The organism is Aquimarina sp. (assembly GCF_977115655.1).
On the sequence record NZ_CDSBKO010000002.1, the window covers coordinates 1 to 57,671 of the forward strand.

A 57,671-nucleotide genomic window follows, 5' to 3' on the forward strand; every position below is an offset into this window, starting at 1 on the left:
GTATCTAAAATACTTACCGCTTTTATTTAAGTTCGTGACTTTTTCAGTAGCCTCTGTTTTACAGATCCCTTTTTTAATATATATCTTTAATACTAAGAATGTTTTTTGTTTACTTCTTTAATATATTTTTGAAGCGCCATGGTCATAGATGGTGTTTCTGGGGTAGGAGCCTGGATATTAACAATTAAATTGTGTTCTTCGGCAGCTTGAACGGTAGAGTTTCCAAAAACAGCAATTCTGGTATTGTTTTGTTTAAAATCCGGAAAATTTTCAAATAAAGACTGTATTCCAGAAGGGCTAAAAAATACCAAAATGTCATAAAACACATCTCTTAACTCAGACAAATCACTTACCACTGTTTTGTAAAACACAGCTTGTTTCCATTCTACTTTTAACTCATTTAGAGTTTCAGGGATTTCAGGTTTTAGCTTGTCTGAAGATGGTAATAAGAATTTTTCTGTTTTATACTTTTTGATCAAAGGAGACAATTCTTGAAAAGTACGTTTTCCTACGTATATTTTTCTCTTTCGATACACTACATATTTTTGTAAATAATATGCTACAGCTTCACTTTGACAAAAGTATTTAAGGGTATCAGGTACTTTAAAACGCATCTCGTCTGCTATTCTAAAAAAATGGTCAACAGAGTTACGGCTAGTAAGAATAATAGCAGTATAGTGGGACAAATCCACTTTTTGTAACCTCACCTCTTTGGCATCAACGCCCTCTACATGAATGAAGGGGATAAAGTCGATTTTTACTTTTTCCTTTTCTTCTAAATCAAAATAAGGGGAGTTTTCCACTTTAGGCTCTGGCTGTGAAACTAAAATTGTTTTCACTTTCATATATTCTTTCTTTTTTGCAAAGGTCCTACGAATTAACTTATAAGCTTATATAGTACAAAATAAGGTGCAATTTCAAGTGCGCAAAGATACAAAATAAAATAAAATATATGGTTTAAAATGATATTTTGATTCTTTCGGTAAAAAGAAAATAGCATTATTATATTTATACTAATCAAAGAAACTAACAATACCACAAATGTAATTTTAGATCCTTGTAACCCATATATAAACAAAATATTAACAGGCAATAATAAAACACCCAGATAGTTGCGATAAGAAACTTTATAAAAGAGATAGAGGTCAATTATGGGGTCTATAGAAAAAATAGTTGCTATAATTTTTTCTACAAGTAACTTACAAACAACAATTACAGTATATAAAATAACAATTTTAACGTACAAAGTAATTTCACTGGCAGCAACTTGCCACTTAAATACCTTAAAACATAAATAAATAAACACAGATACCGAAATTATCTGAAACAATAGCAAAATCACATTGAACAAAGAAGATAATTTGTTAACTTTTTGAGAAGATAAAATATACTTATTATTGGTCAATAGCATCATAAAATCAGAAAACCTAACAGCATTTACAGTCTTTGCCGTAGCCAACAAAAAAAGCCCTGCCACAATTAATATAGTAAGCCAATTAGTAGATGATATTTCTCTTAAAATAAATTCCATAGTATGTGATGGGTTAAAATTACAATCAATTAACTAATAAAAACAAAAAAATAACTAGTAATTATTTAGTTATATTTGCCTGAAAAATAGCCTTGATGGTGGATGCTTTAGTTATAATCCCTACCTATAACGAAATTGAAAATGTAGAGCGTATTATTAAAAATGTGTTCTCGCTTCAACGTGATTTCCATATTCTTATTGTAGATGATAACTCTCCGGATGCTACCGCAGGTTTGGTAAAAAAAATACAATTAGAATATCCGGAAAGCCTTTTTTTAATAGAACGAGAAGGAAAATTAGGTTTGGGCACAGCCTATATTACTGGTTTTGAATGGGCGTTAGAACGCTCCTACGAGTATATTTTTGAGATGGATGCAGATTTTTCTCATAACCCAAACGATTTGATTCGATTGTATAATGCTTGTGCAAAAGGTTCTTCGCAAGTAGCAATAGGATCCAGATACGTGACTGGGGTAAATGTAGTAAACTGGCCAATGAGCAGAGTTTTACTGTCCTGGGGGGCATCTAAATATGTTAGTTGGATAACAGGAATGGATATTCATGACACAACTGCAGGATTTATCTGTTATAAAAGAGAGGTTCTGGAAAAGATAAACCTTAAAAAAATACAATTTGTAGGATATGCTTTTCAGATAGAAATGAAATTTAAGGCATACTTATTGAATTTTAAAATAAAAGAAATACCGGTAATTTTTACCGATAGAACTCAAGGAACTTCAAAAATGAGCAAAGGCATTATATCTGAAGCCGTTTTTGGGGTTATTAAAATGAAATTTAGAAGTTTATTTAAACATTACGAGATATGATTATGGATAGGGTGCTTATTAAAAATGCTAATATTGTTAACGAAGGAAAAATTTTTAATGGAGATGTATATATAGAAAATGGTGTTTTTAAAGAAATAGCAGCACAAATAAGCGCAAAATCATCAGAGGTACACATTTTTGATGCAGAAGGAAAATATTTATTACCCGGGGTAATAGACGACCAGGTGCATTTTAGAGAGCCTGGATTAACCCATAAAGCAACGATAGAAACAGAATCCAGAGCAGCTATAGCAGGGGGAATAACATCTTTTATAGAAATGCCCAATACAGTACCACAGGCAACCACCATAGAAAAATTAGAAGAAAAGTTCGAAATAGCAGCAAAAACAAGTTATGCAAACTATTCCTTTATGTTTGGGGGAACTAATGATAATCTCGAAGAAATTCTTAAAGTAGATCCTAAAAAAGTAGCAGCTCTTAAATTGTTTTTAGGATCTTCTACAGGGGATATGCTGGTAGATAACCCCGAAGTTTTAGAAAAGATTTTTTCTTCCACAAACTTGCTCATAGCAGTACATTGTGAAGATGAGTCTACCATTAAAAACAATACTGCAAAATATATTGAAAAATATGGAGAGGATATTCCTATAGTATTTCATCCGGTTATCAGAAGTGAAGAAGCGTGTTATTTGTCCTCATCAAAGGCTATAGAATTAGCTAAAAAAACAGGAGCAAGACTGCATGTTTTTCATTTATCTACCGCAAAAGAATTAAAATTATTTACAAATAAAATTCCACTAAAAGAAAAAAAGATAACCTCAGAAGTTTGTATACACCACTTATGGTTTTCAGACGAGGATTATGCAGAAAAAGGAACATTAATAAAATGGAATCCCGCGGTAAAAACAAAAAAAGATAAAGAAGCATTGTTTAAAGCTTTGCTGGACGATAAAATAGATGTAATTGCAACCGATCATGCCCCGCATACAATAGAAGAAAAAAACAATGTATATACCAAAGCACCATCCGGAGGACCTTTGGTACAGCATGCGCTTCCTGTAATGTTAGAGTTTTATCACCGGGATAAAATATCTTTAGAAAAAATTGTAGAAAAAATGTGTCATAACCCTGCCATACTATTTCAGATAGAAAAAAGAGGGTTTATAAAAGAAGGGTATTATGCAGATGCCGTGTTAGTAGATTTGAATGCGCCATGGGCAGTTAATAAAGATAATATAGCATATAAATGCGGATGGTCTCCTTTTGAAGGTACTACCTTCAGATCCCGAATTACACATACCTTTGTAAATGGTAGTTTGGTATATAAGAATTTTAAGTTCTATGATGTGCGAAGTGCACAACGATTAACTTTTGACAGATGATTAAAAAAATAAAATATTTTGTAGTCTTTTTCACGCTTTTTGCTTGCCAGAGTATAGAAAAAGCCCCTCCTCCAAAAATATTGATAGGAGAAGATCGTATGGTCGAAATATTGACCGATATCGCTTTTGTAAAAGCAGCAAAAAGTTCGTATCGATATACTTTTGAAGAGAAAAATATAAATCCCGAAAGTTTTATTCTGGATAAATATAAGATGGATAGTATCGTTTTTGCAGAAAACAATGCTTGGTACTCTGACCAGATCGAAAAATATAAAATTATAATTACCCGGGTAAAAGAAAATCTGGACAAGGAAAAAATAAAGTACGAAAAAATAAAAAAAGAAGAGGATTCTATTCAAAAAATCCAGGATTCGATAAAAAAAGCAAACGATACCTTGAAAGGAAAAAAAGAAAAAATTACTCCGGAATTAGAAAGATGGAATGAAGGAAATGTAAAAGAAAATTTAAAAATTATCGAGGAGCAGCCTGTTCGTTCAGAAAATAAGTAGCGGTTTCTTGTATACTTTTTTCTATAGGATAAAAAGTATATGCTATTTCTTTCTTTATTTTATCATTTTCATAATGCGTAGTCGAAAATGCGCTTCGTATCGAAGATTTGAATATAGATCTATCTGTTTTAAAAAGGATATGGCTAATGCTTTGTGCATAATAGGCTATTTTCATTAAAAAAGGAGAAGCTTCCTTCTTGGGAGGAGTTTTGTGCAAAGCTTCAGCTATTTTGGTAAAAACACTTTTGTAACTTAAGTTTTCGCCGACCAAAATATAACGTTGACTAGTGTGATTACTGTTCATAAGTTGATGCAGGACAGCAATAACATCTTGTATAGCTACAAATCCGGTAGTTCCAGTAGTATAATAGGACATCCCCGCATAGATTTTTTTAAACAAATATCCACTTCCTGTATTAAAAAAACCCGGACCAATAATAATTCCCGGATTTACGATTATTGCGTTCAGACCTTCTTGCACTCCTCTCCAGACTTCCATTTCTGCACCATATTTAGTAATTGCATATACAGAGTTAGGAGTTTCCGGGTTCCATTCTGCTTTTTCGTTAACAGGAGCATTAGAAAGGCTTTCTCCTAAAGTTGCAATCGAACTAACATAGCAAAGTTTTTCCACTCCTTTGATTAAACAAAGATTTACAATGTTTGCAGTACCTTCAATATTTACTTTTCTTAATTTTTTGTAATGAGAAGGATTAAAACTAATTTTTGCAGCACAATGGTATACATGGGTCACCCCTTCAAAAGCTTCGGTTAGCTTAGGGATATCATTAAGATCTCCTTGCACCCAGTCTATCGTATCAAAAAGATGTTTTTTTTCTTCCAAAAAATAAGAAGAAAACACCTTTCTGGCATACTCCTTTTTGGTATCGGTTCTATACAACGCACGTACGGTGTCGTTTTGTTGCATAAGCTTCACCAGTAAATGTGTTCCCACCAATCCCGTTGCTCCGGTAACTAAAATCATACTATATATTCAACGATACTAAAGTAAACAATTAATAGATGTTTTATAAATTAATTCTTGTTTCTTATTTTCCTTCGATACCAAAGCAAACCTACTAATAATACTAGTGTTAGGGCTCCTATAATCCAATATAGTAATGTATTGCTCTCGAAAGGAATCGGAGCAGAATCTCCTACCAAATAAAACGCTCCCCAGTAAAACGGGTCGGTTCTGTTGATATTTGCAGTGGTTAGGTATTGCAATTTGGCTTGTTGCAGAGCTTTTGCTTTGTTCATCCCTGCTTTTAGGTTGGTATAAAAATATTTCATTACCTTGGGGGTAGTTTGATCCGATACCTCCCAGCTGGTTAACAGTAAACTTTTGGTTCCTGCATATTGAAAAGCAGTACCCAAACTCATAATCCCTTCTCCTTTGGCTATTTTACCCGATCCGGTATTACAGGCACTTAGAACCGTAAGTTCTGCCGGGATATCCAATGCAAATAATTCGTGACTGTACAGCAAATTATCCTCTAGTGTGTCTTTACTTTTGGTAAAATACAGTTTAGAGTTTTCTGGCCTCTCGTTATCTACATCCCCATGTAGTGCCAGATGTAAAATGTTATACTTTCCTGCGTTCTTTTTAAAATTAGATTCTATTGCCCGGGATCCATAATAGTATTCTCCATCTATAATATTGGATATGGCTTTTATTTCTTTTCGCGTACCAGGAAGATCATCCCCGGTATCTCTTAATGCTGCAAGGCGCATGGTATTTGCTTGTGCGATGTTGGTACTATCTGAAAAAGAAAATGCCAGACACTCCTGTAGTGTTTTAGATTTGGCAACATCTTTAAAAGGGGTAAACAATAAGGTAGCAGAATTGGCATAGGAGATGGCATAGTCTTTTAATAAATAGGATAACAGTGCGGGATTGTTAGAATCGTCTTTTTTGCTTATCAATACCTCAAAATTAAGGTGCCATAAAGGACCATCGGGTATAATAATCAGTTCCTCGCCAACCAACTTATCTTGTATGGGTGCAATAAGTTTGGTATATAATGCATACGCTTGTTTTTTATGTTTTTGTATATCTTTAGCGATAATACTATTACGAAACTCTTCGATCTGTTCGGTTAGTTTTGGTGTGGATAGTTGTTGTACAGAGATATCATTTTTAGAAACGGTAAAAGCATAGGTAACACTATCTCCTGTAAAAAAGGACACAACAGTAGTCTTATCGTCTAGCTTTTGTTGTATATCGGTAATAGAAACAATATCATTACGATACTTAAGCTGGTAGTATTTTGGGTAATTTTTTTCTAAGATTTCGGTTAAGGAATCCTGGCGTCTGTCGGTTATAAACAATTCATTTTCAAAATCACGAATTTTTGAAGTATCTACCTCTTTATTAGACAGCTCCTCTGTGATTTTGGATTGATAAAAAGAACGATTAATTCTTAGTTCTTTTTCTAAAGCCACCATATTTGCAGGTAACCCGGAATAGTTTTTTGCACCAGCATCGTTAAGTAATTCTTTTAAGGTATTGGCCTTGCTTTTCTCTGCATAATAAAATGCTTGTTCTAGCGATTGTGAGTCTTTTTGTAGTAAAACGGTTTCTATAGCTTCCTGATAGATTTCTTTTGCTTGTTTGGCAAAGGCAACTTTATCTTGATAGTTCGTAAAAGACTGGCGGATAGTCTGGATTAAGGTGTCTATATTCTTATAAATAGCAAGACTTTTCTTTAGATCTAATATATTGTTATCTTGCAAATATCTTAGGCGTAATGTTTTTGCTTTTCCATATAAACTTTCCAACAAAAAATCATAATGATAATAACCCTCTGGATCAAAAGGACTTTTGTTGATTGCTATATTTGTATTTTTGGTATTACATAATAAGGCTTTATCAAAATAACTTATTGCTTTTGTATATTCTTGTTGTTTGTCATAGGCACGTGCAATATAATTATACAGTTCTGAAGCAAGGATATGATTTTCTCCATAGATATCCTGTATAACGGTTAATGATTTGTTATAATATAACAAAGTTTCATTAAATGTTCCCATTTCAAGATATACGTCTGCGATATTTTTATAATTCTTTGCGATATGAATATTATTCTCGTCAAAAATATTTTTACGTATATCTAATGCTTTTTTTAGATACTTTAGTGCTAACCCATATTCCTTTTGCCTAGTGTATAAATTTCCGATATTGATTAATATTCTAGAAACTTTAAAATGATTATCTTCTAATCCACCTTTTAAATTCTGCAATGCCTTATTATAATAGAGTAATGCTTTTTCAAACTGCTCTAGATCAGTATAAATATTACCCAGATTATTATACATGTCTCCAGTTTTATAATCGTATTCCCCAAATTTTTCAATTATCATTTTCAAACTTCTCTTTACATAATCTATAGCTTTGTCATATTCCCCCATGTTTTTTAAAGAAACACCGATGTTATTATATGCTTTAATTATACCATCTATATCATTTTTTTCAATGCTAATTTTTAAAGCTTTTTTATAATAACTTAAAGCGGTATCAAATTGTTTAAGATTATTGTAAGCTACACCTATATTAATATAAGCAGCAATATTATCAAGATGGTTTTCTCCAAATTTTTTAATCCTTATCATTAAGCTTTTGTTGTAATACTCTATCGCTTTATTAAAATAACCAAGATCATCATAGATAACACCAATATTGTTATATGAGATTCCAATATCATGATGATCAGGACCTAATGACTTTAATCGAATAGTTAGTGCTTTTTCAAAATACTGTATTGCAGTTTTGTGCTCAGACTTATAATAATAAATAATTCCAAAATTTGTGTTAGATACTGCAAAATCTATATGATTTTTAGGTAAAATTTTATCCCGTATGGTAATTGCTTTTTTAAAATACAATAAAGCTTCCTCATAATTTTGGGATAATCTATGATAGTGTCCTATATTATCGTAGGTTAATGCTCTTTCTTTATGATTTTCTGATAAATAAGTTTCACAAATATCCAGTGCTCTTTTAGAAGACTCTAAAGATTCTTTTAGTTTGTAACTACGGATCTGATTTTCTGATATTTTATTATAACATCTGGATACTCGCTCCCATACAGTAGCTTTTTGAAATATAGGTATCGCTTTTTTAAATAATTGGATAGAATTATTATAATCTCCTGTCGTCAACAAAGAATCCGCCTTTTTAAAATATTGTGATGCTAATATGGTATCTTTTTCTACTTGTGCGTATGTAGCAGATGAGAACGACAGACAGAAAGAGAAACAGGCTATAAAAGACAGAGAAAATAAAGAGGCTTTTTTCATAAGGGATAAAACTATATATCTAGTAGTTAATAACAAAGAAAGTAAAAATGTTACCGCATACAGAGTAGATATCTGTAAAATTTTAATCCGATTATATCGATAACAAAATAATACTTATTACCCATCTTCTATTTTCGCGCTTTCTCTTCCATAGGTAACAAACAGCTATAAATAAATATATTTACCGGGGTTGCAACCCCTAATTTCTTACCTTCTTTTACGATATACCCATTAAAATTATCTAATTCTGAAGGTCTGCCTGCCATGATATCCCGTTGTGTAGAGGCCGTAGAGGTATAGGATTGTGCGCCTATAAATAACATAATACGCTGCACCATATCTTTTGGAAACGAAATCCCTTTGGCAATGCCTACTTTGTAAATTTCGGTTGCTGTCTGCTCTAAAATACGATGGGTTTCTTTATTTTCATACATCTCTCCTATAGTCGCCCTTGTTAATGCTCCTAAGCCACTTACGGTAGCGATAAACATAAATTTACCCCAGATATCTACTTCTATATCTTTAGAAACTGTATTCTTAAAGCCTGCTTTATCAAATATTTGCTTTATTGTCGTAAGGCGTTCGGTTATACTCTTATCTAATTCTCCAAAAACAATTTCAGGAGTATGCCCAAAGTGCGAAATAATTCCCGGGGCTTCTATCTTACTATAAATCTTACACAATCCCCCTACTACATGTTTTGCATCTAGTGCAGAGCAAACTTTTTCTGCATTATCTGCTCCATTTTGTAAAGGGATAACAATAGTGCTTTCTTTTAAAATAGGCACAATTGATTTTGCTGCTTCGGCAACTTGCCAGGATTTTGTACAAATTAGCACTACATCTGCCTTTTCCACTGTATCGATAGTATCTGTTACCATAAAAGGATGTGTTATAAAATCCCCATCAACACTCTTAATTTGCAAACCTTTTTTACGAATAGCTTCCAAATGTTTCCCTCTGGCCACCAAAGTTACTTTTTGTCCCGAATCAGAGATTTTTCCTCCAAAATATCCCCCAACTCCACCAACTCCTATAATTACTATGTGCATTTTATATAGATATTTAAACTATTGCTTTTTTTTTAGATGTCAGACAACTTAGAATATTTCACCCTATATTGTCGTTATGCATACTGAAACCAAAGTTAGTCAAAATTAAAGCATCAAATATTTGCAAGACACCCTTTACAGCTAAGTTTTCAATCAACAACAGCCAGCAGAGCAAACTCACGAGGTATGCTTCCTGAAAAATATATTTTGCTTTTGGGACAAGCTGAGAAATAAACCCCATAAATACGGGATTAAAATAATTTGGCTAACTTATTTTAAAACACAAAAGTGTTTTGAAACAAGAGTCTCACTAAACTTTATTATTTTTACACACAAATCTGTTTATTTATGAGTTCCTCTTTTGAAAAGTATCAAAAACGACGACTAATATCTTCTTATTTTTCGGTGGTTATTAGTATATCCTTGGTATTATTTTTATTGGGCTTGTTGGGCTTGTTGGTTTTAAACACCAAAAAAGTAGCAGATCACTTTAAAGAAAAAATAGCACTTACTATTTATTTAAAAGATACTGCCAAAGATGTCGAGATCAAACAACTCGAAAAAACCCTTGCACTGGCAGAATACACTAAATCCACAACTTTTATTTCTAAAGACGAAGCTGCCGAAGAGCATAGTAAAGATATTGGAGAAAACTTTATGGATTTTCTTGGGTATAATCCCCTTCAAAATTCGATTGATGTACATCTTAAAGCAGATTATGTAGATCAAACTAAGATTGAAGAGATAAATGCTGCTATTTTAAAAAAGAATTTTGTTGACGAAGTGATTTATGATAAGCCTCTAATTTCATTGTTAAATGATAATATAAAGCGTTTAAGCTTTTGGGTATTGCTTATTAGTGGTATTTTTACTTTTATAGCAGTATTGCTTATTAACAGCTCTATTCGTTTATCTGTATATTCCAAACGGTTTATTATTAAAACTATGCAAATGGTTGGTGCTACAAAAAAATTTATTCGCAGGCCTTTTATATGGAAAAGCGTTAAATTAGGTATGATTGGTGCTATTTTGGCTTTAATCGGAGTTGGGATAGTACTGTATTATCTTAATAAAACTTTTCCTGAACTTGCATTATTAAACGATAAAATATTACTTATCATTTTGTTTGCTGGTATTTTTGGCATTGGGGTTCTTATTACATGGGTCAGTACCTTTTTTGCCACACAACGGTTCTTAAATCTAAGGACAGACGAACTATATTATTAATATATCTTTATGGGAGTTATAGAATGGAACCCGGATCCGGAAATTATAAAACTCTTTGGGGTCTTTCCTCTCAAATATTATGGGCTTTTATTTATTTTGGGCATTATAATAGCCTATAAGGTTGCTAAACATATTTATACTATAGAAGGCGTTTCTGTAGAAAAACTCGAAAAACTATCCGGCTATCTTTTAATTGGCATATTAGCGGGTATGCGATTAGGACATTGTCTTTTTTATGATTTTGACTATTACTCACAGCATATCTTAGAAATTTTTCTCCCATTTCAGATCACTAATGGCGAATGGCATTTTACCGGATTTGCCGGCTTAGCCAGTCATGGCGGTAGTCTGGGAGCTATACTTGCTATATTATTATACTGCAAAAAATATAAAACACCTGTGTTTTGGGTATTGGATCGCATTGCTATTGTAACCCCTATTGTTGGGGCATTTATTAGGTTCGGAAATTTTATGAATTCTGAAATTTATGGGAAACCTACTGGTGGAAATTATGGCGTTGTATTTTTATTGGACGATACTATCCCCAGGCATCCAACACAATTATATGAAGCTTTTTCGTACTTGCTTATTTTTGGTCTGTTATGGTATCTGTACAAAAAAACTGATGCGGTGCAAAAACAGGGATTTTTATTAGGAATATTATTAGCTGTATTGTTTACTGCACGACTAATAATCGAATTTTTTAAAGAAAATCAAGTCGCGTTTGAAGATAGTATGACTTTAAACATGGGACAATTGCTAAGTATTCCGTTTATACTTGCAGGAGTACTTTTAATCATTTTTGGCAAAAAAATGCTGTCCAAATAAATCAAGCCCTTAAAATAAGGGCTTGACACATCATAATAAATGTTATCCTAAAACATTCTTTTTCTAAACTTATCTTTTTACTAATCGTTTAGTGATGGATTTTCCATCCATAATAAAATGAACCAAATACATTCCTGATGACAAGCCATTTATTTCTATAGTATCATCGGTTATTTTTCCTTGATCCAGTACCTTACCTGTCATATTATACACTTTATAGACCGTATTAATGTCATGACCCACAATATGAATTTGATTTTGATCTCCTGACAATAAAGTAGGGAACATATCAAGTTTTTGCTCTGCTGATTTATTTACTGACATAGAATCCTCAAACAAGAAAGAAGAATTTAATGGCCTTGCAAATACCTGAACCCAAAGATTAGCTACTCTGGCCATTCCTACCTCTGTATAATTAGCATTTAATATATTTCTTTTATGCCCAGGACTATTCATCCAGGTATCATGTACTTGTTGAACAGTGCGCTGTCCATTTGCTATGTTTTCTGCTACTCCACTCCAGGAGTACCCTTGATTTTCAACTCTATTACTCACACTTGACCCATTAGAACCTGTATGCGAAAAAAAGTTGTTATCATTCATATCATTGGCATGAAACTCTGCCGCTGCAACTAGTTTGGCATTCATTTTTAGTGGTTGTTTACCATCTGCTGCTCTGGCTTGATTTACTAGTTTTAGAAGATCCAACATTTCTTTAGAGAATCCTCCATCGGTTTCTTTTAAAGTAGTTATGCTTATTTTATTAGAAAACCCGGATAAATCTCCCTGAACATTTTTTGCTCTTACCGAAAGATTATATACTGTTTCAGGTGTTAACCCATCCAGGGTAACGGTTTTACTTCCTTTTACACTTTTTACAACTTCGGTATTATTATATATGTCAAAGGTGGTAAGATTTGTAACCTCTCCTTTTACTTCCCAGGACAGAGATACAGAGTTACTGGTTATATCAGATCCTACCAAATTTAATGGAGTTGGCGGAGGCAAAGCTTTACCTATAGTAAACGATTTGGATTCTGAAGATTTGAATGATCCCCCAGAAACAAGTGCTGTTCCATTTAATGAAATAGCATACGAACCTTCTCCATAAGAACAACAAAGCCCGTCACCATACGAGTCATTAATAGTGAATGTATATACTCCATCTTCTAAACATACCTTTTCTGAAACATTTGGGGCAGAGTTTTGATAATCACTTCCTGATGCTACAATCTGTGCATTTTCTCTCTCTATTTTCCAGCTGATATCTGACGCATATCTATCAAAAACAACAGCAACTACAACTTCTGTACAATTTGGAGCAACATTGGTTGTAAAATTACTTTTATTACTCATTTCTGAAGCATTTCCTGCTTTGTCATAAGCTGTAACATAAATTTCGTAAGCAGTCTCCGGGGTTAGATTTTTTAAAGTAGTCGTCGCTTCTTTAATATCCATATTTTCTACTCCATTTACATATACTTTATACCCCGTTACCCCTATATTATCTGTAGAAGTATCCCACTTTATTTTTACATTTTCATGACTTATGTCTGTAACAGTAAGATTAGCAGGTACAGATGGAGAAACTAAGTCTTCTGACTCAACAGTATCATATTTCCAGGTAGCACAAGGATCAAAAACATTGTATACTATAATAGTGGCATAATCCCAACGTGAAGAAAAAGGTCCTTTATAATTTTTAATATCTACTTTTCCTATTCCGATAAGCCCTTCTTCATTTGAGACTCCTCCATTATCTTTAAAATCTGAACGCAGACAAGCGTGACGATGTCCCCAATCTACACCCTTATCTTGATATAACCATCCATAAATTGCCTCGGCAATAGATATCTTAGAAAAACCTGTCCCACTTGCTCCAGCATATAGATTTTCTACCGCTTGAGATCCATCATTACAGGCTGCTATAGTAGGGTTTGTATCAAGCCTTTTCCAGGGATCTTTCCCATCTTCTAAATGCCCAAAAACATCATTTTCACCTAAATATTTTGCATAATTACTAGCGATGTCCGAAGCTTCTTTAGAAATACCAGAGAATTTTGTGACTCCCCGGGCTACACGTTCTTCGTTTAATATCCAAAGTGCTTTTTCATCATCAGACATAGTATCCCATTTTGAGGATAACGGTAATGAGATAGGTGGTAGCGATATCCCGAGTTGAAGGCTTTCTTGTTTTCTGGCATTATCAAATGCCTTTTGCACATCTTCTAAAGTATCATACCCCGAATTCCAAGGGATATCTGATGTTGGACTATCGGGATACTGAGCATGGACTAATGATGCCCATATAAATACAAACAAAATGATTTTTTTCATGGTTTTAGAGTTTTTGTGTTATGTTATTATTTTTTTTTGTGTATGGTTAACAGTGTACAACTTAAAAGACCATGTCCTATTGCTTATATAATTGTTAAAAATCATTTAATCTTTCTTAAAAAAAACATAGTTTTGGATTCTAAAAAAAAAATGTCTCATTATAATCTGTTTTTATTCATAATAGTTAATAAAGAGTAAGATCTGTTATTAAAAAAACAGTGTTTATATTAAACAGTATACAAACTGGTGTCCAGAAAATCAAAAACCAAGAAACAAACGTACAGGTTGCTTTCAAAAATATATCTTGATTTTGAGACCAATCTGTAGCGGGATTAAAAACATAATAATATTTCTGTAATGGGTAAAATTGGAAAAATATGGTTCTTTAGTGCTTTAGTTCTCTTTATAATATTTATATGGGCAAGTATTCAAACATTTAGACCAGTACGTAATGTACAACCAGAAGATGTCATGAAAATTGAAGGAATAGTTACAGACCTTAAAGAAGGCCCTGGTCTGGATATTGTAATTACCTTGCAAAACGATGACCATTACTATTATATTAACAGGGGATTACAACACTCTTTATCTTTAGAAAAATTACAAGCGACCATTTTACACAAAAAAGTTACTTTGTATGGTATAAAAAGATGGACTATATTTACCCGTGATAAAAATATGGGACATATTTCTAAATTAATGATCGATGAAGATGTACTTTATAATGAAATAAATAACGACACACATGAAAAAACAATCAAATAAAAACACCCCTCACCAACCTGATTTTGTTTTTAAAAAGAAAAACTATATCGTTATGGCTATTGGGATTGCTGTAATTGCCCTTGGTTTTATCCTTATGGCAGGCGGAGGCAGTGATGATCCTAATGTTTTTAACCCTGAAATTTATAGTTTCAGAAGAATAAGACTGGCACCAACTATTGTTTTAATTGGTTTTGGTATCGAGGTATACGCTATTCTTCTTAATCCCAGTAAGAAGAAAAAACAATAATTCAACATTTTATTTTACGGTAGTTATATATTTGCATCCAACTTTAAGAAAACACATATTTCTTTATGGAAACTATTGATGCAATAATTTTAGGGATAATACAAGGGCTTACAGAATTTTTACCGGTTTCCTCCAGTGGTCACCTGGAGCTTGGCAAAGCTATTTTAGGAGACAAAAGTGTACCCGAAGAGTCCTTGCTTTTTACCGTAGTCTTACATTTTGCAACAGCACTTAGCACTATTGTCGTTTTTAGAAAAGATATCTTTGAGATTATAATGGGGCTATTAAAATTTAAAAAAAACGAAGAAACCTTTTTTTCTTTAAAGATTATTATTTCTATGATCCCTGCTGTTTTGGTAGGCTTATTTTTTGAAGAGCAGCTAGAAAAGCTTTTTGGGGGCAATGTACTATTTGTAGGTTTTATGCTGCTTATTACTGCTGCATTATTATGGTTTGCAGACAAAGCTAAAAGTACCCGAAAACCAGTAAGTACTTCTAATGCCTTTGTAATAGGTATTGCACAGGCAATTGCCATGCTTCCGGGAATTTCGCGAAGTGGCGCTACAATCTCTACTTCGGTTTTACTAGGCAACGATAAAACAAAAGCTGCTCGTTTTTCATTTTTAATGGTAATTCCTTTAATTTTTGGAAAAATAGCTAAAGATATTCTTAGCGGAGATCTTACTTTTTCTTCAGATAACAATACCTCTATTATACTTGGATTTGCAGCTGCCTTTATTTCCGGGCTTTTTGCCTGTACCTGGATGATTTCCCTGGTTAAAAAGAGCAAGTTAACGTATTTTGCCGTATATTGTGTCGTTGTTGGTATAATTGCCATCAGTTTTGGTTTTATTAAATAGCCCCATCTATAATGCTAACCGAACAAGATTATAAAGACGGTCAAGTTCTTTTGATCAATAAACCTTTACAATGGACATCTTTCCAGGTTGTAAACAAACTACGTTGGTTAATCCGAAAGAATTTTAATATCAAAAAGATAAAAGTCGGTCATGCAGGAACACTGGATCCTCTTGCTACCGGATTATTAGTTATTTGTACAGGAAAATTTACAAAACGTATAGAGGAGTTTCAAGGGCAGACCAAAGAGTATACCGGCACTTTAAAATTAGGAGAAACCACACCTTCTTATGATTTAGAAACCGAAGTGGATCAAACTTTTTCTATAGCTCATATCTCTGAAGAAATGATACAAAATGCAACCGATCATTTTATTGGAGAAATAGAACAATACCCTCCTGTTTTTTCGGCATTAAAAAAAGATGGTAAACGATTATACGAATATGCAAGAGAAGGGGAAGCTGTAGAGATTGCCTCAAGAAAAATAACTATTAAAGAATTTGAAATTACTAAAATCAAACTGCCAGAGGTTGGTTTTAGGGTGGTATGTGGCAAAGGCACTTACATAAGATCTCTGGCGCACGATTTTGGAAAAATGTTGGATAGCGGGGCGCATCTAACTGTTTTAGAAAGAACCAAAATAGGTTCTTTTTTATTAGAAAATGCAACTACAGTTGCTGTCTTTGAAGAGCAGTTACAATCAAAAATTGAAACTACATAAAATAATGTAGAACAAAATTAGTTATAGTATCTATGGAATTTATAGAAAAACATAAAGCCCTGATTATCACATCTATGTTGATGTGTATTGTTGTTTTAAGTTTGTATAACATCAATATGATTAGTAAACGAGCAGAACAGTCTGAAATCTTAATGGAAATTCCTGAAGAATTTCTTTTGGAAGAAGAACAACAACAGCCAGAAGAAGAGCTTATTGCTCAAGAAGACCGGCAGATAAACAACAACCAAAGAACACACTCTGCGTACAACGAAGACTTTGAAGATCATGAAGAGGTTGAAGAACGTATTAAATCTTTAACCGAAGCGGAAGAAGCTGCCGCCGAAGAAAATGAAGAATCAAAAATTGCCGAAGGGGAAGTACCTATCGATGAGGAAGAAGAAAAAAAGGAGAATGATAAAAAAGAAGATTCTAAACCCGAAGATAAAACAACCAATAACAGAAACAGTTCTCTTACGTACAGCTTAAAAGATCGGCAATCTATAGATTTACCAAACCCTGTATACACCTGTAATGGTAGTGGCAAAGTAGTTGTTAAAATCGAAGTCAATAAAAATGGGTATGTTGTAGATACCAAAGTAGATAAAAAAAATTCTTCTACCCGCAACGAATGTCTTTTTGATAATGCAATGGATTATGCCAGACAAGCCTTGTTTTCTAAATCTGATCTAGAAAAACAAGAAGGATCTATTACCTATTATTTTAATTACGGGTATTAATTATAGTATAGAATCCATCTATATTTTTTTACATCTCTTAACGTAATTTTTATAGTAATTTTAATAAGTCTTCTGCAATAGTTGCACCTTTATCTTTATTATACCAAAGCTGTAAATCTTCTTTAAATTGAGGATCTAAACCACCGTGTTTTTCTTTATAATCATTTACCATTTGAGTAGCTACAGATGGTCTTGGACCCCAAGAGTTTACTACTTCTTGTTTTTTATTATCATATATAATCAGTTTTGGAATCGATTTACCACCATTGGTTAAAAAATTATTCATTAGCTCCTCATTATCATCTCTTAGAACAATTTTTAAATCAATCCCCTTATTTAACCCGGCAAGTTTATTTAAAACCGGTAATACATGCGCTGCATCCCCGCACCAACCTTCAGATAATACCACCCAGGTTATATCCAGATCTGCATTAGAAAAGACATTGCTTACCGATTCGTTAATCTTTAACGTTTTATCCCACCTTTTCATTCTGCGATCATTAAGCATACTATAATTTGCTAATGCCTCAGATTGTTCATGTCCTGTAGATTTACCATCGGCCAGCAAACTGCTTACCAGATCTTTATACCCTTGATAGGTGTATGACTTTTTAATACCTTCTTCGATATATGCAGATACGCTTTTAAGTGTTGTATTTTTCATTTAACAAGACGCTTTTTATTTTTTAATTAGATCGTTTAAAATTAGAAAACTTACAATAATGCATTTCATTTTAAAAAAATAAATAGTATTACTAGATTTTTATATAATTCATTTTTTCCTAAGTCCAGCATATTTTTGTTTCCCTCAAAGCAATTCCATTTTAACTTTGAAATCATGCGTATAGAGACTGAATCTATTTTTTTAAGTATCCCGTCAGACTTGATTTGGCATCCAGTATATTACAGGGTAAAACTTTTTAAAATATACCCCAGAAAACAGGTAATCCATTTTCACTAGTTACAGCGACATTTTCTACCCTTTATTTTCAAACCTTTGCAATTAATATTATCTTAAAAAATATTGTTTTTTACCCAGAGATAAAAAATTAAAATCATAACTTTACGAGAAAGGCTTTCCGAAAGAAGCTGTTCTTCACACACTATACACCAGTTTAAGCACATATTTATAAAATGAGGCGTAACAATTAAACGAACACTAATCTAACTAATTATTAAAAATTTCTATCTAACCATTAATAAAACCGGATGAAAAGAACCATTACTATTTCTCTTCTGCTTATATGTTCTTTTTGTGCAATAGGACAAAAAAACAAAATATATTCTTCTTTATATGAAGCTTTTAAAAATAAAGAACAGGTTTATAAATTAAACTTAAGCTATAACAAGCTAACAGAATTTTCTGATTCTATTACACAATTACCACATTTACAATACCTTAATCTTGAAGGCAATAAAATAAATGTAATTCCACCATCTATAGGTTCTCTTAAAAATTTACGAACCCTTAACCTAAAAAAGAACGCAATTACCAAATTAACAGATCAAATATGTAATCTAAAATATATAGAAGTACTGTTATTGTCTGAAAATCAAATTCAAAAATTACCCGATTCTATTGGAAATCTAAAAAATCTGGGGTGGTTATTTTTAAGAAATAATAAAATAGAAATACTTCCTGAATCTTTTGCAGGATTATCCAATCTTAAAAAACTAGACTTAAGTGATAATCAAATTCATGAATTACCTGCTAATTTTGGAAATTTTGATAAATTAAAAGAATTGCTATTGCAAAACAACAAATTATCCAATCTGCCTACAAGCATTAGAGGGCTAAAAAGCATAGAGGCGTTAAACCTTTCTGATAACGAGATTGAAAAACTGCCAGACAATTTTGGCAATTTAAAAAATCTGGAATGGTTAATTTGCAAAAACAACAAAATAGAGCATATTCCGGAGTCTTTGGGTACTATTACCAAATTAAAACTTTTGTATTTTAACTCTAATAAGATTGATAAGTTGCCAAAAACACTAGGAAATCTTATTAACTTAATAGATCTTAATATATCCGGAAATTCATTTTCAAAAGCTGAAAAGAACAAAAGCAAACAACTATTACCTAATTGTAAGATAAGTTTTAAAAACACTTACTATTCTATACAAAAGGCTATTGCATATAAAAAAAATGTAGATGTCCTGCATCTATCCGATAATAACCTTACAGAACTACCAGAACACATCGAAGAGTTTAAAAATTTGCAAGAGTTATATCTAATAAACAACCAACTTAAAAACTTACCCAAATCTATAGAAAAGCTAAAAAAACTGGAAGCTCTTTCTTTATCCTACAATAAAATCACCGAATTACCGGATTTTATTAATAAGCTAAAAAATCTACAACAACTGGATCTCGATAATAATCAACTTACTTATTTACCCGAATCTATAGGGGATTTAAAAAAATTAAAAAGCATTCATTTATCTGGCAATCATTTTGCAAAAGACGAAAAAGAAAGAATCCAAAAACTACTTCCTAATTGCATTATATCTTTTTAAAATAAAATGTATTTTAGAGGCTTAGCGTATAAAACATAACGTATGCAAAAACATAAATGCGGGTGGTGTATTGGGGATTCTTTATATGAATCTTATCACGATACCGAATGGGGAGTGCCATTACATGACGATCAACTATTATTTGAGTTTTTAGTTCTGGAAACTTTTCAGGCTGGATTAAGTTGGATTACCATTTTACGAAAACGAGAAAATTTTAGAATGGCTTTTGATAATTTTGATTATAAAATCATTGCTAATTATAACGAGGCTAAAAGAGAGGAATTATTACAAAATGCAGGGATTATTCGTAACAAATTAAAGGTAAATTCGGCAATTGTAAATGCTCAAAAATTTATAGAGATACAAAAAGAATTTGGCAGTTTTGACACCTATATCTGGAGTTTTGTAAATAATACTCCTATTAAAAATAGCCGGAATAATCATAAGGATTGCCCTGCAACTACTGAAATTTCTGATAAAATTAGTAAAGACCTAAAAAAACGAGGTTTTAAATTTGTAGGGTCTACCGTTATGTATGCATTTATGCAAGCTACAGGCATGGTTAACGATCATATTGTGAGTTGTTTTAGGTATGGTGAGGAATGCTACAACTTAACCCCAAAAGCTAAATCTCCTGCATCACCTAAACCCGGAATTATATAACTTTTGCTATTTAGTTTTTCGTCTACTGCTGCAATCCACAAATGTGTATTATCAGGGAACATATTTTTAACATACTCTATGCCTTGTTGCGATCCTATTACCGAAACAATATGTATTTGTTTAGGCACTCCATGACCTTTCATGGCTTTAAAAGTGTCTACCAAAGTTTTACCAGTTGCCAACATAGGATCTGCCAATATCAAAGTCTTATCTGTTAAAGAAGGAGAGGCCAGATATTTTATGATAATTTCAAATTCGTCTTTATCCTCTTTGTGCTCCCGAAACGCCGAAATAAATGCATTTTCGGCACTATCAAAATAATTTAAAAGCCCTTGGTGCAACGGCAGCCCTGCCCTAAGCACAGAACATAGCACTAATCGTTTGTCTGGAACAGAAATTTCTTTTGTTCCTAGCGGGGTTTGCACTTTTTTAATTTCATGATTTAGGGTTTTACTAAGTTCGTAACTTAAGATCTCCCCTATTCGTTCAATATTTTTACGAAACCGCATGCTATCTTTTTGTATAGTAACGTCTCTAAGTTCTAGGATAAATTGATTTAAAATGGAGTTTTCTACTCCTAAATTATGAATCACCATAAGTATTATGATTTAAAATGAATAACATAATCTGTAAATATACCCACAAGTTTTACTTCCAGAAATATATTTTGGCGTGGCAAACCTTTAAAAATCAAACTTTTCAATAAAGGTTTACTTGTTTTTTTAGCACATCATTCCAAGTATTTCACAAACGCTGCTCTGGTTATTTCTCTGGCACCCAGACTTGCCAAATGGCTTGTATACACCTGGCAGTCAATAAGTTTTATCTTTTTTCCTTCTAACCATTGCACTAAAGTAATAAATCCATATTTAGAGGCATTACTAACTTTAGAAAACATGCTCTCTCCACAAAAAACTCCTTTTTCTTTTAGCCATATTCCATATAAACCACCTACCAATTCTTTACCTTGCCACACCTCTACAGAAACAATATACCCCATTTTATAGAGTTTTTTGTATGCGTTTTGCATATCTGCTGTTATCCATGTACCATCCTGTCCTGTACGATTTATAGTAGCACAATTATTAATCACCCTTTCAAAATCTTCATTAAATGTAACTTTAAATTGATTTTTGCGGATAAGCTGTCGCATAGTTTTACTTACCTTAAGTTCTGATGGAAAAAGTACCATCCTGGGATCCGGGCTAAACCACAAAATAGGTTGCTGCTCGCTGTACCAAGGAAAAATGCCACTATTATATGCTTTTAACAATCTATCTACAGAAAGATCACCACCAATAGCCAGTAATCCATCACTATCTGCATAAGTAACGGGCGGAAATCGTATTATATCTGTAAGTATGTACAAAACCTGTTTTTAAACGTTTATACAACGTTAAATATCAATCAGTTGTTTGAATTAACCAAAAAAATCGCAATCTTTGTTAGGACCTTTTAAGATAAATTTTGTTCATCATTGCTTTTTTGAGTTATATTAGAAGGTTCACCTAAAACCACAATAATGAAAAGTCCGATAGAATATATCGGACTTTTTTATTTTTAATCTAAAACTTCTTAGCAATACGCTTCAAGGAAATTAACAACCCCAAAGCAAGCTCACGAGCTATGTTTTCGAAAATATATTTTGTTTTCGAGACAAGCCTCCAGGAATTAGCCTCTCAACGAGGAATTAAAATAGTATATATCCTTATTAAAAAGGTAAATCATCGTGTTCTTCTTCAGAAAAATCTGTTGCAGGCTCAAATGCATCTGCAGACGGAACAGGAGGAGCTGAAGCATTTTGAGCTGCAGGCTGTAAATTCTCGATTCTCCATCCTTGTATAGAATTAAAATACTTAGTTTCGCCTTGCGGGTTTACCCATTCGCGACCACGTAGATTAATACTTATTTTTACATCCTGACCCACATGAAAGGGATTTAATAAGTCACACTTATCCTGAACGAACTCTACCATAATATGTTGCGGGTATTGCTCTTCAGTAGTAACTACAATTTCTCTCTTTCTAAAACCATTGCCACCAAAGGTTTGTGTATCTCCTATCATCTTTACTTTGCCTTGTACTTCCATCTTAATTGTATTATTTATTTGCTGCTAAAATATTCCATGCAGTATCTATATCGTCTAAATCCAGATACTGTTTTGCAAATTTATGAATTTCTATTAGGTTAGACTGTCGAATTTTATCCTTAATATCATTATGGTTATTAACAAATTCTATTGCTTCTTTATTTTCTGGTATTTCTGCCACATTTCCTAACTTACCCAAATCATTACCTGTAAAAACAGTGCTTTTTCTTATCTCCTCTGGTAAAGAATCTACACCAATACCTATAGCAGTTAATGGTTTAGGAACCTCGAACATACCCATATTAGCTCTTGTATACCAATTATCCCCCATACGGGCAACCTGATCGATCTTATGTTGGTCTATCCTGTTATTTTCGTCTAAAACCCCTTTATCTATATGCATTAAAAGTACTTCGCAAATAATAAGATTACCGGCTCCTCCTTCTTCACCCATAGGTATTATTTGATTTACTTTGCACTCAAATTGTACCGGGGACTCCCCTACTCGATATGGTTTTATTTTTTCTGAAGGCACCATAGTAAGTCCTGATTTTACAAACTCATTAACTCCTTCCGGATACTCTGTGCTGGATAGCGACATTTGCTGAACAATGTCATAATTTACAATATTAATCACTACTTCTTTAGTTGCTTTTGCATTTTCTAATGTATGCTTAGTAGTGTTATCCCTAACTCTTCTGGCAGGTGAAAAAATAAGAATTGGCGGATTTGCACTAAATACGTTAAAAAAACTAAATGGAGATAAATTAGGATTACCATCCGCATCGATTGTACTAGCAAAAGCTATAGGTCTTGGACCAATTGCACCAAGCATTAAACCATGTAATTTTACTGTAGTTACCTGTAATGGATCGATTGTAATCATAATTTGTTTTATCTTGGGCAAAGATAATCAAAGTTTAATTTTTTAAAGTATTCTATAAACTAGTTTTAGTATTCTGTATAAGAACAATAAAATTATATTAAAACGTTTATATTTAGGATTTAGCCAACCAACCTATGAATTTTTCTGATGAGCGCCATTTTTCGAGCTACTTTATTATTATAGCTGTTTTAGTAATAACCGGACTGGTTTTATGGAACACCTCATTATTTATGCAACGCCTTAAGGATGATGAACGAACAAAGGTACAGATCTGGGTACAATCCCAAAAAGCATTAGGTAGTGAGCAGTCTGATGATTACCTGGAGCTATCGATTGTAATTGGATCCACCAATAAGTCTATCCCTATTATAATTACCGATTCTAAAGGGGATTTTATCAGAGATTCCTTGGGGAATCCCGACCTTAGTTATTTTCAAAATATTTCTAAAAGTGTCATCAGTAATGAAAATAAGCTTAGATCTTATCTAAAAAAATTAAAATCAGAAAATGACCCTATAGAACTGGATCTCAAGGATACTGTTCAATATATATATTATGGTAATTCGGATATTTTAAACAAACTGAAATACTACCCAATGACCATTGCAATAATCATATTTTTATTGATAGGTGTGATCTATTTCTTTTTTACAACCTCAAAGGCCAGTGAGCAAAATAAGCTATGGGCAGGTATGGCAAAAGAAACTGCTCACCAAATAGGAACTCCTTTATCCTCATTAGTAGGGTGGAACGAAATCCTTAAAACCGAAAATGTTAATCCCGAGTATATTGTAGAAATAGAGAAAGATATCGAGCGACTTAAAATAATTACAGAGCGTTTTTCTAAAATTGGTTCTATCCCTAATCTTGAAGAGGTGGATATTGTAGAAGAAACCCGAAACGCTTATACTTACCTCCAATCCAGAAGCTCTAAATTAATTAATTTTTCACTTAATCTGCCCAATAAACCAATTCTTGTATATTTAAACTCTCAACTTTATAGCTGGACAATCGAAAACCTGGTAAAAAACGCTATCGATGCAATGAGGGGCAAAGGAAATCTTGAGATTGATCTTGTAGATGACGAAAAAAGAGTTTTTATAAGGATAAATGACACCGGTAAAGGTATCCCAAAAAGTAAATTTACTAAAATATTCGAACCCGGATATACGTCTAAAAGCCGGGGATGGGGACTGGGGTTATCCTTGGCAAAAAGAATCATAGAAGAATATCATTTGGGAAAAATTAAAGTGCTTAGATCAGATCTTGGTAAAGGAACTACTTTTCAGATCACACTTCGTAAATCTGGTGCTACTATCTAATATAAATCCTTAATAATGCCATTTTAACTTTAAAATAACATATAAACAGGCTGGTATAAAACTTCAAATCTACCTCATTATATAACATTATTTTTATCATAACGTTATATTATTAACCGCTATTATACACTAAACTTATACAAATTGAAAACGGAGTATATTATTTTAAAAGAAGCACCTCTAAACAACAATTGCCCAGAATGCTATTCTACCGAAGATATGGTTCTTTCATTTAAACAAAAAAAGATAAAATCTAAACTTTTGACAGCTACCAAAAGTAATATTATAGAAAGTATTTATTGTAATAAATGTGAAAATCAAATTTTTCCGGGACAATGGACTACGGATATAGAACGGGTATACGATTATCATAAAAAAACAATACCTCAACCATCAGGAAAAATACAATTTACCTGGTTTTTTTATAGTATCCTATTTATAATTTTTCTTTTAGTTACCGGGGCTTATATTTATTTTTATTACCCTGATCTTACCTGAACAACCAAATAAAGCTAATACTGTTTCATGGTTTGTCGTAAACTATCTGTAATCAAAAAAGTTTTATTCGTATTAAAGTCAAAACAAACAGCTACATCGTGTCCTTCTGCGCAAAGTACCCCTGTATCATTATACAATAAATGATGCAATCCAAAACTAGAGTTTTTAATAAATTCAACTCTAGTTTTTATCATTACATTACCTGGAAAGAACAATGGATTTTTAAAATCACACTTTGTAGAAACCAACATAGGACCTTTGTTGGTTTCTTTATGTAATCTTGCTAAACCTGTCACTTCCCAAAATTGAACACGTGCGCTTTGCATATATTTCATGAAATTTACATTATTTACATGCTGGTAGGTATCCATTTCACTCCAATCAATCCTTAATTTCAGATTTAATTTAAAATCAGAATCCTTCATTTTTACAAATTAGATTGAATCTCTGCTGCCAATGTTTTTAAATCTGATTCTGACATAGTTATTTTATGCTGAAAAGTCATTTCACTCATTTCATTAAGAGGTATCAGATGAACGTGTGCATGAGGAACTTCGAGACCAACAACAGCAATCCCTACACGTTTGCAAAGCACTGTTTTTTCTATAGCTTTTGCTACTTTTCGGGAAAAACGCATTAAGCCCAGATAAGTGTCCTCATCTAAATTAAAAATTTTATCTTCTTCTTTTTTAGGAATACATAGTGTATGTCCTTTTGCATTTGGATTAATATCCAAAAAGGCGTAAAAATTCTCATCTTCGGCCACTTTATGGGATGGAATTTCGCCATTTACAATTTTAGTAAATAGGGTAGGCATTAATTAAATTTTAGTCGGGTTACGGTTTCGAAATATAGTTCATTTATCTGTAAGTCAAAACCATAAAAAAGCCTTTTTTACGAATTAAAAAAGGCTTTTTTTAAATTTCAAAGAAAATAATTCTTTCTAATCTCTTCTAATCTCTTCTAATCTCTACAATATCAAATTTCATAATACCATTAGGTACTTGTATTTCAGCCACTTCGCCAACACTCTTTCCCAGTAGTCCTTTTCCTATAGGAGAATCTACCGATATTTTACCTGTTTTAAGATCTGCCTCACTTTGTGCTACTAATTTATAAGTCATTTCTGCACCATTTGTTTGGTTTTTAATCTTTACAGTAGAATGTATAAGGGCTTTAGACATATCCAGTTGAGATTCATCTATTAATCGCGCATTAGCAAGGGTTTCTTCTAATTTAGAAATTCTCATTTCTAACAATCCCTGTGCTTCTTTTGCTGCGTCGTACTCCGCATTTTCGCTTAAATCTCCTTTATCACGTGCTTCAGCTATTGCTTCGGAAGCTTTTGGTCGTTCTATGTCTTTAAGGTGACTTAGTTCATTTCTTAATTTTTTAAGCCCCTCTGCAGTGTAATAAGATACTTTGCTCATAACTTCATCGTTTATATAAATACAAAAAATCCCACAAGAATGGGATTTGTTATTCAAAGATAACAAAAAAATTACTGAAGAAGACAATTTTACTTAATTTGCCATCACAATACATCATGTTACTAATTAACTATAATAACTAAATTGCCCCAACTGGAATCTTTGATAGTAAATTAAGCACTTATGTTAAACAAAATCGTAGTATTTTTTAAATAATAAATAACAGATGAAAAAGGCTTTGTTTTTAATATTTTCTCTTTTAATTTTATCCTGTAGTAGTGATGACCGCCCTGATAACAACCAGTTTTTACCTCCTACCAGTATTAATTATCAGATCAACCTTAATTTACCTCAATTTAATCCTCTTAAATTCCCTGGAAATCATTTTGTAGACAATACGGCCAATGGAAGCATAAAAGGTATTATTATTTATAATATTGACAATACTCAATATTCTGCATTTGAACTGAGTGATCCTAACCACACCCCTAGTTCTTGTTCTACTCAGGAGATTAAAGGAATTACAGCCACATGTAATTGCAAAGATGGTAATGCTTACAATATTATTACCGGGCAACAAACTTCTGGCGATGGACAGTTTGCTTTAAGACGGTATTCTATTCGAAGAGATGGAAATACGTTATCCATAACTAATTAGTGATACTTGTTTTTATAGTATGCCTCTTACATTTAAGGCTTTTAATCTGTTTGCTATTTTTTTGAGACAATAATTTTAAATGATGGATCATAATCATAGTCATAAAACTCAAATTTGTATTCTCTCCAGAATGCAATTGTAGAGATATCCTTTGGTTTACCTTGTGTTCTATGTAAAAAAAGATCTATCTCTCCGCAAGTATTGTTCCTGGATAGTTCTGCATGTATAGTTAGCTTTGTTGGCTCATTGGCATGAGCACGTTTAACGGAAAAGGATGTTATAAGAATCGATAAGGAATCCTTAAGATGTATAGGTTCATTAATTTTTGCTTTAACAAATAATGCGTTTTTGTACCTTATTTCTGTATCTGTATCTTGTTGTGCATGGATTGAACAATTATACAAAAAAACAAAAGGGAGTAAAATTATTGTATTTATAACAGATTTTTTATTTTTCACAAGAATTTTATTTTTTAAGATATTATAGACTATTGCCAATTATTAGCCCAATCTTTCCAAACGACATCCAGGCCTCTAGATTTTAGCATAATTACTACTTGTTCTGTAGGTCGTTCGTCCGAAATCTCAAATTGTTCCAACGACTGTGGATCTATAACATAACCACCCGGATTGGTTTTAGATTCGGCACTTATAGAGGTTATACCAAGATTTACTATGTTTTCTCTAAATACCTCACTCTCTCTGGTAGACATGGATAACTCTACATCTTCATCCAGTAACCTGAAAGCACAAATTAGTTGTACCAGATCCGGATCTGTCATCTCTACCTTTGGTTCTAATCCCCCGCTGTGTGGTCTTAATCTGGGAAAAGATATAGAGTATTTTGTTTTCCAATATACTTTTTGAAGATATTGTAGATGTAAGGCGGTAAAAAAACTATCTGCTCTCCAGTCTTCTAATCCAAAAAGTGCTCCTAATCCTATTTTATGAATGCCTGCTCGCCCAAGTCTGTCAGGAGTCTCTAATCGATAATCAAAATTAGATTTCTTCCCTTTTGGATGGTGCTTTTTATACTCTGATTTATGATAGGTTTCCTGATACACTAATACTGCATACAAACCACTTTTTATGAGAGTTTCATAGTCTGATTGATCCATTGGCTGTACTTCTATGGTGATATTAGCAAATCTGGATTGTATTATTTGTATTGCATTATTAATGTAATCTACTCCTACTGTTTTATTAGCTTCACCTGTAACCAAAAGGATATGATTATACCCTTTGGATTTCAAAAAATCCACTTCTTTTAAAATCTCGTCATCTGTTAGTGTTCTTCTGGGGATTTTATTGGTCATGCTAAACCCGCAATAGGTACAAATATTTTGACATTCATTGCTTAAATACATTGGAGCGTACATCTGGATGGTGTTTCCAAACCGTTTTTTTGTAATACTGTTACTCATTTGCGCCATCTGCTCCAGATAGGGTAGTGCTGCCGGAGAAATTAAGGCTTTAAAATCTTCAAGGTTTCTTTTGGAGGTATTTAATGCTTTGATTACATCTTCTTCGGTTTTAGAAAGAATACCGGATAGTATTTCGTTCCAATTATATTGTTTGAATATGTCTTTAAAAGATTTCATTTTTTGTTTTAACCGTTAGCATTTTGCTCTTTTTTTACTGTCCTATCCTATGAATTTATTCACTGTTTGTTTTTTGTTTTGAGACCTCAAAGGTTTTGCAAGACCTTCAAGGTTTTACAAAACCTTGAAGGTCTTATTTAGCAGATAAAACTTAGCACCTGACACCCAATTTTAACCTTTGGTTAAAAACGAGGTTAACGGGCTACTTGCTTCTGCATATTGTTTTATAGGTGCTAATTTTGCATTATATGCAATACGTCCTGCCTCTACTGCCATTCTAAATGCATTTGCCATCATTACCGGCTCTTGGGATACTGCAATTGCTGTGTTAACCAATACTGCATCTGCACCTATCTCCATTGCTTGTGCTGCTTGCGATGGACTGCCAATACCTGCATCTACAATAACTGGTATGGTACTTTGATCTATTATAATTTCTAAAAACTCTAATGTTTTTAATCCTTTATTACTGCCAATAGGAGCTCCCAACGGCATAACACATTGCGCTCCTACCTCTTCTAACCGTTTGCACAACACAGGATCTGCATGAATATAAGGCATTACCACAAATCCTAATTTTACCAATTGCTCTGCAGCTTTTAATGTTTCTATAGGATCTGGCAATAAATATTTTGGATCCGGATGAATCTCTAATTTTATCCAGTTTGTTTCTAAAGCTTCTCTTGCTAACTGTGCGGCAAAAATGGCTTCTTTAGCATCGCGAACTCCAGAGGTATTAGGTAATAAATTAATTCGAGGATGGTCTAAATGGTTTAATATATCATCGTCTTGATTTGTAACATCTACTCGTTTTAATGCTACCGTAATCAATTCACTTTTGGATGCGAGTAACGCGTCCCTCATTAATGAAGAAGAACTAAATTTTCCTGTTCCTGTAAATAATCGGGAAGAAAACTCTTTATCTGCAATTTTTAATCTATCCATTTTTTTTAACTATTTAGAAGAAAACCTCTTTTCTATCTGCTCTTTTATATTCTTAATCTTTTCTTTGATATTTTCTTTATTAGTCAACAATCCAGAAACTGCTATTCCTGATATACCGGTTTGTATAAGAGGCATAATATCTTGTTCTGCAATTCCTCCAATTGCTACAACAGGGACATTTATATTTTGAATTTTAAATTCTGAGAGTATCTCTTCATATCCTTTTATCCCTAATACCGGACTTAGCTTTTTTTTGGTAGTGGTATGGCGATAAGGGCCCAAACCTATGTAATCTACCTCATCCTCGCTATGTTTTTTACAGTCCTGTAACGTATTTGCTGTAGCTCCTATGATAAAATTATCTCCTAAAATTTTGCGGGCTTCTCTGGTATTCATATCCTGTAATCCCAAATGCACCCCATCTGCCAAAGCAGCTTTTGCTACCCCTATATTATCATTAACAATCATAATTGCATTATAGCGATCGCAGATATTTCTGCATTTTATCGCGGTATCCAAATAGGTTGCCATATCCTGATCTTTTATTCGTAGTTGTATCCATTTACCCCCTGCTTTACATACTTGTTCTATATTATAAAGATGCTCTTTTGGTGTTTCTCCCTGGGACACATACTGCAAATTCATTTCGTTTATCATTATTTTTTTATGCTTTTACATTTTATGATATCCTAACAAACCAGTATTAGAACTCAATACTTTCTCAGTATACCTTTTTGCTCTAAAACAGGCTTTAAGCAAAGGAAAACCTAATGCTAATTGCGTTGTAATTGCAGCAGAAAGCACACAGCCACTACCATGCTTTTCTGTTATGTTTTTTGCTTTTGGATAGAGTATATAATGTTTTCCTGTTACTGTGAACAACTCATCTTTCCCAACGGTATCTTTTCTGTGTCCTCCTTTTAAAAAAACATTGGTTTTACTACTGATATAAGCAACTGTTTCGTCTATGGTTTTATCTGCATACAGCTTTTTTATTTCTAAATAGTTTGGTGTTAGCACATATATTTTATCCAAAATTTGGTCAAATTGTACATTCAATTTGGATGCAGGTGAATGATCGTGAAAATCAAAATCGGAACTGGATTTTAATACAGGATCCAATACAATTTTAATGTCTTTATTTTTTTCTAACAAAAAATCTATGATTTGATTAGCTATCCCCCAATCTTGAACGATCCCTATTTTTACAAAACGTATCGCAAAACGATCTAATATTATTTCTATTTGGTTTTTAATTACTTCAATATCTTGCCAAATACACTTCTTAAATTGTATATCATTCTGGATAGTATTTGCTGTACAAACTGCCAATCCATATCCTTTTAGTGCTTCTATCGTTTTTATATCGGCAGTAAGCCCGGCTCCATTTGATGGATCAAAACCTGCAATAGTAAGTATATATGGACGTTTTTTCATTCTTAAATCAACAGATGGTTTTAAGTTTATTGTAAATCGTTTTAAAACTTTTTAAAGAATCTTCTGTGTTCCATATTCCTCCTAAAACGCCTACTCCCTTATATCCAAGATCGAATGTTGCTTGTAAGGTATCTTCATTAATGCCTCCCATTCCTATTACCTGTGCATTTATATCTGTAACATCAAATCCTTTTCCTGCATACCCTGCTTTAGAAATAGATCCAAAAACGGGACTCAATAAAACATATTCAAAATCAGCAGCACAGGCTACAATATCTTCTTTAGAATGAAAGGAGCTGGTTACCGAAAACCCTTTGTTTTTATATACTAAAATAGTAGCATCCAGAGCCGATGGATCAAAATCTAATCTGGCTTGTTCCTGCAAATGTATTCCTCGCAATTTATATTGCTTTGTAAGTTCTGGAAACTGATGAATCATAATCCGGTTATGGTATTGCATATCTATCTGATCTAACAATGCCTTATACCCATTACTGGTAAAGGTTGGTTTACGTAAATGCAATATTTCTAATCCCGCAGCAAACAAATCATTAATTTGTTTTGCTTCGTTTTCTAATTCTTGTTCTGATGTTAGTACTATTAACATATATTTTAAGTGTTTAAAGAATCTCATCCTTAGAGTACCTTACTCTTCGGGGTTCGATATACATAGGGAGCTGAGGCTCTCAAAGCTCATCCTTTCGTGAACCTCATCCTTCGAGTACCTCAGGGTTCGGGATATTGCATTTGTTTTCTACAATACACATCTACAACGCTGCAAAGTACATCTGCACCACTGCTAGGAACAAATACAATATTCATCATTTTTGGTTTCTTCCCTTCAAAAAATCACTCGACGAGACAAGGAAACTCAAAAAATCCTTAAAATATAATATTTCCTGCTGTATTCCATTAATTACAAATATACTTCGCTTCCTTTTTCTTTAAATTCTTCTGCTTTTTCCTGCATTCCTTTTTCGAGTGCTTTTTGATCATCTATCTCTTTTTTTGCTGCATAATCCCGAACTTCCTGAGATATTTTCATCGAACAGAATTTTGGTCCGCACATGCTACAAAAGTGTGCTATTTTTGCTCCCTCTGCTGGCAATGTTTCGTCGTGATATTCCCTTGCCAGTTCTGGATCTAAGGATAAATTAAATTGATCTTTCCATCTAAATTCGAAACGTGCTTTGCTTAATGCATCGTCTCTGTGTTGTGCTCCCGGGTGTCCTTTTGCCAAATCTGCGGCATGTGCTGCTAATTTATAGGTTATAACTCCTGTACGTACATCTTCTTTATTAGGTAGTCCCAAATGTTCTTTTGGTGTAACATAGCATAGCATAGCAGTGCCGTACCAACCAATCATTGCTGCCCCTATTCCTGAGGTAATGTGGTCATATCCGGGAGCTATATCTGTGGTTAAAGGACCCAATGTATAAAAAGGTGCTTCTCCACAGGCTTCTAACTGCTTATCCATATTTGCTTTAATCATGTGCATTGGCACGTGCCCTGGTCCTTCGATAAACGTTTGCACATCGTGTTTCCAGGCAATTTTTGTTAGCTCGCCCAGTGTTTCCAATTCTGCAAATTGCGCTTCGTCATTAGCATCTGCAATACAACCTGGTCGCAATCCGTCTCCTAGAGAAAATGCCACATCATAAGCTTTCATTATCTCACAAATTTCTTCGAAATGGGTGTATAAAAAACTTTCTTTATGGTGTGCAAGACACCACTTTGCCATTATGGATCCTCCCCGGGATACAATACCGGTAATACGTTTTGCTGTCATGGGTACATAAGCAAGTCGTACTCCTGCATGAATGGTGAAATAATCTACTCCTTGCTCTGCCTGCTCGATTAATGTATCTTTAAAAATCTCCCACGTTAAATCTTCGGCTTTACCATTTACTTTTTCTAATGCTTGATATATTGGTACTGTTCCTATAGGTACTGGTGAGTTTCGGATAATCCACTCTCGTGTTTCGTGAATGTTCTTTCCTGTAGAAAGATCCATAATATTATCGGCTCCCCAACGACATGCCCATACTGCTTTTTCTACTTCTTCTTCGATACTTGATGTGGTTGCAGAGTTACCTATATTAGCGTTTATTTTTACTAAAAAATTTCTTCCCAAAATCATTGGCTCTGCTTCCGGGTGGTTTATATTAGACGGTATTACCGCTCTACCTCTGGCAACTTCTTCTCTTACAAATTCTGGAGTAATTACTTCAGGAATACTAGCTCCAAAGTCTTGTCCCGGGTGCTGTTTAGATAGTCGTTTTACTTCTTGTAATTTTTGATTTTCGCGTATTGCCACATATTCCATTTCGGGAGTAATAATCCCCTGCTTTGCGTAATACATTTGGGATACGTTTTTTCCTTTTTTTGCTCGTTTTGGTTTACGTAAATGATTAAATCGTAAATGATCTAAGCTAGAATCCTGTAATCTCTCGTTACAATATTTTGAAGAAAAACCATCTAACTCCTCTACATCTCCTCTATCCAGAACCCATGGTTCGCGTATTGGCTCTATACCATCGTGTACATTTATCTTCTTATTTGGATCGGTATAAGGGCCACTGGTATCATATACTGTTACAGATTGATTTGGGGTTCTTTTTTGTGTCATACTATCTACGGTATCGTCTAATTCGATCTCGCGCATAGCAACCCTAATTTGCGGATGAATAGTTCCTGATACATAGATTTTTTTTGACCCCGGAAAAGGCGTTGTACTAATTACAGTATCTTTTGGTGCTGTATCTTGTTTTTTCATTATTATGAATTTTATATTTTATTAAAAAAATCACCCTCCTTGGGTTGCCTGAATAATGGTTACCTGATCCTCTTGTTGCAAAAATGTTTTTTTCCAAGTTTCTCTAGAAACAATTTCATTATTAATAGCTACAGCAATACCATTTGCAACAACATTTAATTGTTCTAAAAGATGTTCTACAGAACTGTTTTCTGAAATAGATTGTGGTTGATTGTTAACGTTTATGGTCATCTTTTTGATTTATTAATCCATAAACTTTAGGTAGTAATTACCTGTTTTGAAGAAGAAATACCCCATACAGATTATAGGATATTAACTTTTCCCTTCGTCGGTACTAACCGCATCAGGTTCAAAGGGTATTTCTCAGACCTAACCAAAGTTAAGATCACCCCTAAAGTTTATGTTATAAAAGTAATAAAAACTTATACAAAAAGGAGGTTGAAATTAACTTTAACCTCCTTTTTGTATTTAAAATTTTAATGTTGCTCCTACCAGAAAATTAATTCCTGCCTGTGGATAATACCCTGCACCTTCTACAGTGGTAATGGTTCCGGGAGTTGTAAAATCATCATCGTATGTAAAAAAGTAACCATTAGACACATATTCTACATCAAAAATATTATTAACCAAGCCAGTTAGTACTATAGATTTAAAAACTGGTATCTCTTTAATTTCATATACTATATTAAAATCATTTATAAAAAAACTATCTAACTTCGAAGTTTCACTATCTATATTGCCCATGTATTGCTCTCCTACATATTTAGAAAGCAATCCTAGTTGCAAGTTTTTTACAGGCTGGTAGATTAACATATTACCAGCTACAATATTTGGCGAATATGAAATATTTGTATCTCCCAGATTGACCAAGCTACCATCTCTGGAGGTTACAAAATCTCTATTCTTATTGGTGCTAATAGCAATATTAGGTTTTACTATAAATTTATCTGTTAACGTGATATCTGCATCGATTTCGAGTCCTAAACGATAACTTTCTCCACTAGTAGCTCGTATTGGCGCTCCTACATCATCTAGGGCTCCTGTTAGTACTAATTGATCTTTATACCACATATAATAGAGATTGGCATTAACAATAGCTTTGTTCTTAGAAAATCTCCACCCTAATTCTATGTCATTCAATCTTTCTGCAGTATTAATACCGTTTTCAAAATCACTTCTTCTTGGCTCTCTACTTGCTTTTGCGTAAGATAAATATAATTGATTAGAAGTATTTATCTGATAAGTTGTTCCTACTTTTGGGTTGAAAAAATCATAGTTTTCATCTACTTCAAGGAGTGCTCTATCTGAGGTATCCCCAGTAGTTTTATAGGATATAAATCGCCCTTGCAGATCAAGAAAAGCACTCCATTGTTCATTAATCCTGTAGGTGCTTTTTGCAAAAACAGTGAACTCATCTTTTTTTCCGTTTCCGGAATAATAACGATCCCTAAGTTCTGATCCCCCAGCGTTTTGTGCCCATATTACTTCTCCAAAATGATCTCCGTCATAGCGGCTATAAAACCCTCCAAAATCGATATCCATAGTCTCGTTTTTATAGTTGGCACTAGCATTTATGACATAAAAATCATTATCCAACCATCTACGACGCACTAAATCTGTTGTATTAATGATATCTATTGCGGTTACAAGAGGTTTAAAATCATAATCGGCAAAATCTTCATCTTCTTTATACTGCTCAAAGAATCCCCGACCATAGGTATAGTTTAACCCTAAATTTGTTGACCAGTTGTTATTATATTTTTGATTCCAGTGTAATTGATAGTGATCTTGTTTATAATCATCTACTTCATTATCATAAAAACGGGTATTTCCATTATCATCTGTATATTGCCCTGCCGAATTAAATGTTCTGTCCGACTCTAAAGTTGTTTTATCAATACCGTTCCAGGATTGATATGTTATTTCATGCCCGCCAAATGTTATTGCCTTAATTAATGTATTATCCGTAACGTACGACCCCTGTAAAAAATAAGATTTCAGGTCTGAGGATGCTCTGTCTACATACCCGTCTGAGGCTATTGCCGATAACCGACCTGCTATTTCGATGTTTTGATTAAGCAATCCGGTACTAAACTTTACATTGTGTTTTCTGGTTCCAAAAGAGCCAATAGTATTTGCTATTTCTGTATTAGCAGTTTTTGAAACGGCATCTGTAAGCAAATTTAGACTGGCTCCAAATGCTCCTGAGCCATTGGTAGAAGTACCTACTCCCCGCTGCAACTGAAGATTCTGTACAGAAGATGCAAAATCAGGAAGGTTAACCCAAAATGTACCCTGGCTTTCGGCATCGTTAAAAGGTATTCCGTTTAAGGTAACATTTACTCTTGACGCGTCACTACCTCTTACTCTGATATAGGTATATCCAACTCCTGTTCCTGCATCTGTAGTGGTGACCACTCCTGGTAAATAATTTAATAAAACTGGGATATCTTGTCCCAGATTACGTGTAGCTAATTCTTTTTTAGAAATATTAGAGTGTGTAATTGGTGAATCTGCATCTACCCGAACAGATTTAACGAGAACTTCTTCTAGTCTTTCGATTTTAGGCTGGATAGAATCTGTTGATTTTTCCTGAGCTATAACTCCGAAACTCAATACTAAAAGTGTAATAGATAATAGTACATTTTTCATTCGTAAAAATTGATCACGAATAAAAGGGGTTATTATTCTATATTAAATGGATTTAAAAATATATTCAGAAAGCAAAAAACTTTTCTATACCATGCTATAAGTTATAAAAATATAACTTAGCTGTCCCTTGGCAGCATTACCTGCCCAGGTTCATTGGGTATGATCTCAGCTTCGTCCTAGGATTTCAGCACCCCTTTGAGATTTCTGCGCAAAAATACTCTCTTTTACCTATTTATTGTAACTTTATTATAATAAAATTAATCGACAAGCCCAGAGCGAGCTCACAAAGTATTTTTCTGAAAATGTATTTTGTTTTTGGGGCTAGCCGTTGGGAATCAAACCCTCAATGAGGGGTTAAAACTCTTGATAATGGATTAAAACTACACAAAAGATGCATCATCTGGTAAAATAAAAAAGTAATTTCGTGTTTGGGATATATATATTTAAAATTTATTGGATACAAAAAACAATGCTTTTTAGTTTTTTAAGTTATTGAAGCTAAGCAAAACTGGACCATGAAGAATACAAAAAGATCGGTTACTTTTAAAATCATTGCAGGCTACTTTCTTGCCGGTTTGCTAGCCGTTACTGCTTTTTGGGTTATTTATCAGCAAATAAGCAACTATACTCAAATTACTGAGATCAAAAATGAGAACAACCAAAAACTTTTTTTGGTTGGAGAGGCTATAACCGGATTATATGAAGCTGAAAGTCTGACACGCAATATTATACAAACTTCGGATGTTTTTAAATTTGAAAGATACAAGGCAAAAATAGATACTATACTTATTACTATAAATGAAGTTTCTAAAATATCTGATGATACCTTACAAACTCAAAAACTGGATAGTATCAAGTATCTTATTGATAGTAAAAACAAAAACCTTGAAGAGCTTATCAAAATTTATGAGCAACGAAAACAAAAAGGTCTTTATGAAACTGCTATTGATGAGCTCAAAAAAGTAAATAAAAGTTTTGATGGCTATACAGATTATGATATACGATTTAAAAAATATGATCCCCGTACCAAAAGAGCCCTAATTAGTATACTGGAGTATACCAAAAAGGATAATGCAAAGAGGTTGACAAATCAAACTGTAGACTCATTGGCAACCTCGGTAAGGCAAGTACTTGCGGATCTGGAACAAAAAGATAAAAAGTATAAGCGGGAAATATCTTTGAAAGAAGACAATCTTCTTTCAAACGATCAAATTATAACAAAACAACTAAGAGATTTACTTGCTGCTATCGATCACAATGAAAGGAAACAATATTTGGCCCGGCTTGAAGCTTCTAGTCGTATTCTGGACAATACTTCTAATATTATTTTAATAATTGCGTCCATTAGTTTATTAATCGCTATTTTGTTTCTTTTTTTGATTACCAAAGATATTTCTAAAAGCCAAAAGTACCGTAACGAACTGGAAGCCGAAAAAACGTATACAGAATCTCTTTTAAAAACACGAGAGTCTTTGATCAACACTGTTACCCATGATTTGCGTTCTCCCTTAAATACAGTTATTGGGTATTCTGATTTACTAGAAAGAACAGAGCTAAACAATAAGCAAAAACATTATTTAGACCACCTTAAAAAATCATCAGATTATATTCTGCATTTAGTAAATGATCTTCTGGATTTATCAAAACTAGAAGCAGGCAGGATGGTAATTGAAGAGCTTCCGTTTTGTCCAAAAAAGTTAATAGAAAATACTATATCCAGCGTTATACCTATAAATGACAAAAAAAATCTTGATATAAGAATTGTAATTCAAGATTCGTTAAAAAAACAATATTTGGGGGACCCTTTTAGAATAAAGCAGGTGCTAACCAATTTGGTAAATAATGCATATAAATTTACCGATAAAGGATCTATTACTATAGATAGTAAAATTATTGAAAACGGTTTATTAGAAAAGCAACTGGTAGTCTCTGTAAAAGATACCGGAATAGGAATTACCAAAAAACAGCAACAATTTATTTTTGAAGAGTTTTCTCAAGGAGATGATAATACCGAAAAAAAGTATGGGGGTTTTGGTCTGGGGCTTGCCATTACCAAAAAAATAATTCAACTTTTAAACGGACGTATCGAACTAAACAGCATTCCAAAAGAAGGTAGTGAATTTGCTTTTTATATACCAATCAAATTATCTGGTATATTAATTACTGATGAGGAACCCGAAAGCTTGAAAATCCAAAGTTTTATCAATAAAAAGGTTCTGATTGTAGATGATGATCCAAGTCAATTATCATTAACAAGCGAGGTAGCCTCATTGGCGGGGTTAACGTATGATATTTGCAAAAATGGCTTAGAGGCAGTATCCTTATTACAGATCAAAACTTATGATTTGGTACTTACAGATATCCAAATGCCCAAAATGGATGGTTTTGAGCTGTTGAAATCTATAAAAAGCAATACTCATATATCCAATATACCTGTCGTTGCATTATCCGGCAGAACAGATGTTTCTTTTTTAGAGTACCAAAAAGCCGGATTTACAGCTAGTTTACAAAAACCTTATGCCCCAAAAGATTTAATTGATCTTATTGCCCGATTACTTAACGTTGATCTGGCTGGTAATGAAAACAATACGAGTGATAGTGATTTATCTAATGCTGTATATTCTCTTAGTGATTTAATGCTTTTTGCACATGGGGATTCTGATTCTTTAAATACCATTTTAGATACTTTTTATGAAAGTACTGTTAATAATATTAAAGAACTAAAATTAAAGGCCAGAAAAAAAGACATAGATGCTATCAAAAAAATTGCGCATAAAATGCTTCCTATGTTTAAGCAGATAAAAGCTAAAGAGGTTATCCCTATTTTAGAAAAGCTAGAACACCCCGACTCTTACAACTTAGACAAAAACACTGTGCTTTTCTTAACAAAAAAAGGGGTTATAGAAATAGAAAAATTAATCAAAAAATTAAAAGTAGAAACTTAAAGACTAATATCGTATTGTTTCAGTTTGTTATATAGTGTTTTACGATCTATAGAAAGCATTCTGGCTGCTTTTGCTTTGTTTCCGTTTGCTTTTTCTAATGCGTCCAGGATTAATTCTTGTTCATTTTGATTTTTAAATAGCCCATACGTTTGCTTCGTGTTATGAGATGCATAAGCTATATCGTTTGGTAAAACATCCAATATGACCATATCATTTTGAGAAAGAAGAACAGATCGTTTCACTATATTTTTTAATTCTCTTAAATTACCCGGCCAGGTATATTTTTTGAATGCTTCTAATACTTCGTCTGTAAAACCAACAACATGTTTTTCTAGTTCTGTATTTGATTCTTCAAGAAAATGATTGGCAAAAAGCATGAGATCTTCGATCCTGTCTTTTAATGGTGGTACCTTTATAGAAAACTCATTAAGCCTATGATATAAATCCTCTCTAAATTCGCCTTCTTTTACTGCATTGGTTAGGTCTTCATTGGTAGCAACGATTACTCTTATATCTACTTCTATTTCTTTATTGCTTCCTACTGGTTTAATTTTACGCTCTTGTAATGCCCTTAATAATTGAACTTGTAGTTCATAATTTAAGTTACCTATCTCGTCCAAAAATAACGTTCCTCCATTTGCTGCTTCAAAATGACCTACTTTATCATTTACCGCACCAGTAAAAGATCCTTTTATATGCCCAAAAAATTCACTGGATGCTATTTCTTTAGGTATTGCTCCACAATCTACAGCTACAAAAGGTTTATCTGCTCTTTTGCTTGCTTTATGAATACTACTTGCCACATATTCTTTACCTGTACCACTATCTCCTATTACTAATACCGACATACGGGTAGGGGCTACCAATGCCACATACTCGTTTAGTTTTTTAGAAGCGTCGCTAACTCCTCTTACAAAAGAGTCGCTATTTTTTTTTAGCATTTTTACAGGAGAAACATGTACTGTTTTTTCGTTATTTATTTTGCTTGAAGAATTTGTAATGCATAATGCTTTTTCTATGGTATCCAGAATTTTATCCGGGTTAAAAGGTTTGGAAACATAATCAAAAGCCCCTTGTTTAATAGCATTAACTGCCATATCTATCTCGGCATAACCCGTCATAATAATTACCTGAGTATCCGGATTATTTACTAAAATTTCGTTCAACAAAGTAATACCGTCATTATCTGGTAATCTTACATCTGTAAGTACAATATCAAATACCTCTTGTTTTATTTTTGGGATAGCTTCATTACCCGAAAATGCCGTAGAAACTTCATAATCTTTTTTTTGTAAAAAAGTTTTGAGCATTGTACAAAAGGCAACATCATCCTCTACGATAAGTATCTTAGACATATTTTTATTATTTATTATCTGAAAAAAAGCTATTGTATAAAATTACAATTTAAAACACTTAATTAGAATAAAAACATAAAAAAAGAGACCCTTGGGATTGAGCCTCTTTTTTAGCACTAAACAACTTTATATCGTCCTTGGTTGCAAAACGATATCCTTTTTCTACCCCTAGATTTAAGATTTATTGTCGTTTGGCTTTATCCATTTGCCATTAGCGCTTGCAAATACAACTTTTGTGTTTTCGTTTTTATCTTGCAGAACAATCTTATACGTATTATCTTTTGACATATAAGCTTTTACAATCCTTAGTTCTTCATAATCTTTTGCTGCTGCTTCTTGAACAGGCAACGGCAACTCTACAATATTTATCTCTGTATATTCTTGTAGCTCATGATCATAATCCCAATATTCATAATTGTCGCCAAGGGATGCTAATTCGTCTTGACCTAGAACACCCTGAGCCGAAAAAATGCTTATTATAATTCCTATTATCATTGGTACCTTTTTCATTGGGTTATTGGTAAACTTATTTCTACAGTAAAGTAAATAGTAATAATTGTTCCAAAGACAAGAATTTATTTTTAAATAATATAATATCCTGATTATCAATTAATTAAAAAGTAGTATTTTTTGAAAAAAAATAGTAAAAAATGTAGAATACCCATTAATAATGTAGAAATATTACACATTTTTAAGCGATTAATCATTTCATTCAAAAGGATTTCTTCTATTCATTTTCTTTAAAGCATGCTTTTTCTTATTATCTAATCGCTTTTGAATAGCTGTTTTGGATGGTTTAGCAGATTTTCTTTTTTTGGGAATACAGAGATTAGTTTTAAGGACATCCAAAAATCTTTTAATTGCTAGTTCTTTATTTTTGTGTTGACTTCTGCTGTCACTGCATTGTACCAGTAGAACTCCTGAATTTGTTATTCTGGAGGACAGTTTTTGATATAATCGAAGCTTTTCATCCTCTGTTAATCCTAAAGATGTGGTAATATCAAACGTAAGTTCTATTTTTGAAGATACTTTATTAACATGTTGTCCACCTGCTCCTGAGCTTCGAACAGCCTTAAATTTTAATTCGTTTATAACAACAGCGGTATTCATGAAAAAAGTGTTACCTGATGTGCTGATTTCAGTAAATCATTTACTGTTTTTACCGGGTTAAAGGTAGTTAAAGGGACTTCGATAAACACACTAATCCAATTAGACATTGCCCCATTCCACAATCCGGGAAGCTCTAGAGCTTTTAAAACCTTACCATTCATTGTTTTATTAGTAATAAACCCTGCTTCGGGATCCACAAAGTCTAATAAATTAAATTTATTTCCTTTATAGTTTCTAACTCCACAGACCAGATCTACCGGATTAAAATGGGTGGCACTTTTAAGGATTTCCTCTTGTCTGTAGTTTGTTTTGTCAATTTGAGGGGTTTCTATGATTTGCAAAACAGATCGTCCATTTTCACGTTTGATCCAGAACGGTCCACCACCGGGTTCCCCCTCGTTAATTACCATTCCACATACACGAATAGGACGATACAGGGATTTTCGCAAAAATTGAAGTTTATATTTATCGGCAAATTTATCAAAATCCAAAGGTAATGTTACATTTAATTGTTGTACCAAAAACCTCTTAATATCTTTCATTTCTGGTTCTGATGGGTTTTTTTTATCGATTGAAGTTAATATTCTAAATACTTCGTCCTGAATTTCTATTAGCTTACCTGCTAATATTTTTTTATATCCCGAGACTTCATCCTGGTATTTTCTAACTACCACATTATCTATATTTTTAATGTAAATAATATCAGCATCCAAGTCATCTAAATTTTCGATCAATGCTCCATGACCTCCGGGTCTGAATACCAAAGATCCATCTTCATCCCTAAATGGTTCATTATCTTCTGTTACTGCAATGGTATCTGTTTCTGGCTTTTGAAATGAATATGTAATATCAAATTTTGTATTTGTTTTTTCTTCTACTTTTTTCTTGATTCTTTCAAATTCGTCTTTAAAAGCTTCGAGGTGCTCTTTAGAAATTGTAAAATGTAGTTTAGATTCTCCTTTATCATTGGTATTATACCCCGCAGCTTCATACAAATGCTCTTCAAAAGACGTTGCTGTGCTATCGGTATATTTATGAAAAGGGAATAACCCTTTGGGAAAAATTCCATAATTTAACCCTTTTTCTTTTAGCATCATTTCGACAAATATATATAGTTGTCTTCCTTCAGATAAAGATTCAAATTTTGGGTACACACTTTTCACCTTTTCCATGACAATATCATAAAAAGGGAATTTTTCTAGCCCTATTAAAAAAAGACGTATTGCATTTGCTTTTTCATGATTTGTGTATGAATTAAGGCTTTCTTTTTCGTAATCATAATTATCCAAAAACCGAAATAAATCTTTAAACATTCTTGTTGCAGCACCCGATGCCGGAACAAATTTTATGGTTTCCAGATCTGATAATCTCGAATTATATAATTTAATAAGTTCTGATTGATAGTGTTCAGAAAATTTAAGAATCCCATTATCCAAAGTAGCAGGACTCCTTAATGTTACAAACGGAATCCCATTTTTAAATGTTTCTATTTGTGAGAGCACTTTATCAACTGTTAATCCTTTTGATTTAATTAACTTGACATCCTTATCTGTTATATTCACTTTTATTCTTTATTAATTGGCTTATAATTGTCAATGCACTTTCAAAACGAGATGTTTTATCTCCTTTTATGACGACATACGGAAGATTATATTTTTCCAGACATTCTTTAAATCTTAAAAACATCTCTTCTCGTTCTTGGGGTTTATCTCTTAGATCATCTGGTATCCATGGGGTGTCAATATAAGTCAAAAGATATAAATCGTAAACATTTTCTAATGAAATTTTCTTTAAAATTTTTGGAACTAATCCATCATAATATGCTTCTGAATACACTTTTAGTTCTAAAAGATTTGTGTCACAAAAAATTATTTTATTGGCTTTTTTAGCAAGTTTGTTCTCTAATTGGATTTGTCCCATTGCAATAGTAAGCATATCCTTATACTCACAAACTGTTTTGGTTTCATCCCATTTTTTTTGCAAATATTCTCGCATGTACTCCGGAACGTACTGTGTATTGTAGTGTTTTGCCAACTGCTTTGATAAAGTAGTTTTTCCTGTGCACTCTGGCCCAAATAAAACTACCCTTATGCAACTACCAGGCTCTTGTCTAAGGTTTTCTTCCATGAAAGGTATCCAAAAATTGCAATAATGGTAAATAATAAATATTGAAAACTCGTTAATGTAAACCCTTTATAAAAATATAATGGCACAGAAATAATATCTCCTATAACCCAAAATATCCAGTTCTCGATTTTTCTTTTGGCCATTAACCACATACCTACAAAAAATATAGCTGTAGTTATGGTATCTACATAAGCAGTCCAGTCTTTCCATTTATCAAAAACTACATAAACCCCAAACACAAAAAGCAAAGTCATAACAAAAATTATTATAGCTATATTTTTTTCTTCAATTGTTGTTCTGGAAATAGGGGTTACATGGGTGTCATCTATTTTTAAAGTCCAGATATACCAACCATAAATACTCATTATAAAATAGTATGCATTAATCATCATATCTCCCAATAACGACCATTGCAACAACAAATAAACATAAATTGCAGTACTAACAATACCTGTTGGATATACCCAAATCTTATTAAACCAGGCAAACAGAACGCTTAACAAACCAAAAAATGCGGCAATAATTTCCAGGGTTATATGAAGATCAGAATATTCTGAATACTGACCGAAAAAAAAATCAAAAATGGGGTTCATAACTGCTTCTATTGCTTTTTACCATTTTTATATATACTAAAACGTGTTCCATATCCCCAAAAGCTTTTTTAATTTCTTCTGTTAAAAAAGGCATTACTTTATCATACTCACCATAAATCTGGGTGCTTAACGGGTTTTCTAAAATTGTAAATTCTGATAAGCGCAATCTTTTTATAAAACGAATTATATGTTCTTCATAATCCTCCTGAAGCGGGGTAAGGGTGAGATCTATCGATATTTGCATTTTTTTATTATTGACGTTGATTATTTTATAAACACGAAGGTAAGCAACTATTTTTTGGCTATGTACAGACCTGAATCTGCATTTAAACCCGGCATACTCAAAAACTATTTTCCATTAATAATCTTTTATATGGCTATATTATTATTGCGGGCAATGCATAAACACATGTAAATCCTTCAAATTCTAAAAAAGACATATCGTAATGGTTAATTTTATCATCATAATTGATTGCGCCATAAATAAACGGATGTTCCAGATCAAAAGGGGATATGTATATATGTTGTTCAAAACTTAATCCTGAAGCTGCATATAACTTATAAAGGGATTCTTTGGCTCCCCAAATTATAGTCAGGGCTCTAATCTTTTCTAATCCATTTTTTGGTATGTGGTCACTTTCAAAATCGTTTACAAATTTATGAGATATTTTTTCAATTTTTTCTCTTTGCTTTTCTATGTCAATACCTACTGGTTTGTCACTAATAACAATCCCTGCAAATTCATAAGAATGTGTAATTGATATTTGCTTACCATCTTTAAGGTGTGGCTTTCCAAATTCATCATAGTACAAATCATGATCTGTATATCCTGCAACTGCAAGCAAATGCCTCACGCTCATAAAGCCTCTGCGATGCATTTCTGATTTCATATTATCGACTCTGTTTTGACAATTTTGTGTTAATTCTATCCCTTCACAAAGAACCTCGTAAGGCTCTTCGATCTTCCAAATCAACACATTAGTACTTTGATCTACTGTTATAGTTTTATAAAGAGGCATTTATATTCTTAAAGTTATTATGTACCTTTGCACACTGAAAAAGAGGAATTCTATTCCGTTTTTCAAAAAAAACGAATTTAGAACAATTTTGTGCAAAATACCAAAATGCATTTTATAAACATAAAATAAAAACTATGAGTACCAAAACAGCACCTTATATTCCTTACAAAGTAAAAGACATCTCATTGGCTGCCTGGGGAAGAAAAGAAATAGAATTGGCAGAAGCAGAAATGCCCGGGCTTATGTCTCTTCGCGAAGAATATAAAAACGAACAGCCTCTTAAGGGCGCTCGTATTGCCGGATGTTTGCACATGACCATACAAACAGCTGTATTAATTGAAACATTAATTGCTCTTGGTGCCGAGGTAACCTGGAGTTCTTGTAATATATTTTCTACCCAAGATCAAGCTGCTGCTGCAATTGCTGATGCCGGAATACCTGTGTATGCATGGAAAGGTATGAATGAAGAAGAGTTTGATTGGTGTATTGAACAAACTTTGTTTTTTGGAGAGGACAGAAAACCTTTAAACATGATTTTGGATGATGGTGGGGATCTTACTAATATGGTATTAGACAGATATCCGGAATTAGTAGGTGATATTAAAGGTTTATCTGAAGAAACTACAACCGGGGTTCATCGTTTATACGAAAGAATGAAAAAAGGAACATTACCAATGCCAGCCATCAATGTAAATGATTCTGTAACCAAATCAAAATTTGATAATAAGTATGGATGTCGTGAGAGTGCTGTAGATGCTATTCGTCGTGCTACAGATACTATGCTTGCTGGTAAACGTGTAGTAGTTTGCGGATATGGAGATGTAGGCAAAGGTACTGCTGCATCTTTTAAAGGAGCAGGCTCTATTGTGACCGTTACCGAAATTGATCCTATATGTGCACTACAAGCTGCTATGGATGGTTTTGAAGTGAAAAAATTAGAAACTGTGATCGGAAACGCAGATGTGGTAATTACTACAACCGGGAACAAAGATATTGTACAAGGACACCATTTTAGAGCTCTAAAAGACAAAGCTATCGTATGTAATATCGGTCATTTTGATAATGAAATAGATATGGCGTGGTTAAATAGCAATTACGGAAATACAAAAGATGAAATCAAACCACAAGTAGATAAATATACTATTGATGGAAAAGATATTATTATCCTTGCTGAAGGACGTTTGGTAAATCTTGGTTGCGCAACAGGACACCCTAGTTTTGTAATGAGCAACTCGTTTACAAATCAAACACTGGCGCAAATTGAGCTTTGGAAAAATTCTGAAAACTATAAAAATGAAGTGTATATGTTACCAAAGCATCTGGATGAAAAAGTAGCAAAATTACACTTAGAACGTCTTGGGGTAGAATTAGAAACATTACGCCCGGAACAAGCTGAATATATTGGAGTTACTGTTGAAGGACCTTTTAAACCAGAATACTATAGATATTAAAGAGATCGTTGTTGTGGTTAAATTTAAACCATTTCCACTTCCCTTTTAGTAAACAAGAAACCTCTTATCTATACAATAAGAGGTTTCTTATACAATTTAATTTTGAACTTGGTATTATTAAAATTTCTTTTACTTATACTTATTGCTTAGTAGTAACTTTTATAAGAAAATCTTTACTTCTTCCATTAAATCCTTCAATTAAAATTTCTGAATCTGAAAGGGGTAGGATTTTTTCAGTTTCAAAATGCTCTAATTCTTTTCCTTTTATATCGCGGGTATTAAATATCGCTTCTTTTTTAACTTCCCCCGTTTTATCATTAATAATATAAGCAGTAAAATACCCTCCTTTACCATCTGTATGTTGATATGGAACCTTATCTTCTGGCAGGTTTAAGTTTTTTACATTATCCAAATACAACAAATAATGATGATCCCCTGCAAACATATGGGTATACGACATAGATCTTTTTCGATTTACTCCTTTTTGTCTTTTAGGCAACTTATGCATCCATGCCAACGATCCATCTGCATTTATTTTAGCGACCAAAATATCTCTAAAATGGAAAGACAAACCACTCAGTGACATCATAAAAGCATCTTCATTAAAAACTTCATTCCTTTTAGGAAATCCTTCTCCTAAATCTCTTTTTTGCAATATATACCGTTGTTCTCCTAAAATTAAAAAACTACCATCTTTATTTAATTCAATAGAATTAATTTTTAATTGATTAAAAGGCGGTTTTTTATCTAAATTTTCTTCTCCTTTCTTGATATTACGCTTTTCTCCCTTGCTAGAATATTTATTTAACATTTCGACAGAAAAATCATAGTTTTTAAAATTACTGACAGCCCCATCTTTGTCTAATTTAATTGTAAAAATACCTGTAGCTTGCCCTTTTTTATTTGAAGAGAACAACAGCCTTGCTGTTCCTTTATCAGGATTTTTACAGGTTCCAGCTATTACAATATCACCTTTTGCATTTTCATAAAGAGATGCTTCATCTATAAATTTATCTCCTATTTCTATTTTATTTTTAATAATGCTTTTGGTATTCTTTTTTATTTTAAAAAGTTCTAAATGATAATTAGCCTCTTCTTTATTTTTCTTCTTTTCATCTGTACTATCATCTTCATATACCGTTGCCAACATATAAAAATTACCTTCTCTGTCAATAGTATAATCCCCATTATTCATTTTTTTCTCTGTATATGGCATTTCTACGACTTCATTCCATTCTAACTTCAAATCCGAATCAAAAACATGTATTGCAATTCGATCAAAACTTTTAGAATCATCTCTAAATTCAGGTTTTAACCTATATGTTACTAATAATTTTTTATTATCAAATGATTTTTTAAAGAAATATTTCCCTCCAAAAGCTTGCATCATTATTAATGGTTTTGAACTAGAAAGCTTATGCCTAACTATAACTATTTTTCCTTGCTGGCTAAGAAAAGTATATGGATCTCCTACCGTTAAATCTTCTAAAGAAATATTAACTGCCATTAATGATTCTATTTGTTTACTTCTATCCCAAGCTTCATAGAAAAACACAGCTTTATCTCCTATCTGTATTATTTCTTTATTCCCTCCTTTACTCTTCATAAATTTTTTTAAATCTACTCTTTTAAGTTCTTTTAGGGTTTTTGGATCAAGTTTTTGGACAATCAAATCAGATTTTTGACTATTTATTGTTACTATATAGTTTTTGTGTTTGTAAAACACTTTTATTTCACCATCTGTTTCCTCATACTCTTCGCCCACCTCTACTGTAAAGTCATTTGACAGTTTTGGGTCTTGAGAAAATATATTAATAGTAACCAAGAATAATAAGAGTAAGCATTTATTTTTCATTTGTAGATTTTTAAATTTGATGATAAATATATATATATTTAAACACAAACAAGAACATTTTAGAACTGAAATAAAAATCAAGGTATCTGCTTTTAATCGATATCTCTCTAATCTTATAATCTTGTAAACAAGAGAAGCGAGAAAAACTATATGTATAAAAAAAGCCCTTTTCTATAGAGAAAGGGCTTTTTTGATAACAAAGGAAACATGTTCTATGCCTCAAAAGGAACTATAGAAACATAGGATTTATTGTCTTTCTTTTTAGTAAATTTTACCAAACCATCTACTTTTGCATGTAGGGTATGATCTTTACCAGCATATACATTTTCACCTGGTCTGTGTGCTGTACCTCTTTGCCTTACAATGATGTTACCAGCTACGGCAGCTTGTCCACCAAATATCTTTACGCCAAGACGTTTCGATTCTGATTCTCTACCGTTTTTCGAACTACCAACTCCTTTTTTATGAGCCATTTTCTTTCGGTTTTATATTGTTAATATTAGCCGGATTATTTTTTGATCCCGCCGTCTAATTTATCTTGTAATTCTTTAAGCTCATCCCACTTACCATCTGCAGCTAATTGTGCTTGTGTTGGCCATGTGTCTGGTACGTGATTTCCACGAACGTCTGCGATGAACTCAGCGATTTTTTCAGGATCAGCTTTTGCTAAATCTGCAAAAGTAACAATACCATTAGCATTTAAAGTTTCTGCAATTTTAGGTCCAATCCCTTCTATCTTTTTAAGATCATCTGCTGTAGCTGCAGCTTTTTTAGGGGTCGCAGTTTTAGCTTTTGGTTCTGCTTTTTTTGTTTCTGTTTTCTTTGCTCCAGAAGTTACTATACTTTCGATAACGATTTCAGTAAGAGCTTGACGGTGACCATTTTTTACACGGTATCCTTTACGTCTCTTTTTCTTGAAAACAATAACTTTATCACCTTTAAGGTGTCTTGTGATTTTTGCTCCTACCTGAGCTCCATCTATAGCTGGGGCGCCTAAAGTAATATTATCTCCATCTGCTGCAAGAAGAACTTTGTCGAAAGAAACTGCGTCTCCTTCTTCTCCTGGCAAACGATGAACAAATACTTTTTGGTCTTTTGCAACCTTAAATTGCTGCCCTGCTATCTCTACAATTGCGTACATAGCGTAACGTTTAATTAATTATTTTTTTACTATAAAAGAACTTGCCTGTTTTTAACAAGCGGGTGCAAATATACTGTTAATTAATTAAATGGCAAATATTTTACACCTCTATAGGACGTGATTTGTATTTTTTTTTAAGATTCCAGCTTTCTTTAAATAACTGCATAAAGGATAAGGTTAAAACAAAGGTTGTTGCAAAACCCATAATTGCTGCTACAAATACTACGATACCAACTCCTGCATGATGGTGAGAGCTCCAGTTTGCTAGCATTTCTGGCAAAAAATTAGTATTTATATTGGTAACATATACGGCAAAAAAAACAGTAAATATAATAGTAGCGTTAAAACCAGTAAAAAGACCTGCCATAAAACCTTTTTGAAATTCAAAATTTTTACCTTTTTCATGCTTGTAATCTTTCATAGCTTTATATAACCCTAAAGCAACGATAATACCATTGCCTATACTATAAACAGGATTGGTATGTACTTCTGTCAAAGAAAGAATTAAAAAATAAACTATAAGCCCAACAGCAATCAAGGCTCCATATTTAACGGGGATAACTGATTTTTTCATATCCTTTTTCTTTTAGATTCCTTTATAAAGATAAGAAATTTAAAATCTTACACCCTTTAAATACTTGTTAATTTACTGTTTTACAGAAAGATAAATCATCTATTCCGGTTTGCCAAATAAACCCCAAAAACAATGATTCCTGATGCCAGTACTTGATAAAAACTAAACTGCTCATTATCCATTACCCCCCATAACAAAGCTATTACAGGTATCATATACGTTACAGAACTTGCAAAGACCGGTGTACTTATTTGCACTAATTTATTAAATAACACTTTTGCTATCGCTGTGCCCACTACTGCAAGAACAGATATGTATATTAAACTGGTTTGTGTTTTGGGGTTTGTGATTGTTTCTATTTTAAAGAAACCTGAAAAACCCAATACTATTAACGCTGGAATAATTAATATAATAAAATTTCCATTAGCTATGGCTATTGGAGAAATGTGTTGCATATATCTTTTTATTATATTTACATTTATAGCATAACAACATGAAGCACAAAGCACTAAAAAAGCATACCAATAATTTTGATCAGGATTTACAGATGCTCCTTCCAAAATCAACGCAAGACAACCTATCAAACCTACAATTACCCCTATAAATTGATTTTTATTAAACCGAACAGAAAAAACCGATATCCCCAGGATTAAAGCCATCAAAGGAGTAGTAGAATTAAGTATTGATACTATCCCGCTATCTATTTCTGTTTCGGCAAAAGCAAATAAAAAAGCTGGAATAAATGATCCTGTAAATGCAGATATTGCGACCCATTTCCAGTCTGATGCCTGTATGGTTTTTAAGCTTTTAAAACCAATCAAAAACAAAAACAATGCTGCAAACAAGGTTCTTAACGCCCCTAATTGCATTGGGGTCAGGCCTATAAGTGATTTTTTGATAAGAATAAACGAACTACCCCAAACAACAGACAGTATGATCAGATACAGCCATTTAAGTTTTATATTTTGCATTTTTTTTAAGTAAGCTACAAAAGTGATAAAATTATAAATGCACAGCTCTTATTTTAAAAAATATTTAATCAATAACCTCAGAGTAATTTCATGGGGAATCAGACCCTCAATGAGGGATTAAGTCAATATTATTTCCATCGAAGGGTTTCCATAATATGTTTCATATCATTACGAAGATAATTGGCAGCAGGAAGTACAGAATCATAGTTTGGTTTTACTTTAAAATATACAGAGCCTACTATAAAATGGTTGATACTGTCTGTTATATAAAACTGAGATTGAGAGGCTGCATCACCAGACACTTCATAAAACATACCATACACTTTATTATCTACATCTATATATGGCTCTTGCAAAATTCCGTCTGCCTTAATTACATGCTCATGTGTTAGATTTTGAGCATCTCTAAGCAAAGAATCCAAATTGTTGTTAATTTCAAAATAAGAAATATACATAGTAGCTTTCCACTTTTTATATTCCAGATTATACCAGCACTTTTTATTTTTTTTTGCTTTTTCTAATTCTGAATATTCATTTTTTTCAAAAGTATAATGGCACGGAGACGACACTTCTTTATATTTAGGAACCGGATAACTAAGCCTAAGCATTCCTTCTGGTTTAGGAATCACCTCTCCCCCACAGGAAAATAATAGTAACACAAAAACTCCAAAAAAAAGTCTAACTCCCTTCATTATCATTAATAGTCAATTTCACTTGTTTTATTCGTTTATTATCCAAGGATTCTACCTTAAACACATACCTGCCTAGAGTTATCATCTCTCCTCTTTTAGGAAAACTTCCTGATATTTCGAGCAATAATCCTGCTATAGTTTCTGCGTCTCCTTTGTTATTTTCAAAAATATTGTTGTTCTCCAGCTTCAACACTTTATAAAAATCTTTTAACGCCGTTCTGCCTTCAAAAACATAATTTTGATCATCTAATTTAGAAAACACTAAATCTTCGTCATCAAACTCATCGCTAATATCCCCTACTATCTCTTCGATAATATCTTCTAACGAAATCAAACCGCTGGTCCCCCCATATTCATCTACAACTATTGCCAGATGATTTTTTTTAATTTTAAAATCATTGAGCAAATCATCCAATTTTTTGTTTTCTGGCACAAAATAGGGCTCTCTTAACAAAGATATCCAGTTAAAAGAAAGTTCGTTTACATAAGGCAAAAGATCTTTTACGTACAAAATACCGATAACCTTATCAATACTATCCTCATAAACAGGTATACGAGAATATCCATTTTCAATAATTTCAGAAAGAATTTCTTTATATGCTGCTACACTGTTTAGAGCAAAAATATCCATACGAGGTCGCATAACCTGTTTGGTATCTGTGTTTCCAAAAGATACAATCCCTTCTAATATTTTTTTTTCTTCGTCTGTGGTATCTTTATCCGATGTTAATTCTAACGCTTGTGATAGCTGATCTACACTTAAATTAGATTTTTGTTTTCCTAATTTATTATGAATTGTAATGGTTATGCTTCGCATTGGCAGGCTAATCGGAGAAATAACCCAATCCAAAACTCCTAACGGGCGTGCAATAAACTTAGCAAATTTTACCCTGTTACGACTTGCATATATTTTGGGCAAAATTTCGCCAAACAACAAAATCAAAAAGGCAACTACGCCAACTTCTACTACAAATCTTACATTAATCCACCCAAACCATGTGTAATCCAAATTACTAAAATAGATTTCACCCAGAGTATCAAAGAGTAGTATTATCGCAATATTAATAAAGTTATTTGCGACTAATATTGTAGCTAATAATTTTTTTGGCCTATCTAATAATTTTGATACAATTTTTAGGTTTTTAGAAGCGGCGTCTTCTTCTTTGAGATCGGTAGGAGTTAGCGAAAACAATGCTACTTCGCTACCGGATATTAAAGCCGAAAAAATAAGTAACGCTATCAACGCCAATACATTAATAGCTTGCGCCATATCAAAAGTGTATAGTAAAATAACTAACGGTTCAGGATCAGGGTCCAAATTATTTTTGTTTAGTTAAACTTATTTAAAATGGAAGATCATCATCTTCTACATCTGTTGAATTAGACGAAATAGCCTGCGAGTTATCTGCAGGAGTATTTGTCGTATTTATGTGAGAAACATTCTGTGATGCAAGATCAGAGGATGGGCTCTCGTTCTTAGGAGTAAGAAAAGTAAAATCTGTACATTGTATTTCTGTACTATATCTGTCTTTTCCTTGTTCATCTTGCCATTTTCTGGTTTTAAGACGTCCTTCAATATAAATTTTATCTCCTTTGTTAAGGTATTTTTCGCAGATTTCTGCAGCTTTATTTCTAACTACAATGTTATGCCACTCTGTAGTAGTTACTCTTTCTCCGGTACTTTTGTTCACATACGAGTCATTGGTTGCAAGTGGAAACCTGCCAATACAATTACCTCCTTCAAAATAATGCATCTTTACTTCATCTCCTGTATGCCCTATAAGCATTACCTTATTTAATGTTCCAGACATTTTTAATTTATAATTGATTAGGGTTTAAGACTACAAAGAAAAACAAACCACACTGAATAACGCTAATTACACACTTGTTATTTTCTTAAATGCCCTATAATAACTTTTCTTCAATAGTAAATGTAGTAAAAAAAATGATATTCCAGACACACAAACACCTACCTTAACTTATGTTTCAAACGTTTTGCTGTATTTGTGTTATTTAAAAAAAACATTTATAAAATTACTCAGTAAAACAGGAACAGGATATTGGTGTATATCTGTTATTTTAATTTTTTTTTGTGCTTCATTGATTTTCAATGGCGTATCTATGTTAATAATATAAAACCAAGTATATAAATGCTGATGGGATAGTTTATGAACTATTGGCTCGTTATAATATGGTATGACCTCATATTTTCCATCCCCCACTATTTGCTCAAAAACCGGATGCTTTACAATAGTGTCCTTATTAATAGTACCACTCTCTATTAATGGAAACTCGTACAATCCTTTCCATATCCCGCTATCTACTCTTTGGCTAATAATGGTTTGATTGTCTTTTGCAGAAAAAACCAGATAATTAAAATATCTCTTTTTAACTTTGGTTGTTTTCAATTTAACGGGCAACGCATCTACATTTTGATTTTTTAAAGCTTCACAACTATCACACAGCGGGCATATATTACAATCCGGTTTTTTTGGTTTGCACTGTAATGCACCAAACTCCATAATTGCCTGATTATAGTTTGCCGGATCCTCATGATCCATTAGCTCAATTGCCAGTTGTTTAAATTGCCTGGCCCCACTGGCGTTGTTAATAGGTGTATCGATATCAAAATACCGAGACAAAACCCTATAAACGTTTCCATCAACAACAGGAACTGCTTCCTTATAACATATAGACGCTATTGCACTAGCAGTGTAATCCCCAACTCCTTTTAACAATAAAAGATCTTTATAGGCAACAGGAAAGATACCATTCAAATCATACGCCACATGTTTTGCTGTTATATGCAGGTTTCTGGCCCTAGAATAATACCCTAATCCTTGCCATAATTTCAACACTTCCTGCTCACTTGCTTTTGCCAGATCAGACACCGTTGGAAAAGCCTCAATAAATGACCTATAATAAGGTAATCCTTGCGCAACTTTTGTTTGTTGAAGTATGATTTCGCTAAGCCAAATATGATACGGGTTATTGGTTTCTCTCCATGGCATGGATCTTTTGTTTTGTAAGTACCACGTAATGAGTTTTTTAGAAAAAATCATAGTAAAAATATAAGATTTGTAAAATTAAACGTTTAAAGATTAAAATATCATCTTAAGTATTGATATTTTGGATTTTAAATTCTTATATTTGCCCCCTTGAAAATTTAAAAACCCCTTAATAGGTAGTATAATGACTAAAGCAGATATTGTAGCAAAAATTTCAGAAAAATTAGGAATAGAAAAAGGTGATGTTCAGGCAACAGTTGAAACCTTTATGGAAGAGGTAAAAAGCTCACTAGAAAGTGGAGATAATGTATACCTTAGAGGATTTGGTAGTTTTATAATAAAAACAAGAGCAGAAAAAACAGGTCGTAATATTTCAAAAAACACCACGATTAAAATCCCTGCACACAACATACCAGCGTTTAAACCCGCAAAAGTTTTTGTTGAGGGTGTAAAAACCAACGTAGAAGTTAAATAAATAATAATAAATAAAAAGTATACACTATGCCAAGTGGTAAAAAACGTAAAAGACATAAGGTGGCTACGCATAAGCGTAAAAAGAGAAGAAGAGCAAACCGCCACAAGAAAAAGTAGTTTCTAACTACTTTTTTTATTTAAGAAGTTAAGTTCTTTGAAATCGAAATAAAATATGATATCTATATAGGTATGTATAGTTTGTTTCTACGGAATTGTAAAAAATTCCTGTGAAAAAATTGTTTAATCCATTCCGGTTATTATCGGGATAAAAATCTAATCAGAGTGAACAACGAATTGATCATTAGGTCAGGTTCCTCTACGGATTTTGCCTTATTAAAGGATGGAAAACTAGTTGAATTACATAAAGAAGAAGACGACAGTAATTTTGCTGTAGGCGATATATTTATTGCCAAAATCCGCAAAGCTGTCCCTGGTCTAAATGCCGCATTTGTAAATGTTGGTTATGAAAAAGATGCTTTTTTGCATTACCATGACTTAGGTCCTCAAATATCTTCTTTACTTAAATTCATTAAACGTGTAAGCACAGGTAAATTAAAAAATTATTCTCTTAAGGATTTTCCTGTAGAGAACGATATTGATAAACACGGTACAATTACCAATGTGTTAAAATCAAATCAATCGCTACTAGTACAAATAGTAAAAGAACCCATATCTACCAAAGGGCCACGAATTAGTTCAGAGCTTTCGATTGCCGGCAGATATATAGTCTTGGTTCCCTTTTCTGGCAGGATTTCTATTTCACAAAAAATAGAATCTACCGAAGAAAAAGAGCGTTTAAAAAGGCTTGTAAAAAGTATCAAACCTAAAGGTTTTGGGATTATTGTGCGTACCGTAGCAGAAGGCAAAAAAGTAGCAGAACTAGACAAAGATTTACAAAATCTTATGGGACGATGGGAGAGTATGTGTAAAAAATTGTACAAAGCCCATCATCCATCAAAAGTATTAGGCGAAATGAACAGAACATCTTCAATCTTAAGAGATGTTTTTAACGACTCCTTTACTTCTATTGTTGTAGACGATGAAGATCTGTACAACAGAATCAAAGAGTATCTGCAAGAAATTGCTCCAAAAAAAGAATCCATTGTGAAACTTCATAATCCAAAAGTGCCAATTTTTGAAAAACATGGTATAGAGAGGCAAATCAAAACGAGTTTTGGCAAGACGGTATCTATGAGTAAGGGCGCTTATTTGGTTATTGAGCATACTGAAGCTATGCACGTAATCGATGTAAATAGCGGTAACCGATCTAATAAAGCCAAAAATCAAGAAGATACTGCTCTGGAAGTTAACCTTATTAGTGCTGCTGAAGTAGCCAGACAGCTTCGTCTTAGGGATATGGGAGGTATTATAGTAGTCGATTTTATAGACATGAACAATGCTGACAACCGTAGAACTCTTTTCAATCAGTTGCGAGAAGAAATGAAAGACGATAGAGCAAAGCATAAAATTTTACCGCCAAGTAAATTTGGCTTGATTCAAATTACACGGCAACGAGTGAGACCTGAAATGAATATCAAAACCCGTGAGGATGATCCAAACGGTATGAATGGCGAAGTTGAGGCGCCTATCGTTTTAGTAGAT

At 32.9% G+C, this 57,671-nt stretch carries 59 protein-coding genes and 1 riboswitch (1 of these 60 running past the window's edge); of the genes, 19 read left to right on the plus strand and 40 right to left on the minus strand.

Going from position 1 to position 57,671, the window contains the following annotated elements:
- Positions 1–92 precede the first annotated feature (92 nt).
- Both ACZIYX_RS01375 and ACZIYX_RS01380 read right to left on the minus strand, forming a co-directional pair.
- A complete protein-coding gene (locus tag ACZIYX_RS01375; RefSeq protein WP_462680395.1) occupies positions 93–845 on the minus strand; it encodes a uroporphyrinogen-III synthase in 753 nt (250 codons plus the stop codon).
- Positions 846–877: 32 nt separating this feature from the next.
- Positions 878–1,531 (minus strand): DUF4271 domain-containing protein, encoded by a 654-nt coding sequence (locus ACZIYX_RS01380; RefSeq protein WP_462680396.1) that lies wholly within the window; start codon positions 1,529–1,531, stop codon positions 878–880.
- 95 nt (positions 1,532–1,626) lie between these two features.
- On the opposite strand from ACZIYX_RS01380, the gene ACZIYX_RS01385 reads away from it, so the two are divergent.
- Genes ACZIYX_RS01385 through ACZIYX_RS01395 form a run of 3 tightly spaced genes read left to right on the plus strand, consistent with a single transcriptional unit; the run spans position 1,627 to position 4,210 of the window.
- Positions 1,627–2,358 (plus strand): polyprenol monophosphomannose synthase, encoded by a 732-nt coding sequence (locus ACZIYX_RS01385; protein ID WP_462680397.1) that lies wholly within the window; start codon positions 1,627–1,629, stop codon positions 2,356–2,358.
- Between the two features lie 2 nt (positions 2,359–2,360).
- Positions 2,361–3,701, plus strand: coding sequence for a dihydroorotase (locus tag ACZIYX_RS01390; RefSeq protein WP_462680518.1), 1,341 nt, complete (start codon positions 2,361–2,363; stop codon positions 3,699–3,701).
- On the plus strand, positions 3,698–4,210 hold the full coding sequence (locus tag ACZIYX_RS01395; RefSeq protein ID WP_462680398.1) for a DUF4296 domain-containing protein: 513 nt from the start codon (positions 3,698–3,700) through the stop codon (positions 4,208–4,210). The genes ACZIYX_RS01390 and ACZIYX_RS01395 overlap by 4 nt, the downstream gene beginning before the upstream one ends.
- Here ACZIYX_RS01395 and ACZIYX_RS01400 read toward each other — a convergent pair.
- The 3 genes from ACZIYX_RS01400 to ACZIYX_RS01410 form a co-directional block, all read right to left on the minus strand.
- Positions 4,173–5,195 (minus strand): NAD-dependent epimerase/dehydratase family protein, encoded by a 1,023-nt coding sequence (locus ACZIYX_RS01400; RefSeq protein WP_462680399.1) that lies wholly within the window; start codon positions 5,193–5,195, stop codon positions 4,173–4,175. The two genes, ACZIYX_RS01395 and ACZIYX_RS01400, sit on opposite strands and share 38 nt — an antisense overlap.
- A gap of 50 nt (positions 5,196–5,245) precedes the next feature.
- A complete protein-coding gene (locus ACZIYX_RS01405; protein ID WP_462680400.1) occupies positions 5,246–8,509 on the minus strand; it encodes a tetratricopeptide repeat protein in 3,264 nt (1,087 codons plus the stop codon).
- Positions 8,510–8,637: 128 nt separating this feature from the next.
- A complete protein-coding gene (locus ACZIYX_RS01410; protein ID WP_462680401.1) occupies positions 8,638–9,561 on the minus strand; it encodes a ketopantoate reductase family protein in 924 nt (307 codons plus the stop codon).
- A 348-nt stretch (positions 9,562–9,909) separates the two neighbouring features.
- Between ACZIYX_RS01410 and ACZIYX_RS01415 the strand changes: the two genes are divergently transcribed.
- Positions 9,910–10,788 (plus strand): cell division protein FtsX, encoded by an 879-nt coding sequence (locus tag ACZIYX_RS01415; protein ID WP_462680402.1) that lies wholly within the window; start codon positions 9,910–9,912, stop codon positions 10,786–10,788.
- Between the two features lie 9 nt (positions 10,789–10,797).
- Positions 10,798–11,616 (plus strand): prolipoprotein diacylglyceryl transferase, encoded by an 819-nt coding sequence (lgt, locus tag ACZIYX_RS01420; RefSeq protein WP_462680403.1) that lies wholly within the window; start codon positions 10,798–10,800, stop codon positions 11,614–11,616.
- A gap of 69 nt (positions 11,617–11,685) precedes the next feature.
- On the opposite strand, the gene ACZIYX_RS01425 is transcribed toward lgt, so the two are convergent.
- Complete coding sequence (locus ACZIYX_RS01425; protein WP_462680404.1) at positions 11,686–13,953, minus strand: CAP domain-containing protein; 2,268 nt, start codon at positions 13,951–13,953, stop codon at positions 11,686–11,688.
- A 357-nt stretch (positions 13,954–14,310) separates the two neighbouring features.
- Here ACZIYX_RS01425 and ACZIYX_RS01430 point away from each other — a divergent pair, with 357 nt between their 5' ends.
- From ACZIYX_RS01430 to ACZIYX_RS01450, 5 genes are all read left to right on the plus strand, one after another.
- On the plus strand, positions 14,311–14,718 hold the full coding sequence (locus ACZIYX_RS01430; RefSeq protein ID WP_462680405.1) for a hypothetical protein: 408 nt from the start codon (positions 14,311–14,313) through the stop codon (positions 14,716–14,718).
- Entirely contained in the window at positions 14,699–14,965 is a 267-nt protein-coding gene (locus ACZIYX_RS01435) for a DUF3098 domain-containing protein (RefSeq protein WP_462680406.1), read from the plus strand. Before ACZIYX_RS01430 ends, ACZIYX_RS01435 begins: the two co-directional genes overlap by 20 nt.
- Before the next feature lie 65 nt (positions 14,966–15,030).
- A complete protein-coding gene (locus tag ACZIYX_RS01440) occupies positions 15,031–15,825 on the plus strand; it encodes an undecaprenyl-diphosphate phosphatase (RefSeq protein ID WP_462680407.1) in 795 nt (264 codons plus the stop codon).
- Between the two features lie 11 nt (positions 15,826–15,836).
- The gene (gene truB / locus ACZIYX_RS01445; RefSeq protein ID WP_462680408.1) at positions 15,837–16,544 is read left to right on the plus strand and encodes a tRNA pseudouridine(55) synthase TruB; all 708 of its coding nucleotides are present in this window, start codon (positions 15,837–15,839) and stop codon (positions 16,542–16,544) included.
- A gap of 32 nt (positions 16,545–16,576) precedes the next feature.
- Positions 16,577–17,281, plus strand: a complete 705-nt coding sequence (locus ACZIYX_RS01450; RefSeq protein ID WP_462680409.1) for a hypothetical protein — start codon at positions 16,577–16,579, stop codon at positions 17,279–17,281.
- Positions 17,282–17,330: 49 nt separating this feature from the next.
- On the opposite strand, the gene ACZIYX_RS01455 is transcribed toward ACZIYX_RS01450, so the two are convergent.
- Positions 17,331–17,945 carry a thioredoxin family protein gene (locus tag ACZIYX_RS01455; protein ID WP_462680410.1) on the minus strand — a complete coding sequence of 205 codons (615 nt, stop codon included), beginning with the start codon at positions 17,943–17,945 and terminating at the stop codon, positions 17,331–17,333.
- 545 nt (positions 17,946–18,490) lie between these two features.
- Between ACZIYX_RS01455 and ACZIYX_RS01460 the strand changes: the two genes are divergently transcribed.
- On the plus strand, positions 18,491–19,798 hold the full coding sequence (locus ACZIYX_RS01460; protein ID WP_462680411.1) for a leucine-rich repeat protein: 1,308 nt from the start codon (positions 18,491–18,493) through the stop codon (positions 19,796–19,798).
- 42 nt (positions 19,799–19,840) lie between these two features.
- Complete coding sequence (locus ACZIYX_RS01465; protein WP_462680412.1) at positions 19,841–20,461, plus strand: DNA-3-methyladenine glycosylase I; 621 nt, start codon at positions 19,841–19,843, stop codon at positions 20,459–20,461.
- On the opposite strand, the gene upp is transcribed toward ACZIYX_RS01465, so the two are convergent.
- The 4 genes from upp to ACZIYX_RS01485 all read right to left on the minus strand — a co-directional run bounded on the left by upp (position 20,404) and on the right by ACZIYX_RS01485 (position 23,436).
- On the minus strand, positions 20,404–21,057 hold the full coding sequence (upp, locus tag ACZIYX_RS01470) for a uracil phosphoribosyltransferase (RefSeq protein WP_462680413.1): 654 nt from the start codon (positions 21,055–21,057) through the stop codon (positions 20,404–20,406). The genes ACZIYX_RS01465 and upp overlap by 58 nt on opposite strands.
- A gap of 134 nt (positions 21,058–21,191) precedes the next feature.
- Positions 21,192–21,830 carry a leucyl/phenylalanyl-tRNA--protein transferase gene (gene aat, locus ACZIYX_RS01475; protein ID WP_462680414.1) on the minus strand — a complete coding sequence of 213 codons (639 nt, stop codon included), beginning with the start codon at positions 21,828–21,830 and terminating at the stop codon, positions 21,192–21,194.
- 342 nt (positions 21,831–22,172) lie between these two features.
- Complete coding sequence (locus ACZIYX_RS01480) at positions 22,173–22,550, minus strand: DUF3127 domain-containing protein (RefSeq protein ID WP_462680415.1); 378 nt, start codon at positions 22,548–22,550, stop codon at positions 22,173–22,175.
- A gap of 10 nt (positions 22,551–22,560) precedes the next feature.
- The gene (locus tag ACZIYX_RS01485; RefSeq protein ID WP_462680416.1) at positions 22,561–23,436 is read right to left on the minus strand and encodes a flavin reductase family protein; all 876 of its coding nucleotides are present in this window, start codon (positions 23,434–23,436) and stop codon (positions 22,561–22,563) included.
- Positions 23,437–23,570: 134 nt separating this feature from the next.
- Here ACZIYX_RS01485 and ACZIYX_RS01490 point away from each other — a divergent pair, with 134 nt between their 5' ends.
- On the plus strand, positions 23,571–24,758 hold the full coding sequence (locus ACZIYX_RS01490; protein WP_462680417.1) for a sensor histidine kinase: 1,188 nt from the start codon (positions 23,571–23,573) through the stop codon (positions 24,756–24,758).
- A 144-nt stretch (positions 24,759–24,902) separates the two neighbouring features.
- Positions 24,903–25,256 (plus strand): hypothetical protein, encoded by a 354-nt coding sequence (locus tag ACZIYX_RS01495; protein WP_462680418.1) that lies wholly within the window; start codon positions 24,903–24,905, stop codon positions 25,254–25,256.
- Between the two features lie 14 nt (positions 25,257–25,270).
- Here ACZIYX_RS01495 and ACZIYX_RS01500 read toward each other — a convergent pair whose 3' ends face one another.
- The 3 genes from ACZIYX_RS01500 to greA form a co-directional block, all read right to left on the minus strand.
- The gene (locus ACZIYX_RS01500; RefSeq protein WP_462680419.1) at positions 25,271–25,681 is read right to left on the minus strand and encodes an acyl-CoA thioesterase; all 411 of its coding nucleotides are present in this window, start codon (positions 25,679–25,681) and stop codon (positions 25,271–25,273) included.
- 2 nt (positions 25,682–25,683) lie between these two features.
- On the minus strand, positions 25,684–26,073 hold the full coding sequence (locus ACZIYX_RS01505; protein ID WP_462680420.1) for an HIT family protein: 390 nt from the start codon (positions 26,071–26,073) through the stop codon (positions 25,684–25,686).
- A gap of 136 nt (positions 26,074–26,209) precedes the next feature.
- Entirely contained in the window at positions 26,210–26,686 is a 477-nt protein-coding gene (gene greA / locus ACZIYX_RS01510; protein ID WP_462680421.1) for a transcription elongation factor GreA, read from the minus strand.
- A 226-nt stretch (positions 26,687–26,912) separates the two neighbouring features.
- On the opposite strand from greA, the gene ACZIYX_RS01515 reads away from it, so the two are divergent.
- Complete coding sequence (locus ACZIYX_RS01515; RefSeq protein WP_462680422.1) at positions 26,913–27,344, plus strand: Rieske (2Fe-2S) protein; 432 nt, start codon at positions 26,913–26,915, stop codon at positions 27,342–27,344.
- A gap of 53 nt (positions 27,345–27,397) precedes the next feature.
- On the opposite strand, the gene ACZIYX_RS01520 is transcribed toward ACZIYX_RS01515, so the two are convergent.
- The 9 genes from ACZIYX_RS01520 to ACZIYX_RS01560 form a co-directional block, all read right to left on the minus strand.
- Positions 27,398–27,802 (minus strand): hypothetical protein, encoded by a 405-nt coding sequence (locus ACZIYX_RS01520; protein WP_462680423.1) that lies wholly within the window; start codon positions 27,800–27,802, stop codon positions 27,398–27,400.
- Between the two features lie 29 nt (positions 27,803–27,831).
- Positions 27,832–28,944, minus strand: coding sequence for a 2-iminoacetate synthase ThiH (gene thiH, locus ACZIYX_RS01525; RefSeq protein ID WP_462680424.1), 1,113 nt, complete (start codon positions 28,942–28,944; stop codon positions 27,832–27,834).
- Between the two features lie 171 nt (positions 28,945–29,115).
- Complete coding sequence (locus tag ACZIYX_RS01530) at positions 29,116–29,889, minus strand: HisA/HisF-related TIM barrel protein (protein WP_462680425.1); 774 nt, start codon at positions 29,887–29,889, stop codon at positions 29,116–29,118.
- A gap of 9 nt (positions 29,890–29,898) precedes the next feature.
- On the minus strand, positions 29,899–30,546 hold the full coding sequence (locus ACZIYX_RS01535; protein WP_462680426.1) for a thiamine phosphate synthase: 648 nt from the start codon (positions 30,544–30,546) through the stop codon (positions 29,899–29,901).
- A gap of 15 nt (positions 30,547–30,561) precedes the next feature.
- Positions 30,562–31,326 carry a hydroxymethylpyrimidine/phosphomethylpyrimidine kinase gene (locus tag ACZIYX_RS01540; protein ID WP_462680427.1) on the minus strand — a complete coding sequence of 255 codons (765 nt, stop codon included), beginning with the start codon at positions 31,324–31,326 and terminating at the stop codon, positions 30,562–30,564.
- Positions 31,327–31,333: 7 nt separating this feature from the next.
- A complete protein-coding gene (locus tag ACZIYX_RS01545; RefSeq protein WP_462680428.1) occupies positions 31,334–31,933 on the minus strand; it encodes a thiamine phosphate synthase in 600 nt (199 codons plus the stop codon).
- A gap of 309 nt (positions 31,934–32,242) precedes the next feature.
- Positions 32,243–34,102, minus strand: a complete 1,860-nt coding sequence (gene thiC, locus ACZIYX_RS01550; RefSeq protein ID WP_462680429.1) for a phosphomethylpyrimidine synthase ThiC — start codon at positions 34,100–34,102, stop codon at positions 32,243–32,245.
- Between the two features lie 30 nt (positions 34,103–34,132).
- Positions 34,133–34,333, minus strand: coding sequence for a sulfur carrier protein ThiS (thiS, locus tag ACZIYX_RS01555; protein WP_462680430.1), 201 nt, complete (start codon positions 34,331–34,333; stop codon positions 34,133–34,135).
- 72 nt (positions 34,334–34,405) lie between these two features.
- A riboswitch (TPP riboswitch) is annotated at positions 34,406–34,505 on the minus strand.
- Positions 34,506–34,570: 65 nt separating this feature from the next.
- Positions 34,571–36,754, minus strand: a complete 2,184-nt coding sequence (locus tag ACZIYX_RS01560) for a TonB-dependent receptor (protein ID WP_462680431.1) — start codon at positions 36,752–36,754, stop codon at positions 34,571–34,573.
- Positions 36,755–37,269: 515 nt separating this feature from the next.
- Here ACZIYX_RS01560 and ACZIYX_RS01565 point away from each other — a divergent pair.
- Positions 37,270–39,699, plus strand: a complete 2,430-nt coding sequence (locus ACZIYX_RS01565) for an ATP-binding protein (RefSeq protein WP_462680432.1) — start codon at positions 37,270–37,272, stop codon at positions 39,697–39,699.
- Here the strand turns inward: ACZIYX_RS01565 and ACZIYX_RS01570 are convergent.
- The 8 genes from ACZIYX_RS01570 to ACZIYX_RS01605 form a co-directional block, all read right to left on the minus strand.
- Positions 39,696–41,054: a sigma-54-dependent transcriptional regulator gene (locus ACZIYX_RS01570; protein WP_462680433.1), complete on the minus strand. Its 1,359-nt coding sequence runs from the start codon at positions 41,052–41,054 to the stop codon at positions 39,696–39,698. The genes ACZIYX_RS01565 and ACZIYX_RS01570 overlap by 4 nt on opposite strands.
- 174 nt (positions 41,055–41,228) lie before the next feature.
- Positions 41,229–41,564 (minus strand): hypothetical protein, encoded by a 336-nt coding sequence (locus ACZIYX_RS01575; protein ID WP_462680434.1) that lies wholly within the window; start codon positions 41,562–41,564, stop codon positions 41,229–41,231.
- 198 nt (positions 41,565–41,762) lie between these two features.
- Positions 41,763–42,164 carry an alternative ribosome rescue aminoacyl-tRNA hydrolase ArfB gene (gene arfB, locus ACZIYX_RS01580; protein ID WP_462680435.1) on the minus strand — a complete coding sequence of 134 codons (402 nt, stop codon included), beginning with the start codon at positions 42,162–42,164 and terminating at the stop codon, positions 41,763–41,765.
- Positions 42,161–43,726: a DUF4301 family protein gene (locus tag ACZIYX_RS01585; RefSeq protein WP_462680436.1), complete on the minus strand. Its 1,566-nt coding sequence runs from the start codon at positions 43,724–43,726 to the stop codon at positions 42,161–42,163. Before ACZIYX_RS01585 ends, arfB begins: the two co-directional genes overlap by 4 nt.
- The gene (locus tag ACZIYX_RS01590) at positions 43,710–44,291 is read right to left on the minus strand and encodes an AAA family ATPase (RefSeq protein WP_462680437.1); all 582 of its coding nucleotides are present in this window, start codon (positions 44,289–44,291) and stop codon (positions 43,710–43,712) included. Before ACZIYX_RS01590 ends, ACZIYX_RS01585 begins: the two co-directional genes overlap by 17 nt.
- Entirely contained in the window at positions 44,252–44,884 is a 633-nt protein-coding gene (gene pnuC / locus ACZIYX_RS01595; RefSeq protein WP_462680438.1) for a nicotinamide riboside transporter PnuC, read from the minus strand. Before pnuC ends, ACZIYX_RS01590 begins: the two co-directional genes overlap by 40 nt.
- Positions 44,868–45,128: a hypothetical protein gene (locus ACZIYX_RS01600; RefSeq protein WP_462680439.1), complete on the minus strand. Its 261-nt coding sequence runs from the start codon at positions 45,126–45,128 to the stop codon at positions 44,868–44,870. Before ACZIYX_RS01600 ends, pnuC begins: the two co-directional genes overlap by 17 nt.
- A 133-nt stretch (positions 45,129–45,261) precedes the next feature.
- Complete coding sequence (locus tag ACZIYX_RS01605; protein ID WP_462680440.1) at positions 45,262–45,903, minus strand: 4'-phosphopantetheinyl transferase family protein; 642 nt, start codon at positions 45,901–45,903, stop codon at positions 45,262–45,264.
- A gap of 134 nt (positions 45,904–46,037) precedes the next feature.
- On the opposite strand from ACZIYX_RS01605, the gene ahcY reads away from it, so the two are divergent.
- Complete coding sequence (gene ahcY, locus ACZIYX_RS01610) at positions 46,038–47,354, plus strand: adenosylhomocysteinase (RefSeq protein ID WP_462680441.1); 1,317 nt, start codon at positions 46,038–46,040, stop codon at positions 47,352–47,354.
- A gap of 139 nt (positions 47,355–47,493) precedes the next feature.
- On the opposite strand, the gene ACZIYX_RS01615 is transcribed toward ahcY, so the two are convergent.
- From ACZIYX_RS01615 to mutY, 9 genes are all read right to left on the minus strand, one after another.
- Positions 47,494–49,209 (minus strand): hypothetical protein, encoded by a 1,716-nt coding sequence (locus ACZIYX_RS01615; RefSeq protein ID WP_462680442.1) that lies wholly within the window; start codon positions 49,207–49,209, stop codon positions 47,494–47,496.
- A gap of 212 nt (positions 49,210–49,421) precedes the next feature.
- On the minus strand, positions 49,422–49,682 hold the full coding sequence (gene rpmA / locus ACZIYX_RS01620; RefSeq protein ID WP_462680443.1) for a 50S ribosomal protein L27: 261 nt from the start codon (positions 49,680–49,682) through the stop codon (positions 49,422–49,424).
- Between the two features lie 35 nt (positions 49,683–49,717).
- Complete coding sequence (gene rplU / locus ACZIYX_RS01625; protein ID WP_462680444.1) at positions 49,718–50,350, minus strand: 50S ribosomal protein L21; 633 nt, start codon at positions 50,348–50,350, stop codon at positions 49,718–49,720.
- Positions 50,351–50,450: 100 nt separating this feature from the next.
- Positions 50,451–50,924 (minus strand): DUF4199 domain-containing protein, encoded by a 474-nt coding sequence (locus ACZIYX_RS01630; protein WP_462680445.1) that lies wholly within the window; start codon positions 50,922–50,924, stop codon positions 50,451–50,453.
- A 95-nt stretch (positions 50,925–51,019) separates the two neighbouring features.
- Positions 51,020–51,895 (minus strand): DMT family transporter, encoded by an 876-nt coding sequence (locus ACZIYX_RS01635; protein ID WP_462680446.1) that lies wholly within the window; start codon positions 51,893–51,895, stop codon positions 51,020–51,022.
- A 128-nt stretch (positions 51,896–52,023) separates the two neighbouring features.
- Positions 52,024–52,593 carry a gliding motility lipoprotein GldD gene (gene gldD / locus ACZIYX_RS01640; RefSeq protein WP_462680447.1) on the minus strand — a complete coding sequence of 190 codons (570 nt, stop codon included), beginning with the start codon at positions 52,591–52,593 and terminating at the stop codon, positions 52,024–52,026.
- Entirely contained in the window at positions 52,574–53,905 is a 1,332-nt protein-coding gene (locus ACZIYX_RS01645) for a gliding motility-associated protein GldE (RefSeq protein ID WP_462680448.1), read from the minus strand. Before ACZIYX_RS01645 ends, gldD begins: the two co-directional genes overlap by 20 nt.
- Before the next feature lie 25 nt (positions 53,906–53,930).
- A complete protein-coding gene (locus ACZIYX_RS01650) occupies positions 53,931–54,398 on the minus strand; it encodes a single-stranded DNA-binding protein (RefSeq protein WP_462680449.1) in 468 nt (155 codons plus the stop codon).
- Between the two features lie 198 nt (positions 54,399–54,596).
- Positions 54,597–55,649: an A/G-specific adenine glycosylase gene (mutY, locus tag ACZIYX_RS01655; protein ID WP_462680450.1), complete on the minus strand. Its 1,053-nt coding sequence runs from the start codon at positions 55,647–55,649 to the stop codon at positions 54,597–54,599.
- Between the two features lie 130 nt (positions 55,650–55,779).
- Between mutY and ACZIYX_RS01660 the strand changes: the two genes are divergently transcribed.
- Positions 55,780–56,070: an HU family DNA-binding protein gene (locus ACZIYX_RS01660; protein ID WP_024768281.1), complete on the plus strand. Its 291-nt coding sequence runs from the start codon at positions 55,780–55,782 to the stop codon at positions 56,068–56,070.
- Positions 56,071–56,351: 281 nt separating this feature from the next.
- Positions 56,352–57,671, plus strand: partial view of an Rne/Rng family ribonuclease gene (locus ACZIYX_RS01665; protein WP_462680451.1) — the 5' portion only. 219 nt of this gene lie beyond the right edge of the window; only the first 1,320 of its 1,539 coding nucleotides appear in the window; it begins with the start codon at positions 56,352–56,354; its stop codon lies beyond the right edge, outside the window.

Bases quoted from the DNA above. Each gene is read 5' to 3' on its own strand.
- ACZIYX_RS01375 (WP_462680395.1), bottom strand. From the start codon at position 845: ATGAAAGTGAAAACAATTTTAGTTTCACAGCCAGAGCCTAAAGTGGAA.
- ACZIYX_RS01380 (WP_462680396.1), bottom strand. From the start codon at position 1,531: ATGGAATTTATTTTAAGAGAAATATCATCTACTAATTGGCTTACTATA.
- ACZIYX_RS01385 (WP_462680397.1), top strand. From the start codon at position 1,627: ATGGTGGATGCTTTAGTTATAATCCCTACCTATAACGAAATTGAAAAT.
- ACZIYX_RS01390 (WP_462680518.1), top strand. From the start codon at position 2,361: ATGGATAGGGTGCTTATTAAAAATGCTAATATTGTTAACGAAGGAAAA.
- ACZIYX_RS01395 (WP_462680398.1), top strand. From the start codon at position 3,698: ATGATTAAAAAAATAAAATATTTTGTAGTCTTTTTCACGCTTTTTGCT.
- ACZIYX_RS01400 (WP_462680399.1), bottom strand. From the start codon at position 5,195: ATGATTTTAGTTACCGGAGCAACGGGATTGGTGGGAACACATTTACTG.
- ACZIYX_RS01405 (WP_462680400.1), bottom strand. From the start codon at position 8,509: ATGAAAAAAGCCTCTTTATTTTCTCTGTCTTTTATAGCCTGTTTCTCT.
- ACZIYX_RS01410 (WP_462680401.1), bottom strand. From the start codon at position 9,561: ATGCACATAGTAATTATAGGAGTTGGTGGAGTTGGGGGATATTTTGGA.
- ACZIYX_RS01415 (WP_462680402.1), top strand. From the start codon at position 9,910: ATGAGTTCCTCTTTTGAAAAGTATCAAAAACGACGACTAATATCTTCT.
- lgt (WP_462680403.1), top strand. From the start codon at position 10,798: ATGGGAGTTATAGAATGGAACCCGGATCCGGAAATTATAAAACTCTTT.
- ACZIYX_RS01425 (WP_462680404.1), bottom strand. From the start codon at position 13,953: ATGAAAAAAATCATTTTGTTTGTATTTATATGGGCATCATTAGTCCAT.
- ACZIYX_RS01430 (WP_462680405.1), top strand. From the start codon at position 14,311: ATGGGTAAAATTGGAAAAATATGGTTCTTTAGTGCTTTAGTTCTCTTT.
- ACZIYX_RS01435 (WP_462680406.1), top strand. From the start codon at position 14,699: ATGAAAAAACAATCAAATAAAAACACCCCTCACCAACCTGATTTTGTT.
- ACZIYX_RS01440 (WP_462680407.1), top strand. From the start codon at position 15,031: ATGGAAACTATTGATGCAATAATTTTAGGGATAATACAAGGGCTTACA.
- truB (WP_462680408.1), top strand. From the start codon at position 15,837: ATGCTAACCGAACAAGATTATAAAGACGGTCAAGTTCTTTTGATCAAT.
- ACZIYX_RS01450 (WP_462680409.1), top strand. From the start codon at position 16,577: ATGGAATTTATAGAAAAACATAAAGCCCTGATTATCACATCTATGTTG.
- ACZIYX_RS01455 (WP_462680410.1), bottom strand. From the start codon at position 17,945: ATGAAAAATACAACACTTAAAAGCGTATCTGCATATATCGAAGAAGGT.
- ACZIYX_RS01460 (WP_462680411.1), top strand. From the start codon at position 18,491: ATGAAAAGAACCATTACTATTTCTCTTCTGCTTATATGTTCTTTTTGT.
- ACZIYX_RS01465 (WP_462680412.1), top strand. From the start codon at position 19,841: ATGCAAAAACATAAATGCGGGTGGTGTATTGGGGATTCTTTATATGAA.
- upp (WP_462680413.1), bottom strand. From the start codon at position 21,057: ATGGTGATTCATAATTTAGGAGTAGAAAACTCCATTTTAAATCAATTT.
- ACZIYX_RS01480 (WP_462680415.1), bottom strand. From the start codon at position 22,550: ATGGAAGTACAAGGCAAAGTAAAGATGATAGGAGATACACAAACCTTT.
- ACZIYX_RS01485 (WP_462680416.1), bottom strand. From the start codon at position 23,436: ATGATTACAATCGATCCATTACAGGTAACTACAGTAAAATTACATGGT.
- ACZIYX_RS01490 (WP_462680417.1), top strand. From the start codon at position 23,571: ATGAATTTTTCTGATGAGCGCCATTTTTCGAGCTACTTTATTATTATA.
- ACZIYX_RS01500 (WP_462680419.1), bottom strand. From the start codon at position 25,681: ATGAAGGATTCTGATTTTAAATTAAATCTGAAATTAAGGATTGATTGG.
- ACZIYX_RS01505 (WP_462680420.1), bottom strand. From the start codon at position 26,073: ATGCCTACCCTATTTACTAAAATTGTAAATGGCGAAATTCCATCCCAT.
- greA (WP_462680421.1), bottom strand. From the start codon at position 26,686: ATGAGCAAAGTATCTTATTACACTGCAGAGGGGCTTAAAAAATTAAGA.
- ACZIYX_RS01515 (WP_462680422.1), top strand. From the start codon at position 26,913: ATGAAAAAGGCTTTGTTTTTAATATTTTCTCTTTTAATTTTATCCTGT.
- thiH (WP_462680424.1), bottom strand. From the start codon at position 28,944: ATGAAATCTTTTAAAGACATATTCAAACAATATAATTGGAACGAAATA.
- ACZIYX_RS01530 (WP_462680425.1), bottom strand. From the start codon at position 29,889: ATGGATAGATTAAAAATTGCAGATAAAGAGTTTTCTTCCCGATTATTT.
- ACZIYX_RS01535 (WP_462680426.1), bottom strand. From the start codon at position 30,546: ATGATAAACGAAATGAATTTGCAGTATGTGTCCCAGGGAGAAACACCA.
- ACZIYX_RS01540 (WP_462680427.1), bottom strand. From the start codon at position 31,326: ATGAAAAAACGTCCATATATACTTACTATTGCAGGTTTTGATCCATCA.
- ACZIYX_RS01545 (WP_462680428.1), bottom strand. From the start codon at position 31,933: ATGTTAATAGTACTAACATCAGAACAAGAATTAGAAAACGAAGCAAAA.
- thiC (WP_462680429.1), bottom strand. From the start codon at position 34,102: ATGAAAAAACAAGATACAGCACCAAAAGATACTGTAATTAGTACAACG.
- thiS (WP_462680430.1), bottom strand. From the start codon at position 34,333: ATGACCATAAACGTTAACAATCAACCACAATCTATTTCAGAAAACAGT.
- ACZIYX_RS01560 (WP_462680431.1), bottom strand. From the start codon at position 36,754: ATGAAAAATGTACTATTATCTATTACACTTTTAGTATTGAGTTTCGGA.
- ACZIYX_RS01565 (WP_462680432.1), top strand. From the start codon at position 37,270: ATGAAGAATACAAAAAGATCGGTTACTTTTAAAATCATTGCAGGCTAC.
- ACZIYX_RS01570 (WP_462680433.1), bottom strand. From the start codon at position 41,054: ATGTCTAAGATACTTATCGTAGAGGATGATGTTGCCTTTTGTACAATG.
- ACZIYX_RS01575 (WP_462680434.1), bottom strand. From the start codon at position 41,564: ATGAAAAAGGTACCAATGATAATAGGAATTATAATAAGCATTTTTTCG.
- arfB (WP_462680435.1), bottom strand. From the start codon at position 42,164: ATGAATACCGCTGTTGTTATAAACGAATTAAAATTTAAGGCTGTTCGA.
- ACZIYX_RS01590 (WP_462680437.1), bottom strand. From the start codon at position 44,291: ATGGAAGAAAACCTTAGACAAGAGCCTGGTAGTTGCATAAGGGTAGTT.
- pnuC (WP_462680438.1), bottom strand. From the start codon at position 44,884: ATGAACCCCATTTTTGATTTTTTTTTCGGTCAGTATTCAGAATATTCT.
- ACZIYX_RS01600 (WP_462680439.1), bottom strand. From the start codon at position 45,128: ATGCAAATATCGATAGATCTCACCCTTACCCCGCTTCAGGAGGATTAT.
- ACZIYX_RS01605 (WP_462680440.1), bottom strand. From the start codon at position 45,903: ATGCCTCTTTATAAAACTATAACAGTAGATCAAAGTACTAATGTGTTG.
- ahcY (WP_462680441.1), top strand. From the start codon at position 46,038: ATGAGTACCAAAACAGCACCTTATATTCCTTACAAAGTAAAAGACATC.
- ACZIYX_RS01615 (WP_462680442.1), bottom strand. From the start codon at position 49,209: ATGAAAAATAAATGCTTACTCTTATTATTCTTGGTTACTATTAATATA.
- rpmA (WP_462680443.1), bottom strand. From the start codon at position 49,682: ATGGCTCATAAAAAAGGAGTTGGTAGTTCGAAAAACGGTAGAGAATCA.
- rplU (WP_462680444.1), bottom strand. From the start codon at position 50,350: ATGTACGCAATTGTAGAGATAGCAGGGCAGCAATTTAAGGTTGCAAAA.
- ACZIYX_RS01630 (WP_462680445.1), bottom strand. From the start codon at position 50,924: ATGAAAAAATCAGTTATCCCCGTTAAATATGGAGCCTTGATTGCTGTT.
- ACZIYX_RS01635 (WP_462680446.1), bottom strand. From the start codon at position 51,895: ATGCAAAATATAAAACTTAAATGGCTGTATCTGATCATACTGTCTGTT.
- gldD (WP_462680447.1), bottom strand. From the start codon at position 52,593: ATGATAATGAAGGGAGTTAGACTTTTTTTTGGAGTTTTTGTGTTACTA.
- ACZIYX_RS01650 (WP_462680449.1), bottom strand. From the start codon at position 54,398: ATGTCTGGAACATTAAATAAGGTAATGCTTATAGGGCATACAGGAGAT.
- mutY (WP_462680450.1), bottom strand. From the start codon at position 55,649: ATGATTTTTTCTAAAAAACTCATTACGTGGTACTTACAAAACAAAAGA.
- ACZIYX_RS01660 (WP_024768281.1), top strand. From the start codon at position 55,780: ATGACTAAAGCAGATATTGTAGCAAAAATTTCAGAAAAATTAGGAATA.